The organism is Pedobacter sp. D749 (assembly GCF_019317285.1).
Taxonomy (GTDB): Bacteria; Bacteroidota; Bacteroidia; order Sphingobacteriales; family Sphingobacteriaceae; genus Pedobacter.
Window position 1 is genome coordinate 1,326,439 of the sequence record NZ_CP079218.1, and the last position, 57,671, is coordinate 1,384,109.

A 57,671-nucleotide genomic window follows, 5' to 3' on the forward strand; every position below is an offset into this window, starting at 1 on the left:
TAAAATTAAATAATGATTTTTGATGCGTTAAATTGATAGCGAAATTTCGTTAGTGATTTAATTTTGCATTGGTTTTTAATAGGTTATGTAGGTTTATAATGTTGATATGTTTTTTATTATTTCGTTATTATTTGGTTGATTAATTAATTTATCCCGCTGATTTAGGAGATTTCCGCAGAGGCAGAGGCAAATGGTTTGGTTGATTGAATGTTAAAATAAACCATTAATGGCAATTCAATATAAATGTCGTCTTTCCCGCGCAGGCGGGAATCTTAATGTTTGAAACATTTGTTGGGAATGACGATGTGATTGAAGAGATCCTGAAATAAATTACCTTCGGTGAACTTGCTTAAGGCTCGGTTTACTGCATAGCTTTCCGCCGTGCTACGGGTCAGGATGACGATCCAATGCACGGAATCACAATCCAAAAATATGTCGTCATTGCGAGGAGGAACGACGAAGCAATCTTAATGCGGTCGCTAGTAACGATAGTTGTAAGATTGCTTCGCCGGCTAAAAAAGCCTTCTCGCATCGATTAACTATCGGATGACGATACCAAAATAGCTGTTCAGAGAAAAATTAGCTAGCCGCCTAACTCTGTGTCCTTTGTGCTTTCCTTTGTGTTCTTTGTGGTTAATAAACACATCAACTGACTTGCGCTCTGCGCTTTTCTCCGCGCGCTTTGCGGTAAATGCCAACTTAAAATTCGTAAATCAACGATATATAGTTAATGTAATTATTTTTGTTTGACGTAAGTTACTGATAGTTAGTTATTTGTTTGATGGTATGTTTCTTGGAACATGGTGTGGAAACAAAAAATATTTAATTATGAAACCATCACCAGACTTATTATCTCCGGAAAACCATGCTTTAGTATTAATCGATTTTGAAGGACAAATGGCTTTTGCAACCAAAAGTATCTCCATTACTGAACTTCGTACCAATGTGGCCATCATCTGTGGCGCATCCAAAATCTTTAACGTGCCTACCATTGTAACTACAGTTGCAGAAGAATCGTTTTCTGGTCCTGTTTTTCCCGAAGTTGAAGAATTTTATCCTCAGGCTACTTCAAATTATATTGATAGAACTTCAATGAATACCTGGGAAGATGAACCTGCTTACCAAGCAATTACAGCAACAGGAAAAAAGAAAATTGTTTTAGCCGGCCTATGGACTGGCGTATGTATTGTTGGTCCGGCTTTATCAGCCTTGTCAGAAGGTTTTGATGTTTTCGTTATCACAGATGCATGCGGTGATGTAAGCGCTGAGGCGCATGAACGTGCTGTTCAACGAATGGTGCATGCAGGTGTAAAACCGGTAACTTCTGTACAGTATCTTCTCGAATTGCAAAGAGACTGGGCCAGAACAGAAACTTATGAGCCTGTAACCACCTTAATGAAAAAGTACGGTGCAGGTTATGGTATCGGCATTCAGTATGCACACAAAATGATAAAGCACTAATTGTCATTTAACACAAAATGAGCATAAATTATCCCCGTTTGGCAATTGTCTTGACTTTTTGTATCTGCTTTTTCATAGCGGGTGCATACGGGCAGGGTATTAAGCTTATGCGCTACGATGAGGATTATAGTAGCCTGAAAGATTCGGACAGGAACCTCTACAATACATTAAAGTTCCTGCCACTTTCGGTAAATAAAAAAGTTTACTTCAGTTTTGGTGGCGAGATTAGAGAAGAATTTGCTGGTAAAATCAATGAAGATTGGATCAAAGATCAAGGTTTTAATCATTCTTTTTTACAACGCTATGTGCTTTATGCCGATTTAAATATTGGAGAAAAACTAAGGCTTTTTGCTCAGTTAAACAGTGCCCTGGAAAATGGCAGTAAGTATGGTCCAGCTCCGGTTGATGAAGACCGGCTTGCAGTTCAGAATCTTTTCGCGGAATACAGGATACTTAAAGACTCCGTAAATAAATTAGCTGTTCGTGTCGGTAGACAGGAAATTAATTACGGCTCGGGTAGGTTAATTTCAGTGCGGGAAGGCACCACAGTGCGACAATACTTTACAGGAGCCAAGCTGATGTATGCCTCCCCGCGATTTTCGCTTGATGCGTTTGTTTTAGAAGCTGATGAAGTTAATTTTGGGGTATTTGACAATCGTCCAAGCCATCAGGCCAATCTTTGGGGCGCTTACTCCAATCTCATTATCAGGAAAGGCGGCAACTTCGATTTCTATTATTTAGGTATCAGGCGCGATAACGCTGAATTTGAGGAAGGCATAGCAAAAGAAGTACGGCATACGCTGGCTACCCGGTATTGGAAAAGTGGCGGAGGGTTTATCTACAATCTGGAAGCTGCCTACCAGTTTGGGGAATTTGGAAGTGGTAATATCGACGCCTGGACAATGGCTTTTGAACTTGGTTACACTTTCGAAAAAACCAGGTTTAAGCCATCAATCAACCTTCGGAATGATTATATCTCTGGAGACCAGAAAGCTGGCGATGGGAAATTACAAACTTTTAATCCACTGTATCCGAAAGGCGGGTATTTTGGCTTTAACCCACTCATCGGGCCATCAAATTTAATTGATCTGCATCCCTATTTAACATTAAGCTTAACCGATAATTTAAGCGTTCAGGCAGATGTTGTTTTCAACTGGAGGTATTCCACCAGCGACGGCATCTATCGGCCGAGCGGAAATTTTAACACTGCAGGCTCCCTTTCCAGTCACCGGTTTATCGGTACCACTTACCTGCTCAGTGCAGATTATAGATTCAATAACAACCTTTCAATTAGTTGCGGAGGGCAATATTTCAAGGTCGGTGATTTTATAAAAGATATCGTACCACTCTGGGACAATTCAAAGTTTTTTAATGCTCAGGTATCATACAAATTTTAAACAATAAGAAAATGAAAAATAACTTCACTAAACAATCAAGGGCTGTTATCCGAAACTTCAGGCTGGCTATCATGATCTTTTCTGTATTGGTTACAGGGACTGCATTTGCACAAAGCACCACCGAGATAGGAACGGCCAAAGTTTGGGGTAAGGTAGATGGAATTGCCATCGAAGGTGTAGTTCATGACCCATCGGCGCAGGTAAGTGATTTGCAGATTGCCTGCGTTTTTGAATATACTGAAGGCGATAGTTTTACAACTGCCGGAGCGGGTATTCAGGAAGCAATTGCTGCCATTAAAATTAAAACCTCAAACCGTTTTTAACTCCTAAAAATACATATCATGGATGCAGATATTATATTATTCAATGGCAAGGTGCATACCATTGCCAAACATAAACAAGAAATAACGGCCCTCGCTATTAAAGATGGGAAATTTATTGCCGTTGGCGGTGATAGCGATATCATGAATTTTTCAGGTTCTTCCACAAGATTGATTGATCTTGGCAAAAAAAGGGTGGTTCCGGGCATTAACGATTCGCACATTCACTTAATCCGTGGTGGATTGAATTTCAATCTGGAATTGCGATGGGATGGCGTTCCATCACTGGCCGATGCCTTGCGGATGCTTAAAGAACAGGTGGATATTACGCCGTCGCCACAATGGGTGCGTGTAGTTGGCGGCTGGTCGGAATTTCAGTTTGCCGAAAGGAGAATGCCAACGCTGGAAGAAATAAATGCTATTGCGCCCGAAACGCCTGTGTTTATTCTACATCTATATGATCGTGCTTTTATGAACCGTGCCGCGCTTAAGGCCGTTGGTTATACAAAAGATACGCCTGCGCCTCCAGGTGGAGAAATCCAGAGAGATGCGAATGGAGAACCTACCGGATTGATTATCGCGAGCCCGAATGCCATGATTTTATATTCCACTCTGGCAAAAGGACCAAAACTCTCTTACGAACATCAGGTAAATTCTACCCGTCATTTTATGACCGAACTGAACCGTTTCGGCATTACCAGTGTGATTGATGCCGGGGGAGGTTTTCAAAATTTTCCCGACGATTATAAAGTCGTAAATGAACTGAACGAACAAAAGCAACTTACCGTTCGTATTGCCTATAATTTGTTTACCCAAAGGCCAAAACAGGAATTTGAAGACTTTGACAACTGGACCAACACCGTAAAACTTTACCAGGGAGATGACATGTACCGCCACAACGGGGCAGGTGAGATGCTGGTTTTTTCGGCAGCAGATTTTGAAGATTTTCTTCAGCCAAGGCCAGATCTTCCGGATAATATGGAGCCGGAATTGGAACGTGTAGTACGTCTGCTAGTTGAGAAAAGATGGCCTTTCAGACTTCATGCCACATATAATGAAAGTATCAGCCGCTTTTTAAATGTATTTGAAAAGGTTAATAAAGATATTCCTTTTGCTGGCCTGCCCTGGATATTCGACCATGCCGAAACCATTGATGAGCGCAACATAGAACGTGTAAAAGCTTTAGGGGGTGGTATCGCGATTCAGAGTAGGATGGCCTATCAGGGCGAATATTTTACCGAACGTTACGGTACAAAAGCAGCGCTACAAACCCCACCGGTAAAAAAGATGCTCGAAATGGAAGTTCCTGTAGGCGGCGGTTCTGATGCAACACGGGTAAGCAGTTACAATCCATGGGTTTCAATGTTCTGGTTAACGGCTGGCAAAACGGTGGGTGGCTTGAAAATCTACAATGAAGATACTATTTTAACTCGTGAAACTGCTTTAGAGCTGTACACCAGGGGCAGTGCCTGGTTTTCTAACGAGCAGCAAAAGAAAGGCGATATACAAGCGGGCATGCTTGCCGATTTAGCGGTATTAAATCAAGATTACTTCGAGGTTGGCGATGAGCAGATTAAAAGTATCGAATCTGATTTAACCATTGTTGACGGCAAAATTGTGTATGCCAAAGGCGATTTTTCTTCTTTTTCGCCACCAAAAATTCCGATTCTGCCAGACTGGTCGCCAACTAAAAACTATAACGGATATTATTCATCAGCAACGCATCAGGGTAATCAACAAGGAAAATCGAAAGGTGCAAAGGGCGCAGATTCAGTTTTAGCGATGGTACACTCCTGCGTAGGCAGCTGTAATGTTCACAACCACAATCACGATGCGGTAAGGACCAGTAACCTCCCTGTAAACAATTACACTGCATTTTGGGGCGCATTGGGCTGCTCGTGTTTTGCTTTTTAAATTATGGAAGATATCATCAAATACCTGTTGTATTCTGATTTGGGTTCAGGCATTAACAATTGGGCTGTACTCATTTTCAGGGTATTGCTTATGCTCGAACTCTTCAGGGTGCATGGAATGAAAAAGTTCCGTGTTCAAAATGGAGAAAAAGAGCATGTACCCAATCCTTTGGGTTTACCGGATAAGTTGAACGGTTTAGTAGCTACGTTTTCTGATACCGTTGTGCCATTTCTGGTTGCCATCGGTTTCGGTACCAGGCTTTTCCTTTTGCCATCTATAGGAGTAACGGCCATCGGCTACTTTGTAGTGCACAGAAAAGATTCGATAGAGGTGCGGGATGTACCTTACATGTACACATTAGCCATGCTTTTTTTGTGGTTAACCGGACCCGGCACAATTTCAATAGATCATTATTTATTCAATACATTTTTTAACTAAAATAAACATCAAATCACAAATTATGGAAGCTAAAATTGGAATCAGCGCAGAAAACCTTGCTGAGGTTGCACATTCATTAAGTAAAATTCTGGCAGATGAATATGTTTTATACACCAAAACCCGCAAAGCACATTGGAATGTTGAAGGACCAGACTTTTACAACAAACACAAATTTTTCGAAGCGCAATACACGCAGTTAGAAGATATCGTGGATGAAGTTGCAGAACGTATCCGTAAACTCGGTCATTATGCACCCGCGTCGCTTAAACAGTTTCTGGAATTGACACATCTGACAGAAGACGACCGCGGTAAAAATGATGCACCAACCTACATCAAAATGTTATTGGCAGATCACGAAAGCATCCTGATCCATTTAAGAGAAAACATTGATAATTACGCAGGTGCGCTTAAAGATGCCGGAACAAGCGATTACATTACAGGTTTAATGGAAACACACGAAACCATGGCCTGGATGTTAAGGGCACACCTATCCTAATCATAAACACAATGGAAGAAAAACAGAGCAATATCTGGTTTGTAACCCTCATATTAACCGTTATAGCCGGTTATTGTGATACAATAACTTTTGTTGCTGCCGACAAAATTTTCTCTGCACACGTTACGGGAAACTTTATTGTATTCGCTTATCAAATAATTAAAGGATCTGATGGCGATGCATGGATCAAGCTGCTGACTTTTCCAATATTCATGCTTTCTGTTATGGCCGGAGGCTGGATATCGGCGAGATTTTCGAACAGGCATTTTTTGCTTTTATGCGAGGGAGTTATTCTTTTGATTGGCAGTGTATTAGCCTATTCATTAGGTTGTATCGATAATGGTGAAGTTACCTGGCCCATGTACCTGGTTACCATGATCGTGGTTTTTGCCATGGGGCTGCAAAATGCCTTTGGAAAACTTTTTGCCAAAGAGACTTACGGACCTACCACCATGATGACGGGTAATGTTACTCAGTTCGCACTCGATATCAGGTCTTTTTGTAACTCGGGTTTCAAAAATGCCGATTTCCGCGCTGGAGTAAATAAAGGTTTAATCACTTTGGGTGGCTTTTTAATCGGCTGTATACTTGGTGCCTGGATCGGACAGCTTTTTGGCTTGGTGGGTATCCTGCTGCCCGGTGTTACCATGTTAATCTGCTATTATGGTACAAAGCCGGATAAAAATGATGCTACACTTTAAACATGCCAATCAAAAATAACATAACTCATTTTTGTAAGCTGAACTTTCGGTTCTTGTTCATTATTTTCATGCTAATCAGTCCTGTCCTTGCAAAAGGGCAGGGCATTAGGACGAAAGAGGAAGTAGAAGCTGCTGAAATTAAACTCCGCAGGCTTGGCCAAACCGAAAGTAAAGTCGATTTATGGATCGATTTGGGCACCTATTACCTCAATTTACCAGGCGAATTAAAAGCCGACCTTGCCAGGGCGATGCAACTCCGCGAACAGGCTTTTGCATTAGCCAGCAAGATCGAATATCCCAAAGGAATTGCCGGGAGTATGGTACTTAAAGGCAATATCATTCGCGAATCGGGAGATAAGGTTTTAGGAACAAAAATTTTTGAACAGGCAATTGCTTACGCTTCAAAGTTTAACCTGAAAGAGCAATTGGCAGAAGCATATTCGGCCATGGGTAATCTTTTCGGCAATGAAGGAGCAGAGCTCGACAAGAAAATTGCATATAACGAGAAATCCCTGGTCTTATACCGTCAGGTTGGAAATAAACTAGAAGAAGCCAATTCGCTCAAAAATCTTGGCGATTATTACAACATCAAAGGGCAGCCAGCCTATGCCATAAAACTAATGGATACTTCACTTGCCGTTTACAGGTCTGTTGGTTTTAAAGAACTGCAAGGGGTTTACAATAATATGTGTATCACCAATATAAGTCTCGGTAATTTTTCGGAAGCCTTAAAGTACGGATTATTGGCCGAGAAAACTGCTGATCAACTGGCCGATACAAGTTTGCAAAGAAGTTCTATAAACAACCATTTGGGTTTAACTTATTATTACCTGCGGAACGACCAGAAAGCGTTGGATTATTGGTTAAGGGCAAAAAACATCGCTGAGCGTTACAAAGACGCGGGTTATATGCAGACCATTATTGCCAATGTAGCCACCATTTATGTTCGCATGAAAAGGTTTGAAGAGGGGATAGCTGAGTTGAAAGAACTGATTAAAAAATATCCGCCAACTGATACCCAGATGAAATTACGCATTCCATACATTTTATTTAACACTTACTATGATATTCAGCAATATGGAAAGGCCGAGCCTTATTTCAAAACTTTAATCAAATTCCACCATGATTTGCCAAAAGATGATCCGAATCAAATCTATCTATACCGGAGTATCATCAGGAAACTGATTCACGAGAAACAGTTTGTAGCTGCCGATGGCTATTTAAAAGAACATGAAAAACAAAGTTTGCAGCAGAAAAACTTATTGGCCCTTTCGCAGTTGCACCGGCTTTGGTTTGATGTGGATTCGGCACTGAATAAGCCCTGGTCGGCAGTGGCGCACTATAAAACCTATAAAAGATTAACTGATTCTATCTGGAACAACGACAAGAACAAACAGATCTCGGGTCTGGAAATCGAATTTCAGACCGAAAAAAAAGATAAAGACATTGCATTGCTCAGCCAGAAAAACCAATTACAAAAAGTTACGATCGAAAATGAGGGCAGGTTGAGGTATATATTTATCGGAGGACTTTTTATCGCCCTTATGTTTGTGGGTTTGATTTATAACCGTTATCGAATAAAAAGACGCAGCAATCTTGTTTTAGAGCAAAAGCAGAACGAAATCAATGCGCAGAACGAACTGCTCAGGAAAATACTCAACGAGAAAGAATGGCTTTTGCGCGAAATCCATCACCGGGTTAAAAACAATCTCCAGATTGTTATCAGCCTGCTTAATACCCAATCGGCTTACCTGGATAATGAAGATGCTTTAGTGGCCATCAGAAATAGCCAGAACCGCATGCATGCCATGTCGCTCATCCATCAGAAACTTTACCAATCTGATAATTTGGCGGAAATTGACATGAAATGGTACATCAAAGAACTGGTCGATTACATGATCGAATGTTTTGATACCGATAAGAAAATCCAGTTCATCCTGGAAACAGAGGCGATTAAACTGGATGTTGCACAGGCTGTTCCCCTTGGCTTGATCCTGAACGAGGCCATTAGTAATGTGATTAAATATGCTTTTCCAGTTGATGAAAAAGGTAAGGTCCATATTTCCTTCCTGGTTATCGAAGACGAGATCTGCGAACTTAAAGTTGCAGATACCGGGATTGGTTTGCCGGAAGGCTTTGTTCCTGAAAATACAGAATCACTCGGAATGAGCCTGATGACCGGCCTCACTGAACAGCTAAACGGCGAGATAAAAATGTGGAATGATAATGGTCTCGTGCTCGATGTCATCTTTAAACGTCACAACGAATTAATTACAGAAAACTCAGAATTATTAATAAATAAAAATTAAACGATATGAATAACAACATTTTAGGTTTGCATCACATTACGGCGATAGCCGGCAGTGCACAGCAAAATTTCGATTTTTATACCAAAACACTAGGCTTAAGGTTGGTGAAAAAGACGGTTAATTTTGATGACCCGGGTACTTACCACCTTTATTATGGCGATGAAACCGGATCGGCGGGAACGATCCTAACCTTTTTTCCATGGGATGGAATTGGACAGGGAACTGAAGGGGTGGGTATGGCAACAGAAATTGGCTACTCAGTACCTGCGGGAAGTCATCAATTCTGGTTAGAAAGATTTGGGGCGGCAAACGTTAAAACAAAAGAAATTACGGAGCGTTTCGGCGAGCAGGTGCTGGCTTTTAAAGATCCGGATGGTTTATCACTAAGTTTGATAGTACCTAAAACAGCAGATATAAGGACGCCCTGGGAAACTGCTGAGGTTAAAAAAGATACCGCGACTAAAGGTTTTCACAGTACCACTTTAACTTTGCAAAGTATCGATGAAACGGCAAAAATACTCACCGATTTGTTTGGCTACCGTTTATTGGCTCAGGAAGAAAACCGATATCGCTTTATTACCGATACCGTAGCAAATGCGGCCATTGTTGATCTGTTGGAAGTGCCAGCTGGACACAGGGGAAGAAATGCTGCCGGTACAAACCATCATGTTGCGTTCCGTGTTAAAAATGAGGATATTCAAATGGAATTAAGGGAGCAGATTCTGAGTAAAAATTTACAGATTACCCCAAAAATTGACCGGGATTATTTTTATTCCTTATATTTTCGTGAACCAGGAGGCGTGCTTTTCGAAATTGCGACCGAAAACCCTGGTTTTACTGTTGATGAGCCTTTAAATGAATTGGGTACACATTTAATGTTGCCGGGCCAACACGAACATTTACGCGGTGATTTAGAAAAAGTACTTCCAAAACTAACTTAGAAAATATGGCACAAGTAAAATTAAACATTCAGGAGGGCGAACCAAGTTCGTTCGATATTTATGATGAAGACGGAAAAGCTGGCGAAATGATTTTCGACATCAAGGATAACGATTTAACCGTTTACCACACCGAAGTAGACACGGCAAAAGAAGGAAAAGGTTATGCGAAAATGTTGCTTGATGCGATGGTTGCCTATGTTCGCGACAACAAATTGATGGTCATCCCGATGTGCCCATACGTGCACATCCAGTTTAAGCGGCACGAAGATTTATACCGGGATATCTGGAACAAAGTAAATGAAGAAGAATAGCGAAATGAAAGAAATTATAAAAGCAGGAAAAAGCTTTGATCAAGCCGAAAAAGTGCTGATCATGATCCATGGTCGTGGCGGAACGGCGCAGGACATTTTATCAATGGCAGAATACCTTAACGTTTCAAATTTTGCATTGGTAGCCCCTCAAGCTGAAAAAAATACATGGTATCCACAGTCGTTTCTGGCTCCTCGGGCAGCCAATGAGCCTTCCTTATCGACTGCTTTAAATGCCATAAAAGAAACTGTGCTTGGTTTGGAAAAAGAAGGTTTTTCAAAAGAACAGATCTACTTTTTGGGTTTTTCGCAGGGTGCCTGCTTAACGCTCGATTATGTGGCTGGCAATGCAGCGCGTTATGGTGGCGTGGTGGCTTTTACCGGTGGCCTTATCGGCGAAAAGGTCGACCATCGCAATTATCATGGCGATTTTGACGGTACGCCGATATTTATTGGGAGCAGTGATCCCGATATGCATGTTCCCGTATCCAGGGTAAAGGAATCGACTGTTTTACTTGAAGAAATGGGCGCACAGGTTACTGAGATTATTTACGAAAATATGGGGCATACCATCAGCCAGGCAGAAATTACACAGGTGAATAAATTGATTTTTAAGGATTGAAAAGCATAATGGAAAAGGAAACGGGTAGAATTGAAGCTTTTAGTGATGGCGTTTTTGCAATTGCTGTTACGCTCCTGGTACTCGATCTTCACGTTCCCGAACTGGAGGATGGCAATACACCCGCATACTTATTTGAAGCACTAAAAATGCAGTGGCCGGGTTATATTGCCTTTATCATCTCATTTTTCAGTATTTTCATCATCTGGGTAAATCACCATAAAGTTTTTAAACAGATATACAAACGAAACACAGGGCTAATGTTTGCCAACGGGCTCATTTTATTCCTGGTTTCGCTTGTTTCTTTTCCCAGCGCTTTATTGGCCAGGTTTTTTTTAACAGATTCCAAGCAGCTTTCAGTGACCATTTACACCGGTTTATTTGTTTTAATTAACCTGGCTTTTAACCTGCTGTGGCAACAGGCTACCTCAGATAAAAAATTATTGCGCCCCGGAATCAGTGATGCCGCTGTCAAGCAACTCCGAAACAACTACCTTTATGGTTTTCCAACTTATTTAGCCGCTTTTATGGTGTCGTTCTATTATCCGGATTTAGCCTTAAGCATTTGTATTCTACTTTGGATATTCTGGGCAGCATCATCAAAGAAAATTGACTTTTCCGAAACGCCAGCTTTGTAATTAAAAGAATTTAAATTCATAAAACATGTCAAAATATAAAATTGCAATACTTGATGATTATCAGGATGTAGCGAAATCATTTGTTGATTGGACTGTACTTGCCGAATATGCCGATATTAAAGTATTTACCGATCATCTTCATGGAGCGGATGAAATTGTAGAACGTTTGAAACACTTTGAAATCATTTGCGTGATGCGCGAGCGTACTCCTTTAACGGCTGCTTTACTGATGCAACTGCCTGAGCTAAAACTGATCGTTTCTACAGGTGCCAGAAATCGGTCTATTGATGTTGCTGCTGCTGAAAAATTACAAATAGAAGTACACAATACCGGCTATTTAGGTCATGGCGCTTTAGAGCTTACCTGGGCTTTATTGATGGCCATAGCGAAACACATTCCGCAAGAAAATGCCAATCTGCGTGCTGGTGGTTGGCAGCATTTGGTGGGTAACGATTTAAAAGGGAAGACCTTGGGCATATTGGGACTTGGGAATTTGGGTGCGCAGGTTGCGGCAGTAGCAAAAGTTTTCGATATGGATGTCATTGCCTGGAGTGAAAACTTAACACCCGAAAAAGCGGTAGCTGGCGGCGCCAGATATGTAGACAAAAAAACTTTATTTCAGGAATCTGATTATTTAACGGTTCATATGGTGTTGAGCGATAGGAGTAAAGGTATTGTGGGTGCCGAAGACCTGGCACTAATGAAGCCAACCGCCTACCTGATCAATACCTCAAGGGGACCATTGGTTGATGAAAAAGCACTGATCAAAAGCCTGGAAGAAAATAAGATCGCCGGCGCGGCTTTAGATGTTTTTGATAAAGAGCCGCTTGATGATAATCACCCTTTTAGAAAGCTGAACAACGTATTGGCTACGCCACATATTGGCTACGTTACACAGGATACCTACAATCTTTTTTTTAACGATATTGTTAAGGCTTTAATGGACTGGCTGCCAAAACATCTAAAAAATTAATTTCCAGGAGGTTGTATCATAAATATAGATTTGTCATCCTGAGGAGTAATTATTTCATAGAATCAATATAAAAGACAGATTAGGCTGCGTGAGATCCTCATTCCCGACTCGATTGGGAACCACGGATTTCTCATGAAAACATTTGAAACAAGGGGAACTTATGAATAATCGTAATGCAAGCGCTTTAAGATTCCCGCATGCGCGGGAATGACGACCGTACTAATGGATTCTGTGTATGGTAGCCTGTCGAAGGACCTGTTTAATACTCTTTAAGCTGTTTCGACAGGCTCAACATGACAGCATCTGAGTTGAAATACATTTACGGATTTCTATAGAAATATCCTCATCGCGAATTGGCAGAGAAAGCCGTCTCGCAATGAGGGTTGTTCGAGGGTAGATATCAAAGATCTGCATATTGAGGTTACCCGTTCTGTAATCACAAAAGCTCTCTCTACGATATTTCGTATCTAAAATCGCTTTTTAGCGAAATATCGTGAGTAATTTATGGTCAAAGCATTGCCAGTAATGCACCAGCGCCATATTCCTGCCTTTGGCATGTTCTTTGAATTCCCGCGGTTGAACCAGCAAGTAAAATCAATCCCTGCAGAACTAACCTCAATCGCACGGTAATGATGAATAACCATCCGGATGTTATGCGTTTTGGTGGTTGCATTAACAGTTCATTCACGCAATTTCCGGATAATTATTGGTGAGAAAACGATTATAAAAATGAGAAAACAAGAATCAGATTTTAGCAAGGATACCAATGTTAATGACAATGAAATTAAGCCTCATGCCGGTTCATATTTCGAAACACTGGCCGACACCGTAGCAGAACAAGAAAGGAATTTTACGTTAAAGGATCTGTTTCAAGGGGTATTCTCTAAACTCAATCCTCTATTCTCGATTGATTGTGGTGTGTTAATTCTGTATAACGAAGAAATGGACCACATTACAAGGGCTTATCTCACCGAAGCCATTTCTGGGAAAATATCCTGTACAGAAACCATTTCCGATCCGGTTAGCCTTTCACTCATTACAAAAGAGATTTCAGGTTTTGATTTTCCTGTGCTGAAATCGCGGCAAGACTGGATAGCTGACTTTGGTGAAAATCATTGTTTAAACAACCATCCTACAGAATACCATTTTCACTGTTATATTCCATTGGAGCATAACGGAAGGGTATTGGGTACTTTTGAACTTCATAATCACAACCGGGAACTAAGTGCAGAAGGATTGACTTTTTGTTGTAACATTGCCGATTTTATTGCAGGACTGCTGGCTGAAATAGAGAAAAAAAGTGTTTCTAAGCCTGATGTTACAGGGCCGGTTAAATCTGAAATTATAAATGAACCCAGAATACCGGCGGTTGCTGATCCAAAAATAAAGCAGTTAGAAAAGGAAATTGAAAAACTACGTACGCAGCTTGCTGAACACCTCATTTTTAAACCGGAAGAATCACCTGAAATTCTAACACACCCTGAAATTGTTGGTAGTAGTCCTGAAATGCAGGAAGTTTACAGACTGCTCAACCGGATTTCCTCCTCGGAAACTACCGTGCTCATTTTAGGCGAAACAGGAACGGGGAAAGAATTAATCGCCAAAGCCATCCATGATGAATCTGTAAGAAGTCGGAAAACTATGATTAAGGTGAACTGTGCTGCCATTCCACCCAATTTAATCGAATCAGAACTTTTTGGTCATGAGAAGGGGAGTTTTACAGGTGCCACCGAAAGGAGGATCGGCAAGTTTGAACAGGCACATGGGGGTACAATCTTCCTTGATGAAATAGGTGAATTACCACTCGATTTACAAGTAAAGTTACTTCGTGTTTTGCAGGAAAAGGAAATAGAACGTATTGGTGGTAGAGCTACTATTCCAACTGATGTGCGTATCATTTCGGCCACGAACAGAAATCTTTCTGCGGAAGTGGAGGCAGGAAGGTTTAGGCGTGATTTATATTACAGGTTAAATGTATTTCCGGTTTCATTACCACCGCTTCGAAACCGGAAATCGGATATCGCTGTGCTAGCTGCTTTTTTCTTAGCGAAATTCGCCAAAAAGTCGAATCGAAATCTTAATGGATTTTCAAAAAAAGCGATTTCCACGATGATGGCCTACAGTTGGCCAGGAAATGTACGGGAATTGGAGCACCTTATCGAAAGGCATGTGGTGATGGCAAGTGGGAATGTAATTATGGATATTGAAATTCCGGGCAATAACAAACCATCCATAGCTTCAACTAAGTCTGTTAAAACCATATTTGAAAACGAACGTGATCATATATTCACAGTTCTGGAATTATGTAACGGGCGGATTTCCGGTCCGCATGGAGCAGCAAAATTATTGGGCGTTCCAGCCACCACATTGAATTCAAAAATCAAAAAGCTTGGCCTGGCTAAAAAACACATTTATTGATGATTTTAAATCAATAATTTGCGTTATTACATAAATTCTGTAAGAAGTGGAGTTAACGCTAATATGAAAAGAGATACAGTGTTGGTGGGGTATAAAATCCACATAGTTTGTTTTTACCATGATTTTATATATGATCTTAATTTTCAGTTTGTTAGTTGGTTTTTAGTTCATGAACCAGGATCTCCTGTAACTATTTGCTAAAATCACCGTCTTTACCAGTATCTTATCAATACTTTTTTATATGAATATTTCTGCACGTATTTTAATCATCCCGATCTTATTTAGTTTAGCCTTCACCTCAGCGCACGCGCAGGAATTATCTGCGTCTGACAGTATTGATGTTTTTCTGAAAACCAAAATGCGGGAACGCAATATTCCTGCGCTCCAGATAGCTGTGGTAAGAAATGATAAAATGGTTAAGGACACCACTTTTGGTGTCGCCAACCTGGAGTACAATATCAAAGCTAATAACGAAACTGTTTTTTCCATCAATTCCATTACCAAGGCCTTTGTTGGTATTGCCATTATGCAGCTGAGTGAAGCGGGTAAGCTGAAGATTTCTGATCCTATATCTTTACATTTGGATGGTTTGCCTGAAGCCTGGAAGAAAATTACCATTAAGCAGGCAATGAGCCATATTTCTGGCCTGCCGGACATAATGGATGCCGATGAGCAGGTTTTGGGACATAACGATGAACGAGAGGCTATGGAGAAAGTTAAAGCTTTACCGATGGTATTTAATCCTGGCGAAAAATTCAGCTATAACCAGACTGGCTATGTGCTTTTAGGACAGTTGATTACTAAATTGAGCGGTATGCATTTTACGCAATTTATACAGGAACGTCAATTTGATGTGGCGGGAATGCCCTTGACCCGATTTGGCGATTCGTATGATGTTATTCCGAACTATGCAGGCGCTTATACCATGACCAGGCAAATGGGAGATAACTTTGTCCGTAATAAAGTGCCGGGTCATGCTTATATGCAGTTTCCGGTCTTTTTTAGAACTGCCGCAGGTATTCAATCCACTGCAACTGATCTGGCCCGTTGGATTATGGCTATAAATGGTGGAAAGTTACTGAAGAGACCGTCCAGTATTGATTCCTTATGGAAGCCGGCTGTGCTGAACAATGGTAAAATCGGCGGCTTCAACCGCCTTACAAACGGCTATGCGCTGGGCTGGCCCACTGTTACCAGGGAAGAGCATCCTGCTGTTGGCCCGGTGGGCGGAGGAAGATCGGCTTTATTTGTTTATCTGAAAGACAACCTTTCTATTGTCGTACTCACTAACCTGATGCAGGGAAACCCGGACCAGTTTATTGATGAGATCGCGGGTTATTATATTCCGGAAATGCATCAGGTTAATGGCTTTGGTCTGCCATCAAACCTTAAAAAACTCCGGGCTGAACTGTTGAAAACGGGTTTTGAGAAAGGTGTTGAGGTGGTCTCTGAACTAAAAAGGAAAGACCGATCTTTTCAGGTTTCGGAAAATGAGCTAAACGGCTGGGGTTATCAGCTTTTGTCTCAAAAGAATTTTAAAGCGGCATTGTCTGTTTTTAAATTAAATGTGGCCCTATATCCTCAAAGTGCGAATGCTTACGATAGCCTGGCTGAAACATTTGAAATGTTGGATAGCAAGGCTGAGGCAATGTCAAACTATAAAAAGTCACTGGCACTGGATCCAAAAAATAAACATGCAGCTGAGCGCATAGACGCACTTATCAAAAACTAGTTGATCTGTACTTACCATATATAACCTGTTTTATTCGATAAAAATCTTTTATAAATATTAATATATCGAAGATAAACCCGTGAGTGGGAATTTCAACAGAAAAGTCCTGGTCAGTATTAAATCATTCTGTATTCATGTTTATCACTTATTGATAATGGAAGCATATTGATCTTAATCGCAACCTATTACAAATGAGATTCTTCTGTTATTTTTGAACAGTTAGACTTGTAACCAGAAAGAGGCCTGTCCGAAAAACCGAACAGACCGTCTATCATGCTATAGGATTATGTAGTTAGCTATCAAATCGATTAATCTATGAGACCAATTTGTTTACTATAGATAATTGATCATGTCAAAAAAGTTAACCTAATAGAAGAACGGTCGAAGGAATTTACATTAATAACAATCTTAGCTTATGATGTAGCTGAATATTTTTTTCTTTGTATAAGAAAAAAAGGTATTTTGCATTTTTGCACTTACATGTATTGTGGATTTGCCAAGTATACACTAACTGCTACAAAATTTTAGGTAAAATTTTGTCTTTTTACATAAACGCAAAGTTACATTTCAAATAACAATTAACTATTAATCAACATTAAAATCTAAATTATGAAAAAGACAATTTACCATTTAACCTTATTCTTTACTATTATTCTCATTTTTCTGACGTCATGCTCAAAACGAGATAGTCAAATTGATAATATCATTACAAATGATGTTCTTGGCATCAGGGAAAAAGTAGCATTATTAGGCTTCGATACTACCAATATGATAATTAACAATAAAATTATCGTAGTTGAAGGGGATATCGTTTTAACGAAAGACAATTTGATCAAGGCAACCCCACGTCAAGCTACATCTGTTGACTTATCAAATGGGGGCTACCCAATAAATTATTCAAGGCATAGAGACCTTAAATATTACATCGATCCAACGCTTTCTTCTTGGGTAACAGGAATAGAATCTGCTTTTAACAATTATATAGGTTTATCCGAAGTTAATCTTCGTTTTACGAGAACCTTAAATGTTAACGAAGCTGATTTGCGCATAGAACAAGGATTATCACCGTCATCGCCATCAGGAGCTGTGGCCGATGCTTATTTTCCATCCAATGGATTAATTGGTTTCAGAATTGGTGTTAATACATCTTTTTCCTCTCTAAGCGATTCTCAAAAGACTTTTGTTATATCACACGAAGTTGGCCATACCATCGGATTCAGGCATACGAATTGGTTTGCAACTGAAAGTGCCAATGGAGTTAACAATGGTATAACAGTCGGTGCGTATACAATCCCCGGAACTCCTAATTCCGGCAATAATCCTGATCCTAATTCTGTATTTAATTCTGGTGCAGGTTTGCAGCAGGTACCAAATTGGACTAATTTTTCTTCATTTGATCTGGCTGCATTGAAAACTCTATATCCAAGATTTGGGTTTGCAGAACTAACAACGAGTCCAAATGGTTCTTTTCCAGTTAGTGTAGGCACTCAAATATCTGCAAGTGTTTACATACCGAATTGGCGAGAAGGGGGATTGACATATGAATGGTTTGTTCAAGGAGCTACAATAGTAAGTAATAACGGATCTTCAATAGAAGCAATAGTAACAGATGCCAATTCTGCTGGTATCTATTGTAAGGTAACCAATAACCATGGAGAAAGTACTGCAGTATCAAGGTCATTTGGATCGATAGCGATTGATTAATGCTTAAAAGAACTCGTTTTTAAAATTGTTCATTAGCACATTAAGCCAAAAAATCATCCGGTGAATAGCGGTAAGACCAGTATTCATCGGATGACTTTACATTTACCGAATGGGTTCCTATAGCAGCTTCGCCCTAATTATTTTTTACAGCGATGAACATGCATTGCCTGTAAGTGTTGCCCCTGCGCCGTTTGATGCCGTTACGGTAGATTTTACACTGGAAGCATTTAGTATAGTCAGGCTGTAAGGTGGCGTAAATGCATTTACACCATTACCTGAAGTATTTCCGGTTACGGCTGTAAAAAGATTATTTTTTGCCTGAACCGCTGTAGAGGTATTGTCCATCAAATCAATTGGGTTTTTCACGTTTTCAAAAACGTTTGATTCCACTAAAATATTGGCTTCAAATCCGGCCTGAATACAGCTTTTACTTACCGTACTGTTAAATAAATTATTTACAATATGCACTTTGCCAAATCTTACACGTGGCATTCTGGCTACAGCACCCTGCGCCCACCAGCAACGTACAAATGTGATCCGAAAGTGACCTCTGTCTGTAGTGGCACCATCGCTTGATCCGATCAGGTTTGAGAAGCGGTGATCATCAGATCCGCCCGAACCACCTGATTTTGGTGGTTTGAGGTAAGAAAATTTGCAATAAGATACCGTGATGTAATCTGAAATGTTTTTGAGATCAAAATTGCCATCCACACCATCTCTAAACTCGCAATGATCAACCCAGATGTTATTGCAGGCATCAACGGTTACATTGTCTTGTCCGTCAACATCATAAGCACCGGGGCCTTCAAAAATGATATTTCTGATGATGATGTTGTTACATCTCTTAATATACATAATCCCTGAATTGTCTTTTGTTTGATCGGCCGAAACAAGTTTGGCACCTGATGAACCAAAAATCGTTTTTCCGCTCTGGTCCTGAAAGGAAATTCTCCCGCCGGATGGAATGGTGATGGTTCCGTTTACCTGGATTACCTTCACGCTGGTATTTTGAATGGCTGACTTCAGTGCGGTATAAGTGGTTACCACGGTGGCCGTTACTTCGCCGCCACCGGTTGTTCCACCGTTTTGTGATGCCCAGCCCTTTGATGGGCAAACTGCTTCTGTAACAGCCATTGGTGAAGCAACGTTTTTGTTCGTGGTCTCATTGCTTTCAGATTGATTACTTTTTTTGCACGCAGGCAAAGAAAATGCCATGGCAGCAGCCATCAGGCATGTTAATAAATACTTGTTTCTCATGTTGAATTTAATTTGGTTAGAAGAATTGTGTTGGAATCATGCGGGCTTTCTCTGTGCGTCGGAATATATCATTCGGTATGTATTTGTTAAATTACAGTTAATGAATATATTATTGTCTTTTTGTGTTGAATATATTTGTGCAATCGTTCACGGGATCGATTGCGGTATCATTATGCTCATAAAGTGTTGATCAATAATAGTGAAGTTTGTGCAGTGAGCTTTAACGTTTTTCTCCTTTAATATTTCTTATGCAGGAGCAGGAAGGCATAAGAAATTCCCGCAAAATTATGCATTAAAAACCTGCGTGGATCATTTTGAATCTGTAGTACTATTCTATTCCATAATGCAATAAATAATATTTATTATTGTATACCGGGGTACCCCGTAAAGTTTGATAATCAAATAATTTTTAACGCGTTGGTAATGGGGTGCAGAACATGTGTATTCGCTTGCCACTTCTCTCTAAAGAATGAAAAATAAAGGCATTAGTGTGATTATGCCCACTTACAGGCATGGCGCATTTATCTCAGGTGCGATCACCAGTTTGCTGAACCAGGCATTTCAAGACTGGGAATTGATTATCATTATTGATGGTAGTACTGATGCTACCCTTGAGGTGGTAGAACATTACCTCCACGATCATCGGATCAGGTACTTATATAATGCTGATAATGAAGGCCTGGGTGCTGCCATTAATAAAGGGCTTGAACAGGCATCATGTGCCTATATCAGCTACCTGCCCTCTGATGATTTATACTTTAAGGATCATTTACAGTTGCTATGGAATCTGGCACTAGCTAATCCGGATGATGCTTTTTTCTGTTCGGGTGCAAAACACAATTATAAAGATGATCATACTGGCAGTAGCGGGCAGAAAAGTTTTGGCGCCTTTATAGATATAGGCTATCAGTTGGTACAGGTGATGCATAAAAAAACAGCTCACAGGTGGCTGGAGAGGAATGAGTTGGTGACCGATAGCTTGCATGATATGTTCTGGAATAAACTGCTGGATGGCGCAACGCCGAAGTTTACCATGGAAATTACAACGGAATGGGTTTCCCATCCTGTCCAGCGGCATAAAATCATCAGTGAACGCTGGGGTGGGGGGATCAATCTGTACAAGCAGTTTTACCTGGTCAATCAAAAAATCAGGTTTAAATCGGCTTTTGGCGGATTGATAGATGAAACTACTGAATACCTGGACTTAGATGATCTTCCTGTAGTATCAAGAGACTTACCATTAAAAATTTTACTTGTTGGTGAGTTGTCTTATAATGCCGAAAGGGTTCTGGCTTTTGAAGAAAAAGGCCATCAGTTGTATGGTTTGTGGATGGACGAACCTTCTTTTTATAATGCAGTTGGTCCGCTTCCTTTTGGAAATATTACAGACATTCCAAAAGATAACTGGCAGCAGGCGGTTAGAGAATTGAAACCAGATATCATTTATGCACTCTTAAATTTCAGGGCGATACCATTCATTCATCAGGTGATGCGTGCAGATTTGGGTATCCCACTGGTGTGGCATTTTAAGGAAGGACCATTTTTCTGCAGGCAAAATGGCCTATGGAATAAAATGATTGATCTTTTTCAGTATGCTGACGGAATAATCTTTTTAAATCCAGAAATTAAACGCTGGTATGAACAGTTTTTTCATTTTGAGGTGCCTTTCAGCATAATCGTGGATGGGGACTTGCCGCATATCTCAAGGTTTAAGGGGAAACCAGGCAGACTGATTTCAGAACAGGATGGGGAAATGCATACCGTGGTTCCGGGAAGGCCGATGGGGCTTTTACCTGCTGATATACTAGAATTGGCTAAAAGAAAGATTCACTTACATCTCTATGGAGATTTTTACCATAGTGTTTATAAATCATGGATAGATGAGGCCAATGTATTGGCACCGGGCTATCTCCATCTGCACCCGGCCTGTGTGCCGCAAAATTGGGTAGAAGAACTCTCGAAGTATGATGCCGGCTGGCTGCACGTTTTTGATTCAGAAAATAACGGTGAATTAATGAAAGCCAATTGGCTTGATTTTAACTTTGCAGCGAGGATGTCGACATTAGGAGCAGCAGGACTTCCCATGATCCAGCGGGATAATACCGGGCATATCTGTGCTTCCCAGGCTTTTACCCGTAAAAATGGATTTGGAATTTTTTATCAATCATACGATGATTTGGCTGCACAGCTTGGTAATACTGCAGAAATGAATCGCATGCGGCAGGAAATATGGCATAAGAGAGAAGTCCTGAGCTTTAACCATTATATTGATGATGTTTTATATTTCTTGAGAAAGGTAATGGAATCAAAGAAAAGACGTCTTTAAAAGCTGATTGAAGGAGAATGATTCTTACGGGTAAGAAGGACAGCCTTCCTAGGCTTTAAATTAACTGTGTTAATTTTTTCTGCTCATAAAAATGCCCCCATAATTAGCTAAATTTGGGGGGCAATGCATATGGTAACGTGCTTCATTTTTACTCAAAGCCTGATTTTTAATCAAATCTTGAAGCACTGTCACAATTGTTTTTGTAAATCAATGATCAGTAAATGATGTGGCAGCGCGTTTTTTTAAGGATTTATTTTTTTCCTGCTTTTGGTGCCAAGGTCAAAAACATCCGCTTTCCTTCTAGTTTTGGTAATAACTCTACTTTGCCTACCTCTTCGAGGCCTTGCGCAAATTTCAGCAGCAGTATTTCTCCCTGATCTTTATAAACAATCGATCTTCCTTTGAAATGCACAAAGGCACGCACTTTTTCTCCGCTTTCCAAAAAGGAAACGGCATGTTTGAGCTTGAACTGAAAGTCATGCTCATCGGTATTCGGTCCGAAACGGATGTCCTTGATGATGGTCTGTTTCGCCTTGCTTTTGATTTCCTTCTGTTTTTTCTTCTGTTCGTAAAGGAATTTGCTGTAATCGATGATACGGCAAACTGGTGGTGTGGCGTTCGGGGAAATTTCAACCAGATCTAAATCCAGTTCTCCTGCCAGTTTGAGTGCTTCTGCCAGCGGATAGATATTCGTCTCAATATTATCTCCGGTTAAGCGTACCTCCGGGGAGGTGATAAAATTATTAATTTTGTGTTCTGCTTCTTTTTTTTTGAAGGGCAAGCGTGGCCCCCTGTAAAATCCTGCTTTTTTTAATGCCAAATTTGAAAAGTTTTAATGAAAAAATTGTTTAACTGGAGCGGTTAATTTTGGGATGAACGATAATATAGCTTTTTATGCCCATATATCCAAACCTGTAGTTGAAATGATGAATTTATACGTGATTTTATTACACTGATATGCACTTAGGCGGATTTAGACCTGAGGGAATCAGTTGAGATAAAAACCGATCACCATTTAACTTGTGGTGATTTGATTTGCTGCCTTGTTTTCAATCCTCAGTGCTTCAGAGGTAATTAGTATAAAACCGGATATAAGGAGCAAAATAGCCAAAACCCGGAGGACCTTTTCCGTATTCTTGGTGTTAACCATCCTGTCAGGGCAGGTAAATCTGCTGATCCCTGTCACTTTTCTCCGTTCGTTTCTGCGCCATAGCGCAAAGAGGAAAATGAAGGTGCCAAAAACTAGCAGTAAGATGCCGCTAACCAGCGGTATTGTGGTGAAATTGAATGTATCTTGTGTTTCTATCATATAAAATAGACCAACAGGTAGCAAAAAAGTTTAAAATAATATTTTTTTGGCTGTTATACAGGTTGTCTTAAAGGAAAATCCTAACTCAATTTCTACAAATTCTAATTGCCGGCTTACCAATTTTTTGGTTGAGTCTTCTAAAAAATAAATACGAAGATTAACTTAACTATCTAACTGTTTGAAGAGCCTTATCAAGTATATGCCTGGTAGTTTTATACGCCTTCACTACCTTTCAGCTATGCCGTCTGAAACGAAGCAAGTAGCTCTTTCCGATTATTATTCTTTTGCATCAAAATAAGCATCACAATAAAATGTAAGCTATTCTGGAGAAAATCCATTAAACTAACTATTTCGTGATTAATATCAGATGATGATTTAATACATTTATGGAATTTTTTATCGTTGTTTGAGACAATAGATAACGTAAAATTGACTGAAGCAATTAAATAGATTACATGAATATATTAGAGTATTTAAAGCAACCCTGGCCCTGGTACATCGCCGGTCCGCTAATTGGATTAACGGTGCCCGCACTGTTGATACTCGGCAACAAGTCGTTTGGCATCAGCTCTTCTTTGAGACATATCTGTGCGGCCTGCCTGCCTGCAAACATCTCTTTTTTTAAGTACGATTGGAAAAAAGAAGCATGGAATTTGTTTTTTGTTTTTGGAATTTTGATAGGTGGTGGCATTGCGATGGGCATTCTTTCTAACCCAAACCCTGTTGTTGTTAATCCAAAACTGGCCACGGAGTTAGCAGGTTACGGCATTACCAATTACGATAACTTAATCCCACTAGACATTATGAATTGGCCGGCGTTACTTACGTTGAAAGGTTTTCTGCTTATGGTAGCTGGTGGGTTTTTAGTGGGTTTTGGTACACGGTATGCTGGTGGCTGTACCAGCGGACACGCCATTATGGGCTTGTCTAATTTGCAATGGCCATCATTAATAGCCACCATTTGTTTTATGGTTGGCGGTTTCATTATGGCCAATTTAATTTTACCTCACATTTTAGCCCTCTAAAAATCATCATGGTACAACATAAAAACACAGATTTTGAAACCCAGACTTTAGATGCGGTGTGCGTAAACGAAGGTCAATTAACACCCAAATGGTATCACAACATCAAATACCTGATTGTGGGGGTATTGTTTGGTATTGTCTTCGTTAAATCAGAAGTGGTAAGCTGGTTTCGGATCCAGGAGATGTTTCGCTTTCAATCGTTTCACATGTATGGCATTATTGGGAGTGCCATAGTGGTAGGGATGATCTCTGTTTGGTTGATCAAAAAGTTCAATATTAAAACCATTCATGGCGAAAGGATCGAATTTCATCCGAAGACTTTCAATAAAGGCCAGATATATGGCGGCTTGCTATTCGGCTTAGGTTGGGCAACTACAGGAGCATGTCCGGGGCCACTTTTTGCACAAATTGGCACGGGTGCAACGGTTATTTTTGTTACGCTTTTAAGTGCTATTGCAGGTACCTGGGTGTATGGACTACTCAGAGACAGGTTGCCGCATTAATTTATCTATGTGATAAGAAACAGGTTGTTACTTATGTACATAATTGCCTACCCTTTCTATTCTTTATTGATGTAGATCTTTCTAAGTGTGAATCCCAAATCGTTGCATTAGTTAAGTTTAGTAAAGAGATTTCACCAAACTGATGCAGGGAAATCCGGATCCGTTTATCGATGAGATCGCAGGTTAATGGCTTTTGCTAAACGGCTGGGCTTATCAGCTTTTGTCTCAAAAAATACAAGTATTTATAAATGCGATTCTGCTGTTATTTTGAACAGTTAGCGATGTAACCAGAAAGAAGCCTGTCCGAAAAATCGAACAGGTCATTTTTTATTCACCTGGTTGGGAATGAAATCCTGCTGTCTGAATCCATCATGACTATCATGCTGTAACCGGTAATAAACTTTAATAAGAAACGAGCGTAGTAACGCTGGATGCCGCCAGGTTTATGCCAAAACTACCGCCTGATACAGCGAAGTTGTTTGAGCTAAGATTGGCCGAGCTGGTTGTGAAATAGCGGTTAAATCCGCCCACTGTTATTCCTGAATAACTGAAAGTTTGATTGGTGACTGATGGATTTTGGTTTACAATAACCAATACTAGTTTTGTGCCACTTTTATAAGCAGTAACATAAACACCTGTACTGGGGTTTGATGTACAGCTGATTTTGGTATATCCGGGACGGACATACCTCGCGTAATGTGCCATGATATAGCCAACTTTTTGAATATTGCCGCTTTCACTGATTGGGCCGTAACTTCTTCTGATGTACCACCATACATAGGCACTCCATCCGGAATTCATACAGTCGTGTATTTCTTTGGCAGCAGTCATGGCATTTGACCAGTCGTCTCCACTGATATTTGAATTTGTATAATGTTCTGTCATCCATACGGGTTTACCAACGTTGCCCAGGTTGTAAGGGGTCTTACCATATATATGTCCGCAAACGAAGCTGGTTTTAGATTTTGCTGTGGCATTGCTTAGGTAAGTGTTAATGTAGGTTTGATTCATCTGGAAGGGTTCTGGTGCCATAATCGGGGCACCACAATTGCTGCCCTGGGCAGCAACAAAGTCTGCTACTTCAGGAGCGGTGAGTTCCATAGATTCGTAATTAACCTTATAATCTGGTTCATTTGTAGGACTAATCGCAGCAAGCCCGCCAACTGCGGTGTTAAATGCACTTAAATGTGCAGCATAACTTGCGTAAGATGCTGTTTTTATTTTGCCGCCTACAATACTTCCGTTGGTCTTCATTGATGCAGGTGCTGACCAGGCGGAGGCAATCGCTGAGCCGCCGAACGACTTGCAGGCATCTATGGTCGCTTTTTCAGCGGCAAATTCTGAACTGGAATTGGGAACCCGAACCCGAACGATGCTAAGTCCGATGCCACTTGTAGGTGAGAACGCGGTATTTCTTTGGGTGCTTGTCAGGTCGCCGGTCCAGGCAACGATATTTGCTCCGCCAAAACCCTTGATGGTTTGTTGAACAGTTGAAGCATCAATTTGTGCTATGCCCTGAACGGCCAAAGCAGCTGTGGCTCCACCCAGGGAGTCAGGTTTCATAGCGGCTAATGTTTGCTGAGTTAATTTTGGATCTGAAGTGTTGATCTCGTTTTTAGAACAGCCCGCAAACAATAGCGCTGATGCGAGCGCGCATAATAGTGTTTTTTTCATAATTAAATTCGGTTAGATGTTTAATTGTCAATTTTAACCAACCTGACGATTTTTAAATGCGTCAAATAGTTTTTTTTAAGGAAGAGATGTTGAAAACAACTATAACAGGTTTTATATTATGATTAGTTTTAATCCTGCAGCCGCTCAAAAAAGGCTTAGCGTACAAAACTATCCTGGCAATTATAAAGATCAGAAGTCTGATAAAAGCTGCAGTCAGTTGGGTTTTATAAACATGCTGCAGCTAATATTATGCTGGTGGTTAAATTTATCGGGGTTACTTTTTAGACTCAAAACCATACAAACCATTTTGGTAGAGGTATGATGCCATCTGGTAATTGGATATAGCCTCATTAATCAATTTCTGATCTGCTGGTATGGCTACAGCATTTCCATTAATAAAATCGGGTTTGTAAGTAGCCGCTTTTTTATTCGGATCGAGAATAACCAGTTTATTATTTTTAATGTAACCTAAACTCTGGTAAGTGCTTATAAATGCCCTTTCTTCGCTATCTTTCATTCTAAATACATCCTGGCCAAAAAACTTACTGTCGTAGCTGAAATTCAGGTAGCCCAAAATGGTTGGGCCGATATCAATCTGTGCGGTAAGTTTTCCGAATTTGCCTGGTGCAATGTGTCCTGGGCTGTAAAAAATCATGGGAATATGATATTTATCTACCGGTAGCTGTACTTTACCAGCACTAGAAGCACAGTGATCAGCTACAATAACAAACAAGGTGTTCGCAAACCAGGGTTTTTGTTTTGCTTCGCGAATAAACTTGCCGATAGCGTAATCAGTATATTTAACTGCTCCCTCTCTGCCGGTGTGCGATGGAATATCAATCCTTCCTTCAGGATAGGTATAAGGGCGGTGGTTAGAAACCGTCATAATCTGTGCGAAGAAAGGTTTCTTGTTTTTATAATCCTTATCCAGCTCCCGTAACGATAGTGTAAATAAATCTTCATCAGCAACCCCCCAAATATTCGAATAATGGATTTCTGAATCCTGAAGTGAACTTCTGTCCGTTACCTGATAACCATTATTAGAAAAAAACTCGTTCATATTATCGAAATACCCATAACCACCATAAATAAACCTGCTGTTGTAGCCTTTAGAACGAAATATGCTGCCTAAGGTGAACAGGTTTTTATTATCCGGACGTTTAACAATCGATTGCCCGGGAGTAGGTGGGATGCAAAGTGAAAGTGCTTCCAGACCACGCACGGTACGCGTTCCCGAAGCATATAAATTGTTGAATAACAAACCTTCTTTTGCTAACGAATCCAGCTGTGGCGTAATGTGTTGCGTATTGCCAAATGCACTCAAAAACTCAGCACTTAAACTTTCTACACTGATCAGTACCACATTCATTTTGTTTTCAGTACCTGTGTTACTGATGGTTCTGGATGTATTTTTAAATGCTCCGTTTTTGGAAGTTGAATCTTGTTGCAGTAAATGACTCAGAATAGCTGCTGCATTGTTAATCGGTAGCGTTTTATAAAAAGTATTATAATCCAATTGATTGTTCCAGAAGGCAAATCCAAAATCGTACATACCATTACCCGAAAGCTCATTTACATATTGATTTTTGCTGTAATACTTCCATTTATGGCTTACCCCAAAATAAGTAAGCACAGGAAGGCACAAAAGAATCAGGGCAATTATACTGCGTTTGCCGAAACTGGTTTTATGGGTTGTAGAGGAGGTAATGAAATTTCTTAAGCAATAAACAATTAGCAATGTGGCAATAACCAGGCCTACCATAATACTGTTAATGGGGTAAGATTGGCGGATATTTCCAATAACTTCTGTGGTATACACCAGGTAATCGACCGCTATGAAATTATAACGAACCGAAAATTCTTCCCAGAAAAACCATTCTGAGATGGCATTGAAAATAAGGGTAAAAACAACAAAGAAAAAGTAGATGAACAACAATATCCTGTTGAATTTGCTGGTGTACCATTTGGAAGGGAATATCCATAAGTAAATTACAATTGGAATTACCGCAAAAGACGCAGCCGCAAGGTCGTAAAATAGACCAACAACCAGAATTTTAAGGAGATTCAAGATCGACCAATCAACAGCAGATGCACTATAAATTAATAGGGCCACTCTAGTAATCAATGAAATGCTGCACAATAGTGCGACAACTAAAAAGACTGGTCCAAACCTGTGGTTTAGTACCCTATTTGTTTTTTCTTTAATGCTCATAATTAATGATGGATCCAAAGCTTAAATTTTACTTGCCAGGTATTAAGTAATTTGGCGAAGGTAGTTTTCAATTCTGAAGAAATCCTGAAGGTTTGGTTAGGCTTAAAGGTATTATTAAAGTATTATACTTAATAATTTATTAATCTTATTTTAATCTGGGGTGTGATCCAGGGAAATCGCTTTTAACATTTCTCTGATAATTCTTCTTCTTTCTGCGCATGCCTAAGCGTTATGTTTGGCACGGAAGCACGAAAAATACGGAAAGACTTTAATTTCCTCCGTGATTTCTGTGTTTCCGTGGCTAATTAATTTCTGCACATGTTTTAAAAGCAATTTCCCTTTGGTATGCTCAATTACCACGCTACTTTCTATTGTTAAACTTATTCCTATAATACAGGTATAAAAGCGTAACCGTTACGATGGACTTTCGATGCACTTAAGCCGGGGTTTCGTCGGACTTATGACAATTGTATCCGAATAAAAGCCGGCTTAAGTCAGAAATAAATACAGCTTATTTGTTTATTAATCAGTAATTTACTATGTTGTATAGCCTAAGCTAATGCAATCATGGGAAAAATAGAAAACGGAATTAATGGCGGCTTCACCGGGACAGTAGGTGCCGTGACCGGTTATTACCTGAACGGGAAATGGGTCATCAGGAGCAAACGCAAAAAATCCATCACAAACAAAACCGGTAGTGCTGATCAAAAGGCCAGCAGATCCCGTTTTACCATGATGCAGACCTTCTTAAGCCCTATGGTTGCTTTTATCAGGATTGGTTTTAACCTGGAATCGAAAAAACGCATGATGACCGCCCATAATGTTGCAAAATCGTATAATATGCTAAATGCACAAAATATTGCCGGCGAAATCGACTATGCCTCGATACGTTTAAGCTTTGGAAATGCCAGCGGAGCCGAAGGTGTTCAACTGGAGAAGGATGATGCAGGCGTATATTTCAGCTGGATTGATAATTCAAATGGCAATAATACAAGGAAATATGATCAGGTAATGCTGATGGCGTATGATGTGGACAATAAAACGGCTGTATTCGAAACAGGCGGTGCCAGGCGATTTAAAGAAAGGGATACCCTGGCGCTACCCTCCTTTTATAAGGGCAGGACCTTCCATACCTGGATTGCTTTCATTGCAGACGATAGAATGGAAATATCGATGAGCAGCTATTGTGGCAGTTTCGTTTTTTAATAGTGGTAATAACCTGAGTTCGATTAATATTTACAGCAATTATCTGCTTTTTATCGTTCTAGGCTAGGCGTCACGTCATGCTGAATTTATTTTACAAGTAGAGATGATGTTTTCAATTGCCTTTTAGCAACTTCGTGGTCAGCATCTTATTTGCAGGAAAGGCCCTGAAATGAATCCGATACCTATCGGATCAGGGTGACGACCCGTTTATGCAAAATGTTTATACAGAACAATAAATGAGCATTATTAATCGAACTGAGGTTAATAATTTAATTTATCTGTCAAATTAACACTCAAAACTAAGCCCGTCATAAGCCAGCCTGATGTTCGGTGGTAAGTCATTTGTGCGCCAACCCTTTGTGCAAATTCAATTGCCTCATTTAAGGTGAAATGAGAGATGTGCGGCTCTTTTTGCAAAGCATTTAATACCAATATCTTTGTTCCTTTTATTTTTTCAAAACTTTGCTCCGATATCGTTTAATTTACTGGAATGGTAATCGTATTTTTAATTTTCAGGTTTTAATGATTACTTTATGTTTAACGAAATAATTAACCAATGAAAATTTTAGTCATTGAGGATGAACAGGCTTTATTAGAAAGTATCCTTGCTTATTTTACAGGCGAGGGCAACATTTGCGAGCATGCTTCAGATTTTGCCGCTGCCAATGAAAAAATATCACTTTATAGCTATGATTGTATTCTTTTGGATCTAGGTTTGCCCGGTGGGGAAGGACTGGAACTGTTAACCAAGCTTAAACAACTAAAAAAAAGAGATGGAGTATTAATTATTTCTGCACGCCACTCTTTAGATGATAAATTGATGGGGCTGGATCTTGGTGCAGATGATTACTTGGTTAAGCCTTTTCATTTGTCAGAGCTTAAAGCGCGTGTAAGTGCTATTATCCGCAGAAAAAATTTTGACGGCAACAATGTTATTCTTTTCAACGAGATAACCATTGATGTTTCAGCAATGAAAATTACCGTTAAAGGCAATCAGGCATTCCTCACCAAAAAAGAGTTCGACCTGTTGGTGTATTTTCTTTCTAACCGTAATAAAGTGGTCACTAAAAATGCAATGGCCGAGCATCTTTGGGGCGATGAAATGGACCTGTCGGATGATTTCGACTTTATTTATACTCACGTTAAAAATCTCCGTAAAAAACTGCTCGAAGCCGGAGCAGCAGATTATCTTCGTTCTGTTTATGGGATAGGCTATAAATTTGGCGATATATGAAACTCTCCAACCGTTACAATAAGGCAAATATTTTAACCTCTATCTTTGTATTAATCATTACGGGCATTATTTACTACGTTGTAATCCATTTTATTTTAACCGAAAAATTAGATCGCGATTTAGCTGTTGAAGAAAATGAAATTAACCAGTATGTAAACACTTTCCATAAACTCCCTTTACCTGCAAGCTATCTCGATCAACAGATATCATATAAAACCCTAAACGGAATTAATTCAGAAAGAGAATTTCTAAATACCATTTATTTTAACCCGAAAGAACGTGAAAACGAACCTGGGCGGAGTCTCGTCACCGTTGTACATTTAGATGGTAAAACCATAGCGGTAACCATAACCAAATCGAGGGTAGAATCAGAAAACCTGATTAGGATCATTCTTTTAATAACGCTCGGAATTACGGTTGTTTTGCTTTTATCCTTATTGCTGATCAACAGGTTTGTACTGAACAGGCTTTGGCGTCCCTTTTATTCTATTTTGAGCCGGATGAAAGCTTTCGAAGTAACCCGAATGGATACTATTGAACAAGAGCCAACTAAAATTGATGAGTTTAACGAGCTTAATAAGTCTGTAAATGCCATGGCCGAAAGGGTAAGGCAAGACTATAAGGAACTAAAAAGTTTTACTGATAATGCCTCGCACGAAATGATGACTCCATTAGCCGTAATTAATTCTAAATTAGATTCTTTGCTGCAAACAGAGTCGTTTACCGAGCAGCAGGGCGCATTATTGGAAGATATTTATCATGCCACGGGCAAATTATCAAGATTGCATCAATCGCTATTATTGTTGGCCAAAATTGAAAATAACCTGATTCCCGATTTTCAGCATATCGAACTTAAAGAAATAGTAGAGGCGAAGACTCGCCAGTTTCAAGAGTTATTGGAAAAAGACGGACTGATCCTGACAGAAGATCTTGCCCCGGTTGAGGTTAAAATGAGCCGTTACCTGGCAGATATTCTGTTGAACAATCTTTTTAGTAATGCGGTACGGCATAATGTAAGTGGTGGGTACATTCATGTTAAACTTGATCAGCAGGGCTTAATCATTTCCAATTCTGGAAACCCAGGTCATCTGCAAACCAAAATCTTCGATCGCTTTTCAAAAGCTATAGATTCTGAAGGCATGGGGCTGGGGTTAGCCATAACCAAACAGATCTGTAACCTTTATGGCTTTCGCATCGGTTATCACGAAGAAAGTGGTGAACATGTTTTTACAGTCTATTTTGGTGGTTAATGTGTTCGTTTTTTACACATCGTCATGCTGAACCTGTTTCACTGTTGTCTGATAAAAATTTGATGTGGTGATGGGTGTTACCACCTGTCATTATCGAATTACTCATTACGAATCTGATTTAAAAAATAGTTTCGTTCACCCATATCTTCAGAATTTCTCCATAATTCAATCATATTTTTGATTAAAAGTTAAACTATGAAAAGGTTTTTAGGAATGCTGTTGATTATGGTAATTTATACCAGTCAAACTTATGCCACTGCCGTTATTCATTCGATCCAAATTATAGATTCTGTTAAAAATGTTCCTGCAGATTCGTTAGGACGATGGTATGCTGGTAATCCGATCCAGAAAAGAAGGTTTCAGGCAACAGCATTTATTGCACCGGTTTTACTTGCCGGCTACGGTTTTGCAGCTGTTTATGATCATGGTGCGTTAAAACAACTGGATATAAGTACCAGGGCAGAATTACAGGAAGATCATCCTTTATTTGCGGCCCATGTTGATGATTATCTTCAATTTGCACCTGCTGCTGCCGTATATGCACTAAATTTATCAGGTATAAAAGGTAAACACAATTTGTTTGATGCTTCGATGTTATATGCTACATCAGCTGCAATTATGGGTGTTTCTACCCATTTTGTGAAACAGGGCGTTGGTAGAGAACGGCCTGATGGATCGGGGACAAATTCTTTTCCTTCAGGGCATACCGCTTCTGCATTTATGGCTGCTGAATTTCTGCACCAGGAGTATAAAGATGTTAACCCATGGATAGGTTATGCTGGTTATTTTGTTGCAACGGCAACCGGAACATTGCGGATGTATAATAATAAACACTGGTTTAGTGATGTTGTGGCCGGTGCCGGATTCGGGATTGCTTCCACAAAGATATCTTATCTTGTATATCCATATATCAAAAGCCTTTTTACCACAAAAAAAGATGGGAATTTTACATTTATGCCCTTCCACCAACAAGGTAGCACGGGTTTAATGCTTTCGGGCAGATTTTAATATTGTTCAATATTTTTTTGAATTGAAATCATCCAAAAATGAATATAAAGTTGAAATGCCTGATTCTATGCTTGATTACTTTTTGGGTGACTGGTGCTGTGGCGCAAACGGTCTCAAAAAATCTCGATTATTATTTAAAACAAGCTGAATTTACAAGTCCGGTACTTAAGGATTTGCAGAACCAACAACGTTCGGCTGGGATAGATAGTTTAATTGTTCGGGCTACCGGAGGTCCACAGGTTACGGCCAGTTCTGCAGGAATGTATGCGCCAATTGTTCGTAGTTATGGTTATGATGAAGTGCTTACCAATGGACAGGCGTTAGAAGCACTACTTAATGTGAATTATGATCTGCTGAACAAGAAACGTATCAATAACCAGCTTGAGGCCATTAAAATCCAAAACGATTCCATTAAATATGCCGGACAACTGTCACTGTATGATTTGCAAAGATCTATTGCCGATCAGTATATTTTGGCCTATGCCAGCCAAGAGCAGGTAGGTTTTAATAGGGAAGTGGTTACGCTGCTCGAACAAGAAGAAGCACTGTTTAAAAAATTAACAAGAAGCAATATTTATAAACAATCAGAATATTTAACTTTTCTGGTTACGCTACAACAACAACAGTTGGTAGTAAAACAGGCCGAACTACAGTTTAAAAATGATTATGCCACTTTAAACTATCTGGCGGGCATTGCTGATACCACACAAGTTAAGTTAGCTGATCCCCAATTGCAGGTCGCCAGCACCTCAATTGATCATAGCTTTTTTAATAAACGTTTTGATATAGACAGTTTAAAAAACATCAATCAAAAAAACGCGATCAACTTTAACTATAAACCCAAACTTGGAGTGTATGCAAATGGTGGGTATAATTCTTCATTTGTTTTGCAACCCTATAAAAATTTTGGTTCAAGTATTGGCTTTACTTTTTCAGTTCCCATTTACGATGGTCATCAGAAAAAAATGCAGTACAATAAGCTCAGTCTTTCTTCTAAAACCATATCTGGTTACCGCGATTTTTTTGTTCGACAACAGCAACAGCAGCTAAATCTGATCCGTCAACAGATTAACCAGACTGATGCGCTTTTTCCAAAAATTAACGAGCAGATCCGTTTTAGCAAGGGTTTGATCGAGGTAGATAGCAAATTGATGCATACTGGCGATTTAAAAGTGGCCGATTTTGTTATTGCGATCAACAACTATATGGCCGCTCAAAATTTATTGCGCCAAACGAATATTAACCGTTTAAAACTGATCAATCAATTTAATTACTGGAACCGATAACCATGAATAGCTATCTAAAATTAATGTATAGTGGTATTGCCACTCTGCTTGTTTTTTCGGGATGTAATCATTCTGCCCCGGCAGAAGCAGTAGATGAGCCCTCGCCAATTACACCGGTTCAGGTGACAACTGTTCGAGATAGTTCTCTTTCTGAATATGTAGCGCTTTCGGCGGTTTCGGCCTATCTGGAGAAAAGTTTTGTGAAAGCAAACATCAATGGTTATGTAGAAAATACCCAGGTTGTATTGGGCAAGCAGGTGGGCAGCCATCAATTGTTGTTTAGTTTAATCACCAAAGAAGCAAAATCTATTGGCAATAGCGTAAATAAACTCGATGCCGGTTTTAAATTTTCTGGTATTTCCAATATCAGGGCCGATCAAGCCGGAACAATTATCCAGGTAAATCATCAAAAGGGCGATTATGTACAGGATGGAGAAGCTTTGGCTACCATCAGCAACCGTAATAGCCTGGTTTTTCTGCTCGATCTGCCTTACGAATATCATCAGCTGATCACTCAGAATAGAAGCTTAGATATCCTCTTACCGGACGGAACCAAAATAACCGGAACTGTTTCAGGAACAATGCCTGCTGTCGATTCATCGGCACAGACCCAACGTTATATCCTTAAAGTGGGGGGAGGTAAAGATATTCCCGAAGGTTTGATTGCGAAAGTGAGGTTAACGAAGGTAAAACATGCACAGGCCCAGGTATTGCCAAAATCGGCGGTATTGGCCAACGAAACAGAAGATGAGTTTTGGGTAATGAAACTCATCAACGATTCAACAGCGATAAGGATAAACGTGAAAAAAGGCATCGAAAACCAAAATACAATAGAAGTGCTCGATCCTAAATTTTCGAAAACAGACCGGATCATTACAGCTGGAAACTATGGAATAGCTGATACCGCCAAAGTTAAAATCCAGAAATAGCCCATGAACAAGTTTTTCATTTCCCATAAAAACCCAATCCTGGCAGTATTACTCATTATACTGGTTGGCGGAGTATATGCTTTCAGCGAGCTAAAAACAGGGCTTTTTCCAGAAATTACCTTTCCAAAGATCAAGATTATTGCCGATGCAGAATTACAGCCGGTTGATAAGATGGTGGTTACCGTAACACGGCCTTTAGAAAATGCGGTAAAACAAGTGCCCGATCTTCAGTTGGTTAGGAGTACCACCAGTAGGGGCAGTTGCGAACTTTCTGCATTTATGAACCCCGGTGCCGATATCGATCTAAGTCAGCAGCGGATAGAATCGCAGATTGCCAAAATTAGCGCTTCATTGCCAGCTGGGGTTAATATTTCGGTAGAGAAGATGAATCCGTCTATCCTTCCGGTAAGTGGCTACAGCTTAGAAAGTCACAATTATTCGTCTGTTGAACTGAAAAAAATTGCCACCTATACCGTAAAACCCTTTCTTTCGCAAGTTGATGGCGTTTCTGAGATCCGGGTAATTGGCGGCAAAAGCAAAGAATACTGGCTGGAGCTTGATGTACAGAAAATGCAGACACTAGGTATCGCCCCAGATCAGATCAGCAATGCACTCAGCCAAACCAATTTTATAAAATCTAACGGCTACCTCACCGATCACAATTATCTCTACCTATCTGTAACCGATGCTACTGTAAAAAACAAAAGCGATCTGGAAAATCTGGTATTGAGCAGAAAGGGCAACCGGAATATTAAGGTAATAGATGTTGCCAAGGTAAATATTCAGCAAAGTGTAGAATATACCCGCATCAATGCTAACGGAAAAGATGGAATCCTGATTGCAGTAATCAAACAACCTAATGCCAACCTGGTCGATCTTTCTAACGAAATGTTTACCAAAGTAGAACAATTGAAACGCATTCTACCAGCTGGTGTAAGCATTAAACCTTATTATGTACAGGCCGATTTTGTAAACGAATCGGTAAAAAGTGTAGGCGATAGCTTATTAATTGGTTTGGCATTGGCCATTTTGGTGGCTATTATTTTTCTAAGATCGTTCAAGGCAAGCATTACCATTTTAATTACCATCCCGGTTACACTTTGTTTAACCATAATTGTGCTCTATTTTATTGGGTATTCGCTCAATATCATGACCCTTGGTGCCATTGCTGCTGCCTTAGGTTTAATTATAGATGATGCTATAGTGGTGGTAGAGCAGATCCACCGCACACAAGAAGAACACCCCGAAGAGCTTAGCATGAGGTTATTGAGCAAGGCGGTGACTTATCTTTTTCCGGCCATGCTGGGTTCTTCTATCAGTACCATTGTGATATTCGTTCCCTTTGTACTGATGACGGGTGTTGCAGGTTCTTATTTTCAGGTGATGACCAATACCATGATCATTACCCTGGTTTGCTCGTTCTTTGTTACGTGGATTGGTTTACCTGTGATTTATCTTTTGCTTACCCGCAAAGGAGGTAGCCACGCATCATCGGGCAAAAAAGTAGTGGTAAATGAGGTTAAATCGCAAAACTGGGTGCGCTATTTTATACAAAGACCTTATATCTCGATCATGTTTATGCTCGGGTTGATTGTATCGATTGTGCTCGTTTTCCCACGTTTAGAAACCGGGTTCCTCCCCGAAATGGACGAAGGGAGTATTGTCTTGGATTATGCTTCGCCTCCAGGTACTTCGCTCGAAGAAACCGATAGAATGCTTAAAGAAGTAGAAAAGGAAATTGTTAAAATTCCAGATGTTCAGGCGTATTCGCGAAGAACAGGAACGCAGATGGGCTTTTTTATTACCGAGCCAAATACCGGCGATTACCTGATCCAACTGAGACATAACAGAAAAAAAAGCACCGAACAGGTGATCGCGGAGATACGCGCGCATATCGAAAATACACAACCAGCTTTAGTAATCGATTTCGGGCAGGTAATTGGCGATATGCTGGGCGATTTAATGAGTTCTACACAGCCAATCGAGGTGAAAATTTTTGGCAACGACCAGGAAAAACTACAGGGTTTATCTAAAAAGGTAGCCGATCTGGTTTCGCATGTAGGTGGTACAGCCGATGTGTTTGACGGTATTGTACTCTCCGGGCCAACGGTAAATATCCAGCCCAATTTTACTATGCTGGCACAATATGGTGTTACTCCGGTGTCCTTTCAATCGCAGCTTCAAACCGCCATGCAGGGAACCTTAATTGGCAATTTATACGATAAACAACAGCTTTCGCCCATTCGCATGGTTTATCCCGGAAGCAGAACTTTTGGCGTGGCAGATATCAACAAGCTTAAAATTTTCTTACCAGATGGAACAGCAGTGCCCATTCAGCAAATGGCCAGTGTTGATCTTAAAGCTGGAATTGCCGAAGTAGCAAGAGAAAACCTGCAAACCATTGGGGTAGTTACCTCAAGGCTCGATAACCGGGATCTTGGAAGTGTAATGAAAGATCTTCAGAAAGCCGTTAATGCCAACATAAACCTGCCTTCGGGTTACCACATCGAATATGGCGGTGCATATAAAGAACAGCAACAATCGTTCTCCGAACTGCTCACCATTCTTATCGCATCGAGTTTGTTGGTGTTTAGTGTAATCTTATTTCTGTTTAAAGATTTTAAAATTGCCTTTCTCATTTTATTAATCTCGGTGCTGGGCATTTCTGGGAGTTATTTAGCCTTGTTTTTAACCCATACCCCCTTAAACGTAGGAAGTTACACCGGGTTAATTATGATTGTGGGCATCATTGGCGAGAATGCTATATTTACCTTTTTACAGTTTAAAGAATCTCTTGCCAAACAAAGTGTTGATGATGCCATAACCTTTGCCATTTCTACCCGGTTACGGCCAAAATTAATGACTGCACTTGGGGCAATTATCGCCTTAATGCCTTTGGCTTTAGGTATCGGTGCTGGTGCACAGCTGCATCAACCATTGGCCATTGCTGTTATTGGTGGTTTTATAGTAGCCATGCCTTTATTGCTCATTGCTTTACCAAGCTTGATCAGGGGAATTTATAAATAGTAAAGAGAAACATAGGCCTCCTAATTTTAGAGGGGTTGGGGCAATTAGTTTGTGCATTTTCATTTGAAAACGAACATTCATACCTCCGTGGGTCCTGCAGCCCCGTTATGCACTCCAATCTTTTTATTGCAAATTTTACGCCACCAGCAGCAAGATAGGGGATGATTGCACTTAAGCAATAAAAAGGATTTCCATTACTACCGGGTTTAAGAACAGAGTGCAGTTCCTGGATAAAAAGGAAGCTATTATGGCCTTTACATCATTCCCGTGTATGCGGAAATCTTAATGTAAGCAATAAAATAAAGCACAACAGGAAAATAAAGCGTGTTGGTAAATGGAATTTTATTTGCTAATATTTTTAGTAATTTTGTTGTGAAATTGAGTTGTGAAACTAAAAGACTCAATACTGCATAACAAAACTAAAATTATTTATGAAAGAGTTAATTGAACTAATAAAACGCTATTTGTTGAAAGAGGCTGCAACTTTAAATCAAATTACTGATAAACCAAGAAAACCTAAGAAGAAGTAAAAATCTATATTATTCTAGCAAAATGAAGCTTAAAGAACTTACAATAAAAAGTGAGTTAGAACAGAACTAGGAAAACTATAAATACGAAGAACAAGCTAAGCCATGTAACTTGCTTACCATCTATCAGGAAGCAAAAGCTGCCAAGCATTGGATATACGACCCGAAATTAAACGCTTGAAAACACCCGGATAATTTTTAGAGCTTGAAAAGAGAATTACAAGTGGCGAAGCTAAGCAGTTGGAGCGTCTGCAGATTAAAGACCCTATGGAAGGGATTAACGCTGCCTATGAACAGTTTCAGTGGTTAAAGGATAGGATGGATGTGTTTGCTAAGAAAGTTATTGAATATTACAAACTTTGAAAAGGATAGATTCCAATGATCATATACATATGTGGGGTTTTTATTAAATTTGATTTTATCAAGCTGATGGATAAATGAAGTTAGGATAAAAATTTACTTAATGATATTGCAGCGTACTTTATAAAGTGTAATTTAAAGTTGGTTAACTATTATTTATAAAACTGAACAGATTTTAATCAAAGCTAAGTTTAATTTAAAATAAGAAAAATATGCAAGAAGTAAACTTAACTTCGGATGAGAGAGAATTCGATTATGCATTTAAGTTTAAAGGTGGAATTAGAAAGGATTTTGAAGTGCCGGTGGTCTTAAAAGGGGCTCAAAATGCGATTGATGTTTTAAGAAAATTGAAACCGATTCTTCCAGAAGCTAATATTAATATCGTGAATGATAGTACTTTTGGCGCATGTGCAACTAAGGTGGATATGAAATATTTTATCGGAATAAATTATGGAACATATATGCTTTTGTTTGCACTCTTTTGCAGGATGTTGGGAAATAAAGATATATTATCTAGTATTGGGAACTCTAGCAATGAAATTGATCAAGAAAAATTATTTAATATTCACATCCTTGATATTAATCTTTTGGCAGCGATTACGGAACCAGTTATTCCTGTAGACAGTACAAGAAAAGCACTTGCTTTTTGGTTAGCCAATAAAGCGTTGCACACCATAACGATACATGAGTATGCACATATTATAAATGGGCATTGTGATCTTATGTTGAATATTAATAGTAATGGTATAATAACTGAAAATTTACGGCATAATTCTATTGTTTCATCTGAAGATATGATGTTGAGCCAAACTCTTGAATTTGATGCAGATGCTTATTCCATATTAAAAGGTTTAACGTTATTAAATATGGAGTGGAATCAAAAGGCTTTTGTAGATGAGCTCAATAGCGTATTCAAATCCTTTACTGATATGCTTTCTATGTGGTCTTTTGCTAATTACTCGATTTGGAAGTTATTTGGAGTTGGTAATTACGATCTTGATAGGCTAAGCACCTATTCCCACCCGCCCCCAAGCATAAGGCAAAGATTAGCTTTAGATCTAATATCTACTATTCACCTAGATTCAAATAAATGTGATGAAGTAGTTAGTGCATGCCTAAATGCTGCTTTGGAAGCGGATCGATCATTTGAAAAATTATCACAAACAGTAGAAACTTTAGAAGGCTGGAAGATGAATCAAGATCCTAGGTGTGAAGAACATATGGAAAGTTTAAGGAAAAATTGGAAAAATGTAAGGCCATTATTAGTGACTTACTCCATTAATGGCCTGGCACCAATACAAGAATAATGTCAATATCAAGCCTTTGAAGGATATATTATTGATCTATTAATGTAAGTTGTTAATATTTTTCTTATCTTTATAGTGCAACCAACGTTGGAGAAATCCAGCAATTTTAATTATTTATTATAAGCCCAGGCATACTGGTGAAAGTCTAGCATCACTTCGGTTTTCCGACGTTGGTTGCAGTGACCTGGGCGTTTATTTAATTTTTTTTTCAAAATGCAACCAACGAAAAATCAAATTGCTTTAGCTGAATTGAAGTTCAGTTACGTAGCACTTAACCGACCCTTAGATGTGAGTAAAGCAGAAACCTCTTTTAACCTTTTAAAACAATTGCGGAGCAGGCAATTATCTAAAGATAAGGTAGAATGGTACATTATGTTTGTAAACGAAAATTATCAGGTTTTTTCGTGGTACGAACTCACCAAGCAAAAGCAAAGCCCTAATTATGTAAAGCAAATTGTAGGTTTAGCTATAGCCTGCAATGCTTATGGGGTACTGATTTTAAATTATTGCGATATTATCCGTGTTAACGCAAACGAGCTTGATGAGCGTTTTTTAAAAAGTTGTTTCAATACCTGCGAAGAACTTAAGATCGAAATTATTGATTATATGATTTGTAGCCCGCAATCTTATTTGAGTTTACGCGAAAGTTATAAGGATTAAAATATAAACAGGTTGCCTCATTTGAGGCAACCTGTTTTAAGGCAAAACTGTTTTAAGCTTTACATCTCTACAAGAGATACTAATAGCTAATCTTTAAGGTTGAACAGACATTTCCACATTAGGTAAATTTTTCTTTAACATTTTAAATTGAGCAACCGGTATGATAGCTGTCATAAAGTGTAAAGCTTTGAGGTGTTTGCATGACTTTAGAACACTTATGATCTGTGGTATAGAAGTGTCATCACCAATTGAAAAGGAAATGTTTTCTAAATTTGGCAGTTCCTCCAATTCAACTGGTAATTCTTTTACAAATAAACCGTCTAAATGAATGTTCTCAAGTTTGCGATAAAATTTTATAGAACTAGGAATCTGGTAATATGTTGCGTCTGGTGGCATTATATTAAAGGGTGGATATACCGTAGTTTTATTATTCCGGATTAATAAAGTTGTTGCCTCGACAGATGTAGGATTTCTTTTAACATATCCTTCATTGAAATGATGTATTGGAAGATCTAGAACCATAGGTTTAGTACAAGAAATTGAAATCAAAATTACATAAACGATGAGAATTTTATAGTGTTTCATATTATAGATTTTTAATCCGATCCTTTAATGCATAAAACACCCATCGCCTTAAGCATTGGCCTGACTTGTGCTTTGGCAGTATCTTAAGATTGAAAGTTTCAAACTGACGAGGATATTTTAAAACTAAAAGGGTTCCATATGAATTTTTATGTTTGGCAATCCTTTCTTAAGCTCTTCAATTTTTTCAGGTTTGGTTATGCAGTGACACAATAATATTGCCTTTAGCTTCTTACATGATAACAAAACATCAACAATTTGGGGGATAGAACTATTTGGAGCAAGAGAAAATGATATAGTTTTTAATTCAAGTAATTCTGCAGTTCAGTAGGCAGCTCTTCAATAAATAAATTTACAATATGCAGATCCTTCAGTCTTGTGTAGTTTTCAATGGAATGCGGAATTTTATAATAGGGAATATCTTTAGGGATGATGTTTTTAGGGGGGACAACCAATATCCGATTGTTTCGGAATAACAAAGTGGTTGCATCAACCGAAGAGGGGTGCCGTTGGAAATAACTTTCATTGAAGTGATGTATTGGAAGATCTAGAACCATATTTTTAGTGCAAAAAATTGAAAACAAAATTTATATTACAGAATCAGACCTGCCATGGTATGACCGATGTAATCTCCCAGCTTTTATTTCCGGTCTTTTTAAAACGCAATCTCAGGTATTGCCTACGGGGCATAAGCACAAGTTCTACTTCGGCATCACCATTTGAAAGCTGGGCGAATTTATAGAACTCAATTGTTGATGCCTCTGTTGACTGTATGGAACTCTCCTCGGTTAAATTTAATTCCATACCATCAACCTTTACCGTTTTTGCCTCTTCGGTAAATGCATTTTTTAGTATATAAACCTTCGGATAAAGATACCTTTTATATTTCCTTATAGTATATCCCGTACTCTTAACTAGGATATCCTGCGGTACCGATTTTTCGCTCTTAGGTGCGCATGATAGGCACAGCGCAATGATGATCAAACACAGCCACTTACTGTTTCCTGTAATATACTTTTCCATTTTTTTTGTTATATTGTAGAACCCCACCAAATGCATCTTTTTCAAACAGCTCTCCCATCTCTCCTGCTAATGAAGGGGAGAGGCCAAAATTGTTGTCGCTCCAGTGAACGTACTCATGAAGAATTGTGGTTGCCAGTAGTATCACCAGTGCATCGGCGTTGGCGCCGTTTGCCGCTTCCAATAAATCAATGAATTCCTTATTTAAAAAGATAAAAGGCTTATTCGCGTCATCACTTATGCATCTTCCATAGGGGTAGTTATAAGACTTTGTTTTTGGAATATAGGTTTTCATCTGCTCTTTTGGAGTAACATAGATGATCGGGCCCCTTTTATCAAATTTCAGATCATTTAAAACGGAGGTCTGTGTAAAACCTGTGTATTTAACCAATGCCGCTATTATTTTTGGATTACTTGCTACTCTGTTATACAAACCTTTGACAAGCGCCGTGAGCTTAGGATATTTAACCATGTCCTGTGGTGAAATCACCATCCGTGTTTCGGAATTTTCAATTTCGAGCTCAACATAATTAACCACATCAGTATTTGCAGGGAATACGGTCGCATTGTCATACTCGGCATTCAATAAATCTTCGAAGCTTACGTCTGTATTTGCCATTAAATAGCCAGCTGCCCATTTCAAAAAAACAAAATTTTCAGCGGATCTGCCATCGGTTTTTAAAAAAGCTTCGAACGCAGAAACAATATCGATACGGGTATTTAAAAATGTCCTTGTTGTAATATCATAAATTTCCAGAGTATACATAAGCTCTTGCCCAGGTGGAGTATAGATTACACCACCTGGCGGCATTGGAAATGAGTTTGTCTTTCCATTATAATATGTTGTTGGGAACGACCATCCTGTTATACCATAACCATAAGTCGGTGGATTGCCATATCCGTCGGGTCCCTTAAATCCAACACTATAATGAATTCCTACTGAAAACATATCAGAACTGCTATCTGGCGTAAAAAACGAACCTACACGGGCCCCGTCTCGCCATACTTCGACCATAGTTCCATGAAAGGAAAGGTTGCCAAATGTTACAGTAGTCTCAAAAGGCTGAGTTAATTGAAAGTTTAGTCCTTTTAAATAGCTTAAAAAAGCCTCAAAATTACTATTTGGAATCTTGCAGTTTAAACATTTAGGATCGATACCAAAATCAACAGGTTTTGGGGCATTTTCGTCTCCACTTCCGCCTCCACCTCCACCTGGCATTTCATCGATACCGCAGGTTCTGCCCTGAAATTCCTCTGATATTATATTCCCCTCCCTATCCCTGGTTACTATATACCAATCTATGCAATCGCCACCTGGTGGAGGTAATTCTGTAGCCATAATTTTGTTTGGACTAAGGCCATGACTTTCCAACTTACTAGATTCTGTGTTATTTATAGTTGGCTTATTTGATCTAACAGAGTTATTGCTTTGCGTTAATTCTCCTTGATTTCCGAAAGCTCTTTGGTATAATGATTTGGCATTATATGTTCTACCTTCATTATTTGTATTAATGCTCTGTTTACTTTCTTCATCACCTATTAGCTTTGCTTCGTATCCACTGTCATTTTTGCGCATAATCAAAATAGGATCAACAGACTGCCGAAGTTCTAGTGGAACATTAATATCCAACGGTACAACATAAGCCTCTGTCTGACCTTCCACTTCAGAAAACTGAGCAGCACCCCATTTTGGTTTTACTGTAAGTGGGAATGAATATTTACCTCCTTTGGACACTAAACTACTGGTAGATTTATCAAAGTTTTTCCCGTACCAAATTCTGGCATTTTCTATCCGGTCATTTGAATTGGGCATTAAAGTGTCTCTACGACATGATTGTATCAAGAAGAGGAACAATAAGACTAGGCAAGCCATAGCTTTGCCTTTACGGAGTGTTAATTTGGTCATTGTTAATTTAGATATTTAAAATTGAGAGGATCGATTACTCAAACATACGATAACATTCTCATTATTTCAAAGACGTTTATTAACAACTCCCGAAAAGATTGGTAAATTTATTTTCAGCTTTTTAACAGCGTAAAAGAATTTTATTTTATCACATCAAGAAGCTGTTTCTAAACAGACAACTTTATTTAGAAAGTAGTAATGCCCTTCTAAAATGTATCCTCAACAGATGTTTTTACTAATCAATTGTAGTAATTAAAAATTAGTCAATCGTTTGCGCTGATATTTATGTTGTAATGCTCATTTGCTTGTTCTACTTTTAAAAATACAAAACCAAAAAAACACAAATGGAACGTAGAGATTTTATCAAAAATGGTGCATTTACGGCGGCGGGTTTAACCATCCTGCCAACCGGGAGTTTATTTGCATCATCAAACAGTGGAAAAGTAAGATTAGGTTATATCGGTGTGGGGGCACGTGGTATGAGCCATATTTCTGAAGGTGCATTAAGAGATGATGTAGAAATTGTTGCCATTTGCGATACCCAGGAAAGCTCACTTAAAATCTGTCGTAATTTTATAGCCAAAAAAGGCAGGCCCGCAGCAACAGAGTATACTGGCGGCTTAGATGCTTATAAAAAACTTTTAGACCGTAAAGATATTGATGCTGTAATTATAGCAACACCCTGGCAGTTTCACCGCGACCAGGCGGTTGATGCCATGAAAGCAGGTAAATATGTGGGCTGCGAAGTAATTGCTGGTTTAACAGTCCAGGATCACTGGGATATTGTAAACACTTCTGAAAAAACAGGCATGCCTTACATGACTTTAGAGAACGTTTGCTACCGTAGAGATGTAATGGCGGCTTTAAATATGGTTAGGCAAGGCCTTTTCGGCGAGTTGGTGCATCTTGAAGGTGGCTATCAACATAACTTAAGAAATGTACTGTTTAACAACGGTAAAGATTATTATGGCGGTGGGGTAGAGTACGGACCAAAAGCTTTAAGTGAAGCACAATGGCGTACGCAGTTTAACATCGATCAGGATGGTGATTTATATCCAACTCATGGCGTTGGCCCCTTAATGCAATATGCTAACATTAACAGGGGAAATAGTTTTACCAGCCTGGTATCCTTCAGCTCTAAAGCTAAAGGATTGGCGGCTTATGTAGAAGAAATGTCTCCCGGCCACCCTAATGCTAAAATTAATTATAAAAATGGCGATGTAACGACTACCATGATTAATTGTGCAAACGGCGAAACCGTATTGTTAAGCCACGATACACACTTGCCACGTCCATATTCTCTCGGTTTCAGGGTGCAGGGAACAAAAGGTCTTTGGATGGATGTAAATAAATCAGTATACATCGACCATAAATCAAAGAAAGATGATGTATGGGATCCTGCCCAGGAGTGGTTTGCTAAATACGATCATCCACTTTGGAAAAAATATGAAGCAGAGGCTGTGGGAGCAGGTCACGGCGGTATGGACTGGTTTGTATTTAACGGATTTATCCAGGCGGTAAAACAGAAAAAGCAAACACCAATTGACGTTTATGATTCAGTTACGATGAGTGTAATCACACCATTATCCACCAAATCTTTAAAAGAAGGAAATATGCCGCAGAAATTCCCTGATTTTACCAAAGGAAAATGGAAGGATCGAAAAAATACTTTCGCTTTAGATGATAGCGGTTTTTAGTTCCGTTTGGGCTAATGCCCAATGTCATTAAGTTAAGACATTCGGTACAAGTAAAAATAATTTAACCACAGATAGGAAGAATACACACTGATAGGGAAATCCGTGTTTATTTGTGCTCATCTGTGGTTAAAAACACTTAATTTATGATATTAGGTAATGCCATATCCCTTACCCGCATAATTTAATAAGCAACTTAATCCAGGGGTTATTGTTATTAATTCCTGGAACAATTTTCATTCAAATAGACTACCATCTTATGTTTCAAGCAGTATTAGGTGCTTACGGACTTAACGCCGAAAAATTTAAAATTGAACCTTTCGGCTCGGGCTTAATTAACCATACCTGGAAAGTTTACAGTGAAAAATTAGCCTATATCTTGCAAGAGGTGAATAAAGCGGTTTTTCGCCAGCCTCAAAATATTGCTCAGAATATTAAGACCTTAAAAAAATATCTCGATCAAACAGCGCCTGAATATCTGTTTGTTGCCCCAATAACCGCGGCAAATGGAGATGATTTTGTCGTTATTGATGATCATTTTTACAGGATTTTCCCATTTGTGGAAAATTCTTGCTCGATCGATTTTGTACATCACCCTGAACAGGCTTATCATGCTGCCAGGCAGTTTGGTAAATTTACCCGGATGCTTAGAGCCTTTAACGTACAAAAATTAGAGCCCACCATCGAAGATTTTCATAACCTGCCTTTACGCGTAGAACAATTTAAAACTGCATTAGCACAAGCTGGCGACGAAAGGATTAGTGAGGCAAAGTTTGCCATCGAAGAAATTATCAGACATTACGATATAGAAGAACAGTTTGTACATATGGTAGATAGCGGCGCACTTAATTTACGGGTGATACACCACGATACCAAAATTAGCAACGTATTGCTACAGGCCGAAACCGGCGTGGGTTTATGCGTAATTGATTTGGATACCGTAATGCCGGGATACTTTATCAGCGATGTGGGTGATATGATGCGCACCTATCTTTCTGAAGCCAATGAAGAAGAAAAGGATTTTAGCAAAATAGCCATCAGGGCAGATGTTTTTGCCGCAATACATAAAGGTTACATGGAAGAAATGAACCAGGTTTTGGCCTTTACCGAAAAACAATTCTTTATTTATTCAGGTAAATTTATGATTTATATGCAAGCGGTAAGGTTTATAGCGGATTTTTTAAATGGCGACATTTACTATAAAACGAATTATCCTAAACACAACCTGATTAGGGGATTAAATCAGATCGATTTACTGAATAAGTACATGGCCAAAGAATCTGAATTTGAAGGAATTATTAAGAAGATTAATGATTTTCACGGGTAGCAAAATGGAGAAATCTGTTATTTCAATTCTAATTTTTTTTATTGAAAACTAACTTTAAGCATTGAAAGATCTCTATAGAAAGATCGTCATTGCGAGTAACCATCAGGTCTGTGGCCTGAAAAAAATAGGAATGACGTCCTATATACGCTTTCTAACGTATTAGGTTTAAGATTTTGCATCCTGCAAAACTCATTGAGCTAAGATGTCTAAGGTAGTCGTAAAAATTAAAGACTATGCAGTTTAATTAACCACCTTAGACACCTAAGAACATCTAATTCATTAAATAATCCTTTAGGCTTTCACACCATATAAGAACATGTAAGCTTATATGGTCCTTAAATGTCTTATATGGTCAAAAAAATAACACTAAATATCAGTTATTTATATAAACGTCATTATAAGAAGGCACGACGAAGCAATCTATCATACTTATATTCTTGCTATAAAGATTGCTTCATCCAATGAAGAATTGGCTTCGCAATGACGACATTTCGAAAACCATTATTTCCTTAGATTCTTATATAATTCACATTGATTTTAACATAAATTATCCCTAAGAATAGCTTTATTCAACAAGCAAAGCGCAAACGTTTGATTGGTTAAACGGATTTGTTGCAAAAACTTTGTAATCAGGGAATTAAGCCCTTTGTTCTTCGCCAAGTCTTTCAAAATAATCTTCTCCATCAACTTCAGAATCGCTCAATTTATTGAGTTTAAATACCCAATATTTCATTAAGGGGTAATTAAAACCGTAAGAAACGATACTATCAATTAAAAGCCTGCCAAGTTTATAATCTAAATTGAGGCTACTGTGCAATAAATAGGTGCCTGCTGATTTTAATGAGATACTTCCCAAAACCACGGTAAAAAATCGGATTAGCTGTCCGCTTGTAGAACTGCAATAGCCATCGTTACTCTTAAAAGCCCAAAAACGGTTAATGCAAAAGTTAACGATCCCACCAAGCGTGCCTGAGATTAAAATAGAAATGGTAAAGTGGATATGCAGCCATTCGGTTAGTAGTATCATTAATCCATAATCGGTAACACCACCAGAAAAAGCCGATACCTGCGCTTTGAGAAAAAGTTTAACAGACGCCCAGGTCATTATGTTTTCTCCTCCTTGTCTTTAGCATCGCCCGCTTTCAAAAGTTTAAAAGTATCGATAATATTGATAACCAATAACAGCGATACCATCGCAATTGCGAAATAAGTAATAGCACCTGTAAATAAGGTTTCGGCAATTAAAATAAGCGAAATAATTACGCGTAATTCCGTCGGACCTAAATAGCCCGAATCGATTTGGTAAAAGCCGGTAATTTTATAACGCAGTTGAGAAATAATCATAGACCAACCGTATAATACCACAAAAAGAAATGCGAAAATCTGTGTGCCACCATCGGCGTAATAATAATAGCCCAAACCGATCAGGATAATGCTGAGCCAATCCATCACAATATCAAGTGCAAAGCCATACCACTTACGGGGGATTTCACGAAAGTACGCCAGCCGGCCGTCAAGCGAATCGCCAAGCCAGTTGATCATAAAACCTAAAATTCCGACCAGCAAATAACTTTTTGCATAAAAACCAGCCAAAATAAAGCTTAAAAACACAATCAGCGATCCAATCATGCCAATCCCTGTCATCATATTGGGCGTGATCCACTTAGGAACCCTTTGAAGCAAAAATAAGATCAGTGCTTGCTCGCCTTTTCTTAAAATATTTGTCCTCTCGCGGTCTGCAAATACCCTTTTGCCATCTAAATGGTCTTTTTTTAGTTTAATAATAGCCTCCAATTTAAGTGCCAACCAAAATTACGCCAAATAGAATGGCCGTTTCCGGTCGGTAAAATTTTAAACTGATCTTCTTTGGAATACCTTTAGAATAATAAGTTATTCGTTTTAGCTTCCCCGATCTGACCAGGTAAGTAAACAATAAAGCAAATAACATAAAATTATTTTACAATTCCGGCGAAGCGCTGGTAAAATACTGTTGGACTATTCTCATTTTTTGGGGCATATTTACCTGCGATGATGGGTATGTAAATTACGCGTCTTCTGCTTTCTTCACCACGTATGGCCGATTCTGCTACCCTGTGCCATAACCTGCCATCGTGGATGGTTAAATCTCCAGCTTCGGGTAATATCGATACTTCTTCAGCATCTGGTTTATTATCCAGGAAATATTTTTTGCGGAAAAGCATCTGGTAAATACTTTGTTTGTGTGTGCCGGGAATTATTTTTAATCCGCCATTTTCAGGTTTTAAGGTACTCAGGTGAATGCCTATATTGAGCATTGGGTTTAGTTTAGCACCATAAAAAATATCCCTTAAACCATCCGTGTGCCAGCCCATTTTGCTGAATTTGCTTTCAGGACCATTAATGTAATGGTTAAATACCATGCCGTCTTTTTCTTCTGTGCCCAGGCGTGCACCATCACCTGCCAATTGCAGCAGGGCAGTAAAGCGTGGGTCTAATAATAGTCCGCTTAAGGTTTGATGTTGTTGATTAATAAAAGCAAAACGCTGTACAATTGCTGAACCATCAAGGTCTTTTCCGTATTTAATTGGCACGCCGTTTATTTTTCTAATATCTTCCTGTATCCATTTTTGTTCTACTTGTTTAGAAGCATCAATAATCGATGAAACCGTATCGGGCTTGATGAAATTCTTGAAATGGATAAACCCATGTATGTTAAAAAAATCAATCTGTTCTTTTGTTAATTGTTCAGATAAGGTAAAGGTTGGATACGATGTGGCCATGTGTAAAAAATTAAAAGATTTAGGAAAAAGGATAATTAGGGAAAGTGTTATGCGCAGCAACAGCACATTCGCATCGGCGAGTGGTTCGGTACTGAAGTGAAATAAAACAATTTTGTTTTATTATACATATTCTATAGAATTAGTAGTATTTAATACAAACGTAACATATTTTTAATATTCCGGAGAATTTTATTTCAAATATTTTAAAATATTTTTTTTGGAAGGAGTTGCGGTAGGGTACAGGTGTGCAAATAAAGGCTACTGTACTCGTTTTATTTTAATTTTATCCGTGGTGTTGGATGTTACCATCTGGCACTCAGGTCCGTTACAGATTCATTTTTTAAGTGAAACAGATCTTTTATTATTTGGAGCGCAATTGTAGTTGTAATAGGATACTTTGTTCCCGTGTTTCGCTTTACGCTTCGCTTCGTCGTGCCTCCTTGCTGCAGGGTATCGCTGCACCCGGAGCTAAATGGCCTAAACAGTATTTCATTTTTAGGGTTGCATAGTGTACTCACCTTTGTTCTTAAACCAGACAGTAGCGGCAGCCTCCGATTTTTCTATCGGAGCTATAGCGAATGGCGGGACTGTAAACCGCCAAAGGCACAGGCCCCTCATTTTCTAAATAAGTAATTTATTTCAGTCGGTGAGACAGCAACAGACAGGATAATGTTAGGACGCATCCAGGGGTCTTCGACTCCGCTACCATAGACAGAATCTATCAGTACACCGTCATTCTCGCGTAGGCGGGAATCTTAAAGCGCTTGCATTGCGATTCCCAATCAAGTTGGGAATGACGATTCCTCGCAGACATAATCCGCTAAAAGAATCTATCATTCATATTGATTTTTATACCATAAATACCCCTCAGACTTACATAATATCTATGGTGTTGGATGTTACCACCCGACACTCATACATCAAACAGGATAATTCACGAAAATGAGGTGTGTGATTAGTTATATGGTAACATCTGACTGTACATGGAACTAAGTTTTATAAATCCCTGCGGCCATTTTTTCGATGAATCCCTTAGGCAAGATTCTATTGGCATATACACTGATGATATTGGTAAAACCTGGAATAATTTCAGATTTCCCTGCGAACATTCCTTTTATGGCAATTTCTGCCACATCATCAGGCTTCATATTAAACTTCTCTGCCATTTTATTAAAAGCATCCAGTCCGGCGCGGTGTGCAAAACCCGTATCAACAGGGCCAGGACTCAGGCAGCTCACTGAAACCGGACCATCTTTCAGTTCGAATCTTAATGCCCTGGTAAAAGATAAAATAAAGGCTTTAGTTGCCGAATAAATGGCTAAAGTTGGTACCGCCTGATAGGCAGCAGTACTGCAAACGTTGAGTATATATGATTTTTTTTCTGCTGAAAGGATTGGAAGTAATAAATGGCATAATGAGGTTACTGTAGTCATATTTAACTGGCACATTTCTAACTGGGTACTTAAATCCAGCTCTGCAAATTTGCCCCACAATCCATAACCTGCATTGTTAATCAGGATATTAACGGCATAATTGTTTGCTGTTATCCAGTTTAATACAGCTTTTGGCGCTTCAATATGGCTAAGATCGATCGCCAGGCTGTGCACTTCAACCCCATATTGATTTTTAATCGCTGATTGTAAAACACTTAATTCATCAGCCGAACGGGCAATAAGCAACAAGTTGATTTTTCTTCTGGCCAGCGCAATGGCCATCGATTTGCCAATACCTTTGCTGGCTCCGGTGATCATTGCGTACATCATCTTTGTTTCCAACATCTTTTTACTCCAAACAGTTTAACGCAAATATCAAATAAATTAAATCTTATGCCTTATTTTATTTTAAAATGATGAATGATTAACAGCAGGTAGGTATCTTTTTTGATTTATTATTTTTAACGAGTCTAAATAATGTTAGCTTTGCCGAAATTTAGAAATTGCATGAGATACCCATACCTAAAATTTTTTGCCACTGCTCTTATTATATTCCTATTCACAACCACCCTCTTTGCACAAACAGGGCAGGGAACAATTAGTGGAAAAGTTGTCGATTCGTTAGGGAATAGTATATCTTTTGCCAATATACAGGTTAGAAAACAGAATCTTAAAACCACTTCTGATAAAATCGGTGCATTTAAGTTAATAGATGTTCCGGCAGGAAACCAGCAGATCAGGATATCGATTACCGGCTACGATCAACTCGAACAAGTGGTATCGGTTACTGCAAACGACATCACTCAGGTAATATTTGTTTTAAAAGAGCAACGTTCAGAACTGAATGATGTGATTGTTTCGGCAAGCAGAAGGCCAGAATCACTATCGCAAACACCATCTTCGGTAACAGTGCTTACGGCAAAGGAATTGAATACACAATCTGCAATCAGTCCAAATTTGGCCAATATCCTTTCGTACAGTGTACCAGGATTGGGTTTTTCTACCAATCAAACGGGTAACTCCGGTCAGACTTTGCGTGGTAGAAATGTTTTGGTGTTAATTGATGGTATTCCACAATCTACGCCGTTAAGAGCAGGAGGAAGGGATATCCGTAGTATAGATCCTTCAGTGATTGAGCGTGTGGAAGTAATTAAAGGTGCCACCGCTATTTATGGTAATGGTGCAGAAGGTGGTTTGATCAATTATATTACTAAAAAGGCTGATAAAGGAAAATCATTCGGAGGTTATTCACAGGCTGGAATTACCGGAAACATAAAGGGCGATAGCACCATTGGCTACCGTTTTTCGCAACAGCTTTATGGTAAAACAGGTAAATTTGATTACCTAGTAAGCGGGATGTTCGAAAAAACAGGTGTTTTCCGCGATGCTGAGGGCTTGGTTATCTCGCCAGAATATGGTTTGGGCGAAACCAGATCTTATAACGGATTTGTAAAATTGGGTTATAACTTTACGCCTAAACAGCGTTTGCAGGTGATGTATAATTACTTCAGCTCCAGACAACACTCGAAATATATAACTAAAGATGGTGTTTACGGTCAATCGCCTGCTATCGGTATTTATGGCACAAGATTGGGCGAAGATGAGGGAACCAGGTTTAACCACAATGCGAATTTACAATATACCAATCAACAGATTTTCGGGAAAACCGATTTAACAGCCAATGTATATTACCAGGATTTTTATACGATTTATTCCAACTCCGCTTCATTTTTCGGAAGCGGCCAATCGGCCATTACCTCTACCAAAAAAGGAGCAAGGGTAAACCTGAACACACCTTTTAACGTTACAGACCAGGTACCCATGCAATTGAACTATGGTTTGGATTTAATGAACGATAAAACTGCTCAAAGTTTAACTGATGGTCGTTTATGGGTGCCTAATATGAATATGGTCAACTTTGCACCTTATTTACAGGCTTCTGCAACTTTAATCAATGATTTAACCATAAAAGGAGGCTTAAGAGTTGAAAATATTAACATTGATGTAGACGATTTTAATACCCTGGCTACCGGCGCAAACGGTGCCGGAAGTATAGCGGTACAGGGGGGCAAATTAAATTATAACGCTTTGGTATTTAATGCCGGAGCACGTTACTCAAAATTCAAATTTTTTAATCCTTTTATCAGTTATGCGCAGTCTTTCTCGGTATTTGAGCTGGGTAGGGTATTAAGGGCAGCGAAAAGTAATACTTTATCGCAGCTAGAAACTAAACCAATCATTGTAAATAATTATGAAGCGGGTTTTAGTAGTAGCGTAGGTAAACTGAATTTTAGTGCTGCTTATTATTACAGCACTTCTAAACTGGGTGCCAATCTTTTAGAGGTGAATGGCACCTATATTTCTCAACGTATCCCCGAGCGTGTATATGGATTTGAAATCCAGGCTGATTATCAGTTACTAAAGGAATTGAGTATTGGTGGTAATTATGCACAGGTAGAAGGGAAAGGCGATGTAGATAATGATGGTAATTTTGACGGAGAAAAAGACGTATATTTAAATACAACGCGTATCCCACCTTCAAAAACTACTGTTTATCTTAAGTATTCAGGCATTAAAAACTTAAGTTTGGATGTAAACTGGATGCGTGTCGGAAATCGCGACCGTTTTAAAACCAATGCTGCCGGTAAATACTTAATCGGCGAAGGTCCGGTTAAAGCCTTCAACTTATTTAATGTTGCTGCAGTATATCAGGTTACACAACCATTAAAACTATCGTTAGGAATAGAAAATTTATTGAATAAAGTTTATTACCCTGCTATTTCTCAGTTTTATGGCAGCAATGTAAATTATGTGAGAGGGAATGGACGCAGATTTAATCTATCGTTAGGCTACGCTTTTTAAGCAATGAAGAATAGGAAATTTAAAAATACCATCAGGAACATTCATCTCTGGCTCGGCCTGGCAACTGGCCTGGTGGTATTTGTGATTAGTGTAACCGGTGCACTGTATATTTTTGAAGAAGAAATCAGGGATTGTACACAAAAAGATTTCCGTTATGTAGGGCTTCAGGAGAAACCTTTTATAGGTTTAGATAAAGTTATTTCAGGATTCGAAAAACTTTCGCCGAAAGATGAATTAAGGCTGATCAGAATTGAGGATGCCTTGCCAAATGCAACGGTAGAACTTACCAGTAAAAAGGGTAAGGTTTATTATTTTAACCCTTACGATGCTACTTTAGTTAAAAAAGGTGGCGAAGATTGGCTCCAGGTTGTAGAACATCTCCATACCTCGCTATTGCTAGGTAAAACCGGGAAGTTCATTATAGAATGGTCGGTAGTTATTTTTGTACTGATGCTGATAACCGGACTGATACTCTGGTTTCCGGGCCAAATGCGCTTGTTAAAACAATCGTTAACCATTAAACGAAAAGCATCATTTAAACGACTGAATTATGATTTGCATAATGTACTGGGTTTTTATGCGTCGGTTGTGTTATTGATTACCGCTTTGAGTGGTTTGTACTTTGCATTTAAAGAGGTCAAAAATGCAGCAAGCTTTTTTACGGGAAGTAAATTAGGGCAGGGCAAAGCTATCGTTTCGGCCAAACCAACGCATATTGATTCGGTACCTGTACGTTACAATAAAATTTATACTGAGGCTAAAATTAAATATCCTGGTGCTATTTCCACTAGTTTTTCGTTGCGTGGTAAAGGCGAACTGCGATTAAGAATGGTTTATCCTTACCGTTGGGCGCGTAAACAGAATACCTTTTTTTATGAGGAAGCTACAGGCACAATGACTAGAGCTAAGCTGTATAAAGATTTTAACGGTGCCGATTTAATAGAAGCCACCAATTATGATCTGCACACGGGCAGGCTTTTGGGCCTTCCGAATAAAATTCTTTCTCTTCTGGCAGCTTTGGTAGCAGCAAGTTTACCGGTTACAGGTTTTATCATCTGGTGGAAGAAAAGGAAGAAGCACAAAAAGAAATCATAAAATTTATAATGCTGATTCCGCATACGCTTTAAGCTGTTTCAGCCCTTGCTAGCGCACGCGTGCCGCGTGTGCAATTTAGCTCAGCAATTCATACTAAATTCTATTCAAGAGATCGTAATTTCTCTTGCTAGCGCGCGCGTGCCGCGTCTGAAATGTAGGGTAATATTTAAGAAAGCCACTTTTTCCCATTCATTTTCTTATATTTAAATAACAGTAAAGTTCCACAAGTTAAAACCGTTATCTTGCCTGCTATCCCAGCTAAAATGGTTAATTCATTCCGTATTTTTGAAAAACAAAGCACAAAAACTTTTGCTAGCACAGTTGTGTTTAACATGTGGAAAACCTAAAGAAATGAGCCGTAAATATAAATTTTATAATAAAGAAGGCTTATACTTTGTAAGTTTTGCAACAGTATATTGGATAGATATATTTGTTCGTCCGGTATATTGCAATATTATCGTTGATAGCTTAATTTACTGTAAGAAAAATCTCGGCTTAGAACTTTATTGCTGGTGTATTATGCCAAGTCATATACATTTAATTTTTAGTGCAAAAAATCATAATCCAGATATCTTATTAGGCAGAATTAAAGAATATACTTCCAAAGAAATTGTAAAAGCAATTAAAGAGAACAGCAAGGAAAGTAGAAAAGAATGGCTGCTATGGATGTTTGAGCGGGCAGGCTTAAAAAGCAGTAACGTTAAAGAATATCAATTTTGGCAGCACAACAATAAGCCAATAGAGTTGTGGAGTACGGCTGTTATTGAGCAAAAGGCAGATTACCTGCACGATAATCCTGTAGTGGCAGGTTTTGTTAACGAAGCCTGGCATTGGAAATATAGCAGTGCAATAGATTATAGTGGAGGTAAGGGGTTGATAGAATTGGAAGAGTTGTGATGAAAGAAAATGCACACGCGGCACGCGTGCGCCAGCGAGGGGCTCAATTGTATCTGTTATCATCTAATGTCTCCATTTTCCATCACTCCAGATTTTTTGTACCCTTGTAAAAAAAAATCAATGGAAAAACCACTTGTTAATATCACATATTGCCCTAAATGTGGCTGGATGTTACGTTCGGCTTACATGGCACAAGAAATTTTAACCACTTTTGTAGATGAGGTGAAGGGGGTAACTTTAATTCCGAGTGAAACATCTGGTGTTTTTACGGTTCATGTTGACGGAAAACTAATTTTTGATAGAAAGCAGATGCAAGGTTTTCCTGAAATTAAACAATTAAAACAGCTTATTCGTGATGAAGTCAATCCCACAAAACACCTCGGGCATTCTGATGTTAAGTGATTGTTTGTTAATAAATTGCTTAATTTAAATAAGCTAATATACTGCGTTAATGTAGTGGGAATATTGCGCTTTTAGCTATTTAATCCTAAATCATAGCAGCTAATGGAGTATGAGAAAATATGTATATTCGTTCCATACCAAATAATACCTCAGTACTGTTTTCTCTATGTTTCTTATACAAAAAAAAACTGCCTGCTTCATGCTATTTTTATGGATGGGCGCAGG

General features: G+C 39.1%; 46 protein-coding genes and 1 pseudogene (1 of these 47 running past the window's edge). 35 read left to right on the forward strand and 12 right to left on the reverse strand.

Translation table 11 applies throughout. The features are described from left to right. The first annotated feature begins 828 nt into the window (after positions 1–828). The 16 genes from KYH19_RS05470 to KYH19_RS05545 all read left to right on the forward strand — a co-directional run bounded on the left by KYH19_RS05470 (position 829) and on the right by KYH19_RS05545 (position 18,369). Positions 829–1,461, forward strand: a complete 633-nt coding sequence (locus KYH19_RS05470; protein ID WP_255562561.1) for a hydrolase — start codon at positions 829–831, stop codon at positions 1,459–1,461. Between the two features lie 17 nt (positions 1,462–1,478). Beyond that, positions 1,479–2,858, forward strand: coding sequence for an alginate export family protein (locus tag KYH19_RS05475; protein WP_219077885.1), 1,380 nt, complete (start codon positions 1,479–1,481; stop codon positions 2,856–2,858). 11 nt (positions 2,859–2,869) lie between these two features. Beyond that, positions 2,870–3,181 (forward strand): hypothetical protein, encoded by a 312-nt coding sequence (locus tag KYH19_RS05480; RefSeq protein ID WP_219077886.1) that lies wholly within the window; start codon positions 2,870–2,872, stop codon positions 3,179–3,181. An 18-nt stretch (positions 3,182–3,199) separates the two neighbouring features. Beyond that, entirely contained in the window at positions 3,200–5,092 is a 1,893-nt protein-coding gene (locus KYH19_RS05485) for an amidohydrolase (RefSeq protein WP_219077887.1), read from the forward strand. Between the two features lie 3 nt (positions 5,093–5,095). Continuing rightward, positions 5,096–5,530 carry a DoxX family protein gene (locus KYH19_RS05490; RefSeq protein WP_219077888.1) on the forward strand — a complete coding sequence of 145 codons (435 nt, stop codon included), beginning with the start codon at positions 5,096–5,098 and terminating at the stop codon, positions 5,528–5,530. Positions 5,531–5,552: 22 nt separating this feature from the next. Next, complete coding sequence (locus KYH19_RS05495) at positions 5,553–6,026, forward strand: Dps family protein (RefSeq protein WP_219077889.1); 474 nt, start codon at positions 5,553–5,555, stop codon at positions 6,024–6,026. An 11-nt stretch (positions 6,027–6,037) separates the two neighbouring features. Next, complete coding sequence (locus KYH19_RS05500) at positions 6,038–6,727, forward strand: YoaK family protein (protein WP_219077890.1); 690 nt, start codon at positions 6,038–6,040, stop codon at positions 6,725–6,727. Between the two features lie 68 nt (positions 6,728–6,795). Further along, on the forward strand, positions 6,796–9,036 hold the full coding sequence (locus KYH19_RS05505; RefSeq protein ID WP_219077891.1) for a histidine kinase dimerization/phosphoacceptor domain -containing protein: 2,241 nt from the start codon (positions 6,796–6,798) through the stop codon (positions 9,034–9,036). Between the two features lie 5 nt (positions 9,037–9,041). Further along, complete coding sequence (locus KYH19_RS05510) at positions 9,042–9,977, forward strand: ring-cleaving dioxygenase (protein ID WP_219077892.1); 936 nt, start codon at positions 9,042–9,044, stop codon at positions 9,975–9,977. A gap of 5 nt (positions 9,978–9,982) precedes the next feature. Continuing rightward, a complete protein-coding gene (locus KYH19_RS05515) occupies positions 9,983–10,288 on the forward strand; it encodes a GNAT family N-acetyltransferase (protein WP_219077893.1) in 306 nt (101 codons plus the stop codon). Continuing rightward, on the forward strand, positions 10,275–10,907 hold the full coding sequence (locus KYH19_RS05520; protein ID WP_219077894.1) for an alpha/beta hydrolase: 633 nt from the start codon (positions 10,275–10,277) through the stop codon (positions 10,905–10,907). Before KYH19_RS05515 ends, KYH19_RS05520 begins: the two co-directional genes overlap by 14 nt. An 8-nt stretch (positions 10,908–10,915) precedes the next feature. After that, entirely contained in the window at positions 10,916–11,542 is a 627-nt protein-coding gene (locus tag KYH19_RS05525) for a TMEM175 family protein (protein WP_219077895.1), read from the forward strand. 25 nt (positions 11,543–11,567) lie between these two features. Beyond that, a complete protein-coding gene (locus KYH19_RS05530) occupies positions 11,568–12,515 on the forward strand; it encodes a D-2-hydroxyacid dehydrogenase family protein (RefSeq protein WP_219077896.1) in 948 nt (315 codons plus the stop codon). A gap of 729 nt (positions 12,516–13,244) precedes the next feature. Beyond that, on the forward strand, positions 13,245–14,933 hold the full coding sequence (locus KYH19_RS05535) for a sigma-54-dependent Fis family transcriptional regulator (protein ID WP_255562562.1): 1,689 nt from the start codon (positions 13,245–13,247) through the stop codon (positions 14,931–14,933). Between the two features lie 241 nt (positions 14,934–15,174). Then, positions 15,175–16,665, forward strand: coding sequence for a serine hydrolase domain-containing protein (locus tag KYH19_RS05540; protein ID WP_219077897.1), 1,491 nt, complete (start codon positions 15,175–15,177; stop codon positions 16,663–16,665). Between the two features lie 609 nt (positions 16,666–17,274). Then, a complete protein-coding gene (locus KYH19_RS05545; protein ID WP_219077898.1) occupies positions 17,275–18,369 on the forward strand; it encodes a M57 family metalloprotease in 1,095 nt (364 codons plus the stop codon). A 144-nt stretch (positions 18,370–18,513) separates the two neighbouring features. Here the strand turns inward: KYH19_RS05545 and KYH19_RS05550 are convergent, their stop codons facing one another. Continuing rightward, positions 18,514–19,626, reverse strand: coding sequence for a polysaccharide lyase family 1 protein (locus KYH19_RS05550; RefSeq protein WP_219077899.1), 1,113 nt, complete (start codon positions 19,624–19,626; stop codon positions 18,514–18,516). Between the two features lie 469 nt (positions 19,627–20,095). Here KYH19_RS05550 and KYH19_RS05555 point away from each other — a divergent pair, with 469 nt between their 5' ends. Then, positions 20,096–21,952 (forward strand): glycosyltransferase family 2 protein, encoded by a 1,857-nt coding sequence (locus KYH19_RS05555; RefSeq protein ID WP_219077900.1) that lies wholly within the window; start codon positions 20,096–20,098, stop codon positions 21,950–21,952. A 250-nt stretch (positions 21,953–22,202) separates the two neighbouring features. Here KYH19_RS05555 and infC read toward each other — a convergent pair whose 3' ends face one another. Next, positions 22,203–22,772 (reverse strand): translation initiation factor IF-3, encoded by a 570-nt coding sequence (gene infC, locus KYH19_RS05560; RefSeq protein WP_219077901.1) that lies wholly within the window; start codon positions 22,770–22,772, stop codon positions 22,203–22,205. 944 nt (positions 22,773–23,716) lie between these two features. Here infC and KYH19_RS05565 point away from each other — a divergent pair. Beyond that, on the forward strand, positions 23,717–24,286 hold the full coding sequence (locus tag KYH19_RS05565) for a YeeE/YedE family protein (RefSeq protein ID WP_255562563.1): 570 nt from the start codon (positions 23,717–23,719) through the stop codon (positions 24,284–24,286). Positions 24,287–24,294: 8 nt separating this feature from the next. Further along, positions 24,295–24,789, forward strand: a complete 495-nt coding sequence (locus KYH19_RS05570; protein ID WP_219077902.1) for a DUF6691 family protein — start codon at positions 24,295–24,297, stop codon at positions 24,787–24,789. A 402-nt stretch (positions 24,790–25,191) separates the two neighbouring features. On the opposite strand, the gene KYH19_RS05575 is transcribed toward KYH19_RS05570, so the two are convergent. Both KYH19_RS05575 and KYH19_RS05580 read right to left on the reverse strand, forming a co-directional pair. Then, positions 25,192–26,463 (reverse strand): hypothetical protein, encoded by a 1,272-nt coding sequence (locus KYH19_RS05575; protein ID WP_219077903.1) that lies wholly within the window; start codon positions 26,461–26,463, stop codon positions 25,192–25,194. A 274-nt stretch (positions 26,464–26,737) separates the two neighbouring features. Further along, a complete protein-coding gene (locus KYH19_RS05580; protein WP_219077904.1) occupies positions 26,738–28,675 on the reverse strand; it encodes an LTA synthase family protein in 1,938 nt (645 codons plus the stop codon). Between the two features lie 567 nt (positions 28,676–29,242). On the opposite strand from KYH19_RS05580, the gene KYH19_RS05585 reads away from it, so the two are divergent. Then, on the forward strand, positions 29,243–29,881 hold the full coding sequence (locus KYH19_RS05585) for a DUF6266 family protein (RefSeq protein WP_219077905.1): 639 nt from the start codon (positions 29,243–29,245) through the stop codon (positions 29,879–29,881). 333 nt (positions 29,882–30,214) lie between these two features. On the opposite strand, the pseudogene KYH19_RS24150 reads toward KYH19_RS05585, so the two are convergent. Next, a pseudogene (locus KYH19_RS24150) lies at positions 30,215–30,358 on the reverse strand (MBL fold metallo-hydrolase); the annotation flags it as partial. A 79-nt stretch (positions 30,359–30,437) separates the two neighbouring features. Here KYH19_RS24150 and KYH19_RS05590 point away from each other — a divergent pair. From KYH19_RS05590 to KYH19_RS05625, 8 genes are all read left to right on the forward strand, one after another. Beyond that, a complete protein-coding gene (locus KYH19_RS05590; RefSeq protein ID WP_219077906.1) occupies positions 30,438–31,115 on the forward strand; it encodes a response regulator transcription factor in 678 nt (225 codons plus the stop codon). Further along, positions 31,112–32,365 (forward strand): HAMP domain-containing sensor histidine kinase, encoded by a 1,254-nt coding sequence (locus KYH19_RS05595; RefSeq protein WP_219077907.1) that lies wholly within the window; start codon positions 31,112–31,114, stop codon positions 32,363–32,365. Before KYH19_RS05590 ends, KYH19_RS05595 begins: the two co-directional genes overlap by 4 nt. Before the next feature lie 195 nt (positions 32,366–32,560). Beyond that, a complete protein-coding gene (locus KYH19_RS05600; protein WP_255562564.1) occupies positions 32,561–33,373 on the forward strand; it encodes a phosphatase PAP2 family protein in 813 nt (270 codons plus the stop codon). 38 nt (positions 33,374–33,411) lie between these two features. Continuing rightward, positions 33,412–34,659, forward strand: a complete 1,248-nt coding sequence (locus KYH19_RS05605) for a hypothetical protein (RefSeq protein WP_219077908.1) — start codon at positions 33,412–33,414, stop codon at positions 34,657–34,659. Positions 34,660–34,661: 2 nt separating this feature from the next. Continuing rightward, complete coding sequence (locus KYH19_RS05610) at positions 34,662–35,588, forward strand: efflux RND transporter periplasmic adaptor subunit (RefSeq protein WP_219077909.1); 927 nt, start codon at positions 34,662–34,664, stop codon at positions 35,586–35,588. Positions 35,589–35,591: 3 nt separating this feature from the next. Beyond that, on the forward strand, positions 35,592–38,615 hold the full coding sequence (locus KYH19_RS05615; RefSeq protein ID WP_219077910.1) for an efflux RND transporter permease subunit: 3,024 nt from the start codon (positions 35,592–35,594) through the stop codon (positions 38,613–38,615). 1,099 nt (positions 38,616–39,714) lie between these two features. Continuing rightward, entirely contained in the window at positions 39,715–40,809 is a 1,095-nt protein-coding gene (locus KYH19_RS05620) for a hypothetical protein (RefSeq protein ID WP_219077911.1), read from the forward strand. A 213-nt stretch (positions 40,810–41,022) separates the two neighbouring features. Continuing rightward, the gene (locus KYH19_RS05625) at positions 41,023–41,469 is read left to right on the forward strand and encodes a JAB domain-containing protein (protein ID WP_219077912.1); all 447 of its coding nucleotides are present in this window, start codon (positions 41,023–41,025) and stop codon (positions 41,467–41,469) included. A gap of 93 nt (positions 41,470–41,562) precedes the next feature. Here the strand turns inward: KYH19_RS05625 and KYH19_RS05630 are convergent, their stop codons facing one another. The 3 genes from KYH19_RS05630 to KYH19_RS05640 form a co-directional block, all read right to left on the reverse strand. Next, positions 41,563–42,054, reverse strand: coding sequence for a hypothetical protein (locus tag KYH19_RS05630; protein WP_219077913.1), 492 nt, complete (start codon positions 42,052–42,054; stop codon positions 41,563–41,565). Between the two features lie 597 nt (positions 42,055–42,651). Further along, positions 42,652–43,074, reverse strand: coding sequence for a hypothetical protein (locus tag KYH19_RS05635; RefSeq protein WP_219077914.1), 423 nt, complete (start codon positions 43,072–43,074; stop codon positions 42,652–42,654). Further along, a complete protein-coding gene (locus tag KYH19_RS05640; RefSeq protein WP_219077915.1) occupies positions 43,046–44,884 on the reverse strand; it encodes a hypothetical protein in 1,839 nt (612 codons plus the stop codon). Before KYH19_RS05640 ends, KYH19_RS05635 begins: the two co-directional genes overlap by 29 nt. A gap of 437 nt (positions 44,885–45,321) precedes the next feature. Here KYH19_RS05640 and KYH19_RS05645 point away from each other — a divergent pair, with 437 nt between their 5' ends. Further along, the gene (locus KYH19_RS05645; protein ID WP_219077916.1) at positions 45,322–46,674 is read left to right on the forward strand and encodes a Gfo/Idh/MocA family protein; all 1,353 of its coding nucleotides are present in this window, start codon (positions 45,322–45,324) and stop codon (positions 46,672–46,674) included. Positions 46,675–46,930: 256 nt separating this feature from the next. Then, a complete protein-coding gene (locus tag KYH19_RS05650; RefSeq protein WP_219077917.1) occupies positions 46,931–47,998 on the forward strand; it encodes a phosphotransferase enzyme family protein in 1,068 nt (355 codons plus the stop codon). Between the two features lie 637 nt (positions 47,999–48,635). On the opposite strand, the gene KYH19_RS05655 is transcribed toward KYH19_RS05650, so the two are convergent. From KYH19_RS05655 to KYH19_RS05670, 4 genes are all read right to left on the reverse strand, one after another. Next, the gene (locus tag KYH19_RS05655) at positions 48,636–49,103 is read right to left on the reverse strand and encodes a GtrA family protein (protein ID WP_219077918.1); all 468 of its coding nucleotides are present in this window, start codon (positions 49,101–49,103) and stop codon (positions 48,636–48,638) included. Beyond that, positions 49,103–49,792, reverse strand: a complete 690-nt coding sequence (locus KYH19_RS05660; protein WP_219077919.1) for a CDP-alcohol phosphatidyltransferase family protein — start codon at positions 49,790–49,792, stop codon at positions 49,103–49,105. The genes KYH19_RS05655 and KYH19_RS05660 overlap by 1 nt, the downstream gene beginning before the upstream one ends. Positions 49,793–49,950: 158 nt before the next feature. After that, complete coding sequence (locus KYH19_RS05665; protein WP_219077920.1) at positions 49,951–50,757, reverse strand: phytanoyl-CoA dioxygenase family protein; 807 nt, start codon at positions 50,755–50,757, stop codon at positions 49,951–49,953. 989 nt (positions 50,758–51,746) lie between these two features. After that, a complete protein-coding gene (locus tag KYH19_RS05670; protein WP_255562565.1) occupies positions 51,747–52,535 on the reverse strand; it encodes an SDR family oxidoreductase in 789 nt (262 codons plus the stop codon). Between the two features lie 162 nt (positions 52,536–52,697). Between KYH19_RS05670 and KYH19_RS05675 the strand changes: the two genes are divergently transcribed. The 5 genes from KYH19_RS05675 to KYH19_RS05695 form a co-directional block, all read left to right on the forward strand. Next, the gene (locus KYH19_RS05675; RefSeq protein ID WP_219077921.1) at positions 52,698–55,052 is read left to right on the forward strand and encodes a TonB-dependent receptor; all 2,355 of its coding nucleotides are present in this window, start codon (positions 52,698–52,700) and stop codon (positions 55,050–55,052) included. 3 nt (positions 55,053–55,055) lie between these two features. Continuing rightward, positions 55,056–56,147, forward strand: a complete 1,092-nt coding sequence (locus KYH19_RS05680) for a PepSY domain-containing protein (protein ID WP_132396306.1) — start codon at positions 55,056–55,058, stop codon at positions 56,145–56,147. A 351-nt stretch (positions 56,148–56,498) separates the two neighbouring features. After that, positions 56,499–57,044 carry a transposase gene (locus KYH19_RS05685; protein WP_219077922.1) on the forward strand — a complete coding sequence of 182 codons (546 nt, stop codon included), beginning with the start codon at positions 56,499–56,501 and terminating at the stop codon, positions 57,042–57,044. Positions 57,045–57,164: 120 nt separating this feature from the next. Further along, positions 57,165–57,446: a SelT/SelW/SelH family protein gene (locus KYH19_RS05690; protein ID WP_132396304.1), complete on the forward strand. Its 282-nt coding sequence runs from the start codon at positions 57,165–57,167 to the stop codon at positions 57,444–57,446. 199 nt (positions 57,447–57,645) lie between these two features. Beyond that, a protein-coding gene (locus KYH19_RS05695) for a hybrid sensor histidine kinase/response regulator transcription factor (protein ID WP_219077923.1) crosses the window boundary here: on the forward strand, positions 57,646–57,671 show its 5' portion. It continues 3,988 nt past the right edge of the window; the window shows 26 of its 4,014 coding nt (coding positions 1–26); its start codon is at positions 57,646–57,648; its stop codon lies beyond the right edge, outside the window.

Excerpts from the sequence above, each read along its gene's own strand:
- KYH19_RS05470 (WP_255562561.1), top strand. The coding sequence starts at position 829 with ATGAAACCATCACCAGACTTATTATCTCCGGAAAACCATGCTTTAGTA.
- KYH19_RS05475 (WP_219077885.1), top strand. The coding sequence starts at position 1,479 with ATGAGCATAAATTATCCCCGTTTGGCAATTGTCTTGACTTTTTGTATC.
- KYH19_RS05480 (WP_219077886.1), top strand. The coding sequence starts at position 2,870 with ATGAAAAATAACTTCACTAAACAATCAAGGGCTGTTATCCGAAACTTC.
- KYH19_RS05485 (WP_219077887.1), top strand. The coding sequence starts at position 3,200 with ATGGATGCAGATATTATATTATTCAATGGCAAGGTGCATACCATTGCC.
- KYH19_RS05490 (WP_219077888.1), top strand. The coding sequence starts at position 5,096 with ATGGAAGATATCATCAAATACCTGTTGTATTCTGATTTGGGTTCAGGC.
- KYH19_RS05495 (WP_219077889.1), top strand. The coding sequence starts at position 5,553 with ATGGAAGCTAAAATTGGAATCAGCGCAGAAAACCTTGCTGAGGTTGCA.
- KYH19_RS05500 (WP_219077890.1), top strand. The coding sequence starts at position 6,038 with ATGGAAGAAAAACAGAGCAATATCTGGTTTGTAACCCTCATATTAACC.
- KYH19_RS05505 (WP_219077891.1), top strand. The coding sequence starts at position 6,796 with ATGCTAATCAGTCCTGTCCTTGCAAAAGGGCAGGGCATTAGGACGAAA.
- KYH19_RS05510 (WP_219077892.1), top strand. The coding sequence starts at position 9,042 with ATGAATAACAACATTTTAGGTTTGCATCACATTACGGCGATAGCCGGC.
- KYH19_RS05515 (WP_219077893.1), top strand. The coding sequence starts at position 9,983 with ATGGCACAAGTAAAATTAAACATTCAGGAGGGCGAACCAAGTTCGTTC.
- KYH19_RS05520 (WP_219077894.1), top strand. The coding sequence starts at position 10,275 with ATGAAGAAGAATAGCGAAATGAAAGAAATTATAAAAGCAGGAAAAAGC.
- KYH19_RS05525 (WP_219077895.1), top strand. The coding sequence starts at position 10,916 with ATGGAAAAGGAAACGGGTAGAATTGAAGCTTTTAGTGATGGCGTTTTT.
- KYH19_RS05530 (WP_219077896.1), top strand. The coding sequence starts at position 11,568 with ATGTCAAAATATAAAATTGCAATACTTGATGATTATCAGGATGTAGCG.
- KYH19_RS05535 (WP_255562562.1), top strand. The coding sequence starts at position 13,245 with ATGAGAAAACAAGAATCAGATTTTAGCAAGGATACCAATGTTAATGAC.
- KYH19_RS05540 (WP_219077897.1), top strand. The coding sequence starts at position 15,175 with ATGAATATTTCTGCACGTATTTTAATCATCCCGATCTTATTTAGTTTA.
- KYH19_RS05545 (WP_219077898.1), top strand. The coding sequence starts at position 17,275 with ATGAAAAAGACAATTTACCATTTAACCTTATTCTTTACTATTATTCTC.
- KYH19_RS05550 (WP_219077899.1), bottom strand. The coding sequence starts at position 19,626 with ATGAGAAACAAGTATTTATTAACATGCCTGATGGCTGCTGCCATGGCA.
- KYH19_RS05555 (WP_219077900.1), top strand. The coding sequence starts at position 20,096 with ATGAAAAATAAAGGCATTAGTGTGATTATGCCCACTTACAGGCATGGC.
- KYH19_RS05565 (WP_255562563.1), top strand. The coding sequence starts at position 23,717 with ATGAATATATTAGAGTATTTAAAGCAACCCTGGCCCTGGTACATCGCC.
- KYH19_RS05570 (WP_219077902.1), top strand. The coding sequence starts at position 24,295 with ATGGTACAACATAAAAACACAGATTTTGAAACCCAGACTTTAGATGCG.
- KYH19_RS05575 (WP_219077903.1), bottom strand. The coding sequence starts at position 26,463 with ATGAAAAAAACACTATTATGCGCGCTCGCATCAGCGCTATTGTTTGCG.
- KYH19_RS05580 (WP_219077904.1), bottom strand. The coding sequence starts at position 28,675 with ATGAGCATTAAAGAAAAAACAAATAGGGTACTAAACCACAGGTTTGGA.
- KYH19_RS05585 (WP_219077905.1), top strand. The coding sequence starts at position 29,243 with ATGGGAAAAATAGAAAACGGAATTAATGGCGGCTTCACCGGGACAGTA.
- KYH19_RS05590 (WP_219077906.1), top strand. The coding sequence starts at position 30,438 with ATGAAAATTTTAGTCATTGAGGATGAACAGGCTTTATTAGAAAGTATC.
- KYH19_RS05595 (WP_219077907.1), top strand. The coding sequence starts at position 31,112 with ATGAAACTCTCCAACCGTTACAATAAGGCAAATATTTTAACCTCTATC.
- KYH19_RS05600 (WP_255562564.1), top strand. The coding sequence starts at position 32,561 with ATGAAAAGGTTTTTAGGAATGCTGTTGATTATGGTAATTTATACCAGT.
- KYH19_RS05605 (WP_219077908.1), top strand. The coding sequence starts at position 33,412 with ATGAATATAAAGTTGAAATGCCTGATTCTATGCTTGATTACTTTTTGG.
- KYH19_RS05610 (WP_219077909.1), top strand. The coding sequence starts at position 34,662 with ATGAATAGCTATCTAAAATTAATGTATAGTGGTATTGCCACTCTGCTT.
- KYH19_RS05615 (WP_219077910.1), top strand. The coding sequence starts at position 35,592 with ATGAACAAGTTTTTCATTTCCCATAAAAACCCAATCCTGGCAGTATTA.
- KYH19_RS05620 (WP_219077911.1), top strand. The coding sequence starts at position 39,715 with ATGCAAGAAGTAAACTTAACTTCGGATGAGAGAGAATTCGATTATGCA.
- KYH19_RS05625 (WP_219077912.1), top strand. The coding sequence starts at position 41,023 with ATGCAACCAACGAAAAATCAAATTGCTTTAGCTGAATTGAAGTTCAGT.
- KYH19_RS05630 (WP_219077913.1), bottom strand. The coding sequence starts at position 42,054 with ATGAAACACTATAAAATTCTCATCGTTTATGTAATTTTGATTTCAATT.
- KYH19_RS05635 (WP_219077914.1), bottom strand. The coding sequence starts at position 43,074 with ATGGAAAAGTATATTACAGGAAACAGTAAGTGGCTGTGTTTGATCATC.
- KYH19_RS05640 (WP_219077915.1), bottom strand. The coding sequence starts at position 44,884 with ATGCCCAATTCAAATGACCGGATAGAAAATGCCAGAATTTGGTACGGG.
- KYH19_RS05645 (WP_219077916.1), top strand. The coding sequence starts at position 45,322 with ATGGAACGTAGAGATTTTATCAAAAATGGTGCATTTACGGCGGCGGGT.
- KYH19_RS05650 (WP_219077917.1), top strand. The coding sequence starts at position 46,931 with ATGTTTCAAGCAGTATTAGGTGCTTACGGACTTAACGCCGAAAAATTT.
- KYH19_RS05655 (WP_219077918.1), bottom strand. The coding sequence starts at position 49,103 with ATGACCTGGGCGTCTGTTAAACTTTTTCTCAAAGCGCAGGTATCGGCT.
- KYH19_RS05665 (WP_219077920.1), bottom strand. The coding sequence starts at position 50,757 with ATGGCCACATCGTATCCAACCTTTACCTTATCTGAACAATTAACAAAA.
- KYH19_RS05670 (WP_255562565.1), bottom strand. The coding sequence starts at position 52,535 with ATGTTGGAAACAAAGATGATGTACGCAATGATCACCGGAGCCAGCAAA.
- KYH19_RS05675 (WP_219077921.1), top strand. The coding sequence starts at position 52,698 with ATGAGATACCCATACCTAAAATTTTTTGCCACTGCTCTTATTATATTC.
- KYH19_RS05680 (WP_132396306.1), top strand. The coding sequence starts at position 55,056 with ATGAAGAATAGGAAATTTAAAAATACCATCAGGAACATTCATCTCTGG.
- KYH19_RS05685 (WP_219077922.1), top strand. The coding sequence starts at position 56,499 with ATGAGCCGTAAATATAAATTTTATAATAAAGAAGGCTTATACTTTGTA.
- KYH19_RS05690 (WP_132396304.1), top strand. The coding sequence starts at position 57,165 with ATGGAAAAACCACTTGTTAATATCACATATTGCCCTAAATGTGGCTGG.